General features: G+C 41.4%; 60 protein-coding genes, 17 tRNA genes, 1 rRNA gene and 2 other annotated features (1 of these 80 cut by a window edge). Of the genes, 68 read left to right on the forward strand and 10 right to left on the reverse strand.

The features are described 5' to 3' along the window. Positions 1-10 precede the first annotated feature (10 nt). The 24 genes from rrf to QM419_RS00120 all read left to right on the forward strand — a co-directional run bounded on the left by rrf (position 11) and on the right by QM419_RS00120 (position 7,450). A 5S ribosomal RNA gene (rrf, locus tag QM419_RS00005) occupies positions 11-126 on the forward strand. A 4-nt stretch (positions 127-130) separates the two neighbouring features. Next, positions 131-203 (forward strand) — tRNA-Val (locus QM419_RS00010). Positions 204-205: 2 nt separating this feature from the next. Further along, positions 206-278 (forward strand) — tRNA-Asp (locus QM419_RS00015). An 18-nt stretch (positions 279-296) separates the two neighbouring features. Further along, positions 297-369 (forward strand) — tRNA-Lys (locus tag QM419_RS00020). Between the two features lie 5 nt (positions 370-374). Beyond that, positions 375-456: transfer RNA gene (locus tag QM419_RS00025), tRNA-Leu, on the forward strand. Positions 457-468: 12 nt separating this feature from the next. After that, positions 469-541, forward strand: a tRNA-Thr gene (locus QM419_RS00030). A gap of 27 nt (positions 542-568) precedes the next feature. Next, a tRNA-Gly gene (locus tag QM419_RS00035) sits at positions 569-640 on the forward strand. A gap of 7 nt (positions 641-647) precedes the next feature. Beyond that, a tRNA-Leu gene (locus tag QM419_RS00040) sits at positions 648-733 on the forward strand. Between the two features lie 11 nt (positions 734-744). Next, a tRNA-Arg gene (locus tag QM419_RS00045) sits at positions 745-818 on the forward strand. A gap of 14 nt (positions 819-832) precedes the next feature. After that, a tRNA-Pro gene (locus tag QM419_RS00050) sits at positions 833-906 on the forward strand. A 5-nt stretch (positions 907-911) separates the two neighbouring features. Continuing rightward, positions 912-985, forward strand: a tRNA-Met gene (locus QM419_RS00055). Between the two features lie 13 nt (positions 986-998). Continuing rightward, a tRNA-Ile gene (locus QM419_RS00060) sits at positions 999-1,072 on the forward strand. A gap of 10 nt (positions 1,073-1,082) precedes the next feature. Beyond that, positions 1,083-1,172 (forward strand) — tRNA-Ser (locus QM419_RS00065). Between the two features lie 14 nt (positions 1,173-1,186). Beyond that, positions 1,187-1,260, forward strand: a tRNA-Met gene (locus QM419_RS00070). 4 nt (positions 1,261-1,264) lie between these two features. Next, positions 1,265-1,337, forward strand: a tRNA-Phe gene (locus QM419_RS00075). A gap of 20 nt (positions 1,338-1,357) precedes the next feature. Then, positions 1,358-1,428, forward strand: a tRNA-Gly gene (locus QM419_RS00080). Positions 1,429-1,461: 33 nt separating this feature from the next. Further along, a tRNA-Ile gene (locus tag QM419_RS00085) sits at positions 1,462-1,535 on the forward strand. 6 nt (positions 1,536-1,541) lie between these two features. Next, positions 1,542-1,629: transfer RNA gene (locus QM419_RS00090), tRNA-Ser, on the forward strand. A 130-nt stretch (positions 1,630-1,759) separates the two neighbouring features. After that, complete coding sequence (locus tag QM419_RS00095) at positions 1,760-2,905, forward strand: DUF4767 domain-containing protein (protein ID WP_414277477.1); 1,146 nt, start codon at positions 1,760-1,762, stop codon at positions 2,903-2,905. Positions 2,906-3,054: 149 nt separating this feature from the next. Further along, on the forward strand, positions 3,055-3,759 hold the full coding sequence (locus QM419_RS00100) for a hypothetical protein (RefSeq protein WP_414277478.1): 705 nt from the start codon (positions 3,055-3,057) through the stop codon (positions 3,757-3,759). A 134-nt stretch (positions 3,760-3,893) separates the two neighbouring features. Beyond that, positions 3,894-4,343: a MarR family winged helix-turn-helix transcriptional regulator gene (locus QM419_RS00105; RefSeq protein WP_269798337.1), complete on the forward strand. Its 450-nt coding sequence runs from the start codon at positions 3,894-3,896 to the stop codon at positions 4,341-4,343. Between the two features lie 18 nt (positions 4,344-4,361). Further along, entirely contained in the window at positions 4,362-5,216 is an 855-nt protein-coding gene (locus QM419_RS00110; protein WP_414277479.1) for an SDR family oxidoreductase, read from the forward strand. Beyond that, entirely contained in the window at positions 5,209-5,937 is a 729-nt protein-coding gene (locus QM419_RS00115) for an ATP-binding cassette domain-containing protein (RefSeq protein ID WP_414277480.1), read from the forward strand. Before QM419_RS00110 ends, QM419_RS00115 begins: the two co-directional genes overlap by 8 nt. After that, the gene (locus QM419_RS00120; protein WP_414277481.1) at positions 5,930-7,450 is read left to right on the forward strand and encodes an ABC transporter permease/substrate-binding protein; all 1,521 of its coding nucleotides are present in this window, start codon (positions 5,930-5,932) and stop codon (positions 7,448-7,450) included. The genes QM419_RS00115 and QM419_RS00120 overlap by 8 nt, the downstream gene beginning before the upstream one ends. Before the next feature lie 52 nt (positions 7,451-7,502). Here the strand turns inward: QM419_RS00120 and QM419_RS00125 are convergent, their stop codons facing one another. From QM419_RS00125 to QM419_RS00135, 3 genes are read right to left on the reverse strand one after another with little or no spacing between them, the layout of a single operon-like run. Continuing rightward, positions 7,503-7,838 (reverse strand): hypothetical protein, encoded by a 336-nt coding sequence (locus QM419_RS00125; RefSeq protein WP_045615243.1) that lies wholly within the window; start codon positions 7,836-7,838, stop codon positions 7,503-7,505. Between the two features lie 34 nt (positions 7,839-7,872). After that, a complete protein-coding gene (locus QM419_RS00130) occupies positions 7,873-8,343 on the reverse strand; it encodes an HXXEE domain-containing protein (protein ID WP_414258747.1) in 471 nt (156 codons plus the stop codon). 15 nt (positions 8,344-8,358) lie between these two features. Further along, positions 8,359-8,898, reverse strand: coding sequence for a TetR/AcrR family transcriptional regulator (locus tag QM419_RS00135; RefSeq protein ID WP_414258748.1), 540 nt, complete (start codon positions 8,896-8,898; stop codon positions 8,359-8,361). A gap of 132 nt (positions 8,899-9,030) precedes the next feature. On the opposite strand from QM419_RS00135, the gene QM419_RS00140 reads away from it, so the two are divergent. Both QM419_RS00140 and QM419_RS00145 read left to right on the forward strand, forming a co-directional pair. Continuing rightward, positions 9,031-9,933, forward strand: coding sequence for a cation diffusion facilitator family transporter (locus QM419_RS00140; protein WP_254730668.1), 903 nt, complete (start codon positions 9,031-9,033; stop codon positions 9,931-9,933). A gap of 79 nt (positions 9,934-10,012) precedes the next feature. Beyond that, entirely contained in the window at positions 10,013-11,050 is a 1,038-nt protein-coding gene (locus QM419_RS00145; protein WP_414278048.1) for a zinc-binding dehydrogenase, read from the forward strand. A 63-nt stretch (positions 11,051-11,113) separates the two neighbouring features. Here QM419_RS00145 and QM419_RS00150 read toward each other — a convergent pair whose 3' ends face one another. After that, positions 11,114-12,115, reverse strand: a complete 1,002-nt coding sequence (locus QM419_RS00150; protein ID WP_254730662.1) for a LacI family DNA-binding transcriptional regulator — start codon at positions 12,113-12,115, stop codon at positions 11,114-11,116. A 168-nt stretch (positions 12,116-12,283) separates the two neighbouring features. Here QM419_RS00150 and QM419_RS00155 point away from each other — a divergent pair, with 168 nt between their 5' ends. From QM419_RS00155 to QM419_RS00170, 4 genes are all read left to right on the forward strand, one after another. After that, positions 12,284-13,462 (forward strand): galactokinase, encoded by a 1,179-nt coding sequence (locus tag QM419_RS00155; protein WP_414277482.1) that lies wholly within the window; start codon positions 12,284-12,286, stop codon positions 13,460-13,462. 11 nt (positions 13,463-13,473) lie between these two features. Next, positions 13,474-14,136, forward strand: a complete 663-nt coding sequence (locus QM419_RS00160) for an HAD family hydrolase (RefSeq protein WP_414277483.1) — start codon at positions 13,474-13,476, stop codon at positions 14,134-14,136. Next, positions 14,133-15,614, forward strand: coding sequence for a UDP-glucose--hexose-1-phosphate uridylyltransferase (locus QM419_RS00165; protein WP_414277484.1), 1,482 nt, complete (start codon positions 14,133-14,135; stop codon positions 15,612-15,614). Before QM419_RS00160 ends, QM419_RS00165 begins: the two co-directional genes overlap by 4 nt. A gap of 69 nt (positions 15,615-15,683) precedes the next feature. Further along, positions 15,684-16,088 carry a PaaI family thioesterase gene (locus QM419_RS00170; protein ID WP_414277485.1) on the forward strand — a complete coding sequence of 135 codons (405 nt, stop codon included), beginning with the start codon at positions 15,684-15,686 and terminating at the stop codon, positions 16,086-16,088. 60 nt (positions 16,089-16,148) lie between these two features. Here QM419_RS00170 and QM419_RS00175 read toward each other — a convergent pair whose 3' ends face one another. Beyond that, complete coding sequence (locus QM419_RS00175) at positions 16,149-16,535, reverse strand: bleomycin resistance protein (protein ID WP_414277486.1); 387 nt, start codon at positions 16,533-16,535, stop codon at positions 16,149-16,151. Positions 16,536-16,546: 11 nt separating this feature from the next. Beyond that, positions 16,547-17,374, reverse strand: a complete 828-nt coding sequence (locus QM419_RS00180; protein ID WP_414277487.1) for an exodeoxyribonuclease III — start codon at positions 17,372-17,374, stop codon at positions 16,547-16,549. A gap of 262 nt (positions 17,375-17,636) precedes the next feature. On the opposite strand from QM419_RS00180, the gene QM419_RS00185 reads away from it, so the two are divergent. From QM419_RS00185 to trpA, 12 genes are all read left to right on the forward strand, one after another. Beyond that, the gene (locus QM419_RS00185; protein ID WP_414277488.1) at positions 17,637-19,382 is read left to right on the forward strand and encodes an ABC transporter ATP-binding protein; all 1,746 of its coding nucleotides are present in this window, start codon (positions 17,637-17,639) and stop codon (positions 19,380-19,382) included. Beyond that, entirely contained in the window at positions 19,372-21,114 is a 1,743-nt protein-coding gene (locus QM419_RS00190) for an ABC transporter ATP-binding protein (protein ID WP_414277489.1), read from the forward strand. The genes QM419_RS00185 and QM419_RS00190 overlap by 11 nt, the downstream gene beginning before the upstream one ends. 107 nt (positions 21,115-21,221) lie before the next feature. Then, complete coding sequence (locus tag QM419_RS00195; RefSeq protein ID WP_414277490.1) at positions 21,222-21,914, forward strand: sugar transferase; 693 nt, start codon at positions 21,222-21,224, stop codon at positions 21,912-21,914. Between the two features lie 38 nt (positions 21,915-21,952). Further along, positions 21,953-23,179 carry a DegT/DnrJ/EryC1/StrS family aminotransferase gene (locus tag QM419_RS00200; protein WP_414277491.1) on the forward strand — a complete coding sequence of 409 codons (1,227 nt, stop codon included), beginning with the start codon at positions 21,953-21,955 and terminating at the stop codon, positions 23,177-23,179. 60 nt (positions 23,180-23,239) lie between these two features. Further along, positions 23,240-23,470: a binding site (T-box leader), on the forward strand. A gap of 161 nt (positions 23,471-23,631) precedes the next feature. After that, positions 23,632-24,810 (forward strand): tryptophan synthase subunit beta, encoded by a 1,179-nt coding sequence (gene trpB / locus QM419_RS00205; RefSeq protein WP_414277492.1) that lies wholly within the window; start codon positions 23,632-23,634, stop codon positions 24,808-24,810. Further along, positions 24,801-25,032, forward strand: a binding site (T-box leader). Its footprint overlaps the gene before it by 10 nt. 390 nt (positions 25,033-25,422) lie before the next feature. Then, the gene (gene trpE / locus QM419_RS00210; protein WP_414277493.1) at positions 25,423-26,784 is read left to right on the forward strand and encodes an anthranilate synthase component I; all 1,362 of its coding nucleotides are present in this window, start codon (positions 25,423-25,425) and stop codon (positions 26,782-26,784) included. Beyond that, positions 26,781-27,347 (forward strand): aminodeoxychorismate/anthranilate synthase component II, encoded by a 567-nt coding sequence (locus QM419_RS00215; protein ID WP_414277494.1) that lies wholly within the window; start codon positions 26,781-26,783, stop codon positions 27,345-27,347. The genes trpE and QM419_RS00215 overlap by 4 nt, the downstream gene beginning before the upstream one ends. Before the next feature lie 10 nt (positions 27,348-27,357). Then, positions 27,358-28,362, forward strand: coding sequence for an anthranilate phosphoribosyltransferase (gene trpD / locus QM419_RS00220; protein ID WP_414277495.1), 1,005 nt, complete (start codon positions 27,358-27,360; stop codon positions 28,360-28,362). Then, positions 28,359-29,126, forward strand: coding sequence for an indole-3-glycerol phosphate synthase TrpC (trpC, locus tag QM419_RS00225; protein ID WP_414277496.1), 768 nt, complete (start codon positions 28,359-28,361; stop codon positions 29,124-29,126). The genes trpD and trpC overlap by 4 nt, the downstream gene beginning before the upstream one ends. Then, complete coding sequence (locus QM419_RS00230) at positions 29,113-29,712, forward strand: phosphoribosylanthranilate isomerase (RefSeq protein ID WP_414277497.1); 600 nt, start codon at positions 29,113-29,115, stop codon at positions 29,710-29,712. The genes trpC and QM419_RS00230 overlap by 14 nt, the downstream gene beginning before the upstream one ends. Then, positions 29,690-30,913, forward strand: coding sequence for a tryptophan synthase subunit beta (trpB, locus tag QM419_RS00235; protein ID WP_414277498.1), 1,224 nt, complete (start codon positions 29,690-29,692; stop codon positions 30,911-30,913). Before QM419_RS00230 ends, trpB (QM419_RS00235) begins: the two co-directional genes overlap by 23 nt. Further along, complete coding sequence (gene trpA / locus QM419_RS00240) at positions 30,906-31,688, forward strand: tryptophan synthase subunit alpha (RefSeq protein WP_414277499.1); 783 nt, start codon at positions 30,906-30,908, stop codon at positions 31,686-31,688. Before trpB (QM419_RS00235) ends, trpA begins: the two co-directional genes overlap by 8 nt. On the opposite strand, the gene QM419_RS00245 is transcribed toward trpA, so the two are convergent. Continuing rightward, positions 31,657-32,319, reverse strand: a complete 663-nt coding sequence (locus QM419_RS00245; RefSeq protein WP_414277500.1) for a prepilin peptidase — start codon at positions 32,317-32,319, stop codon at positions 31,657-31,659. The two genes, trpA and QM419_RS00245, sit on opposite strands and share 32 nt — an antisense overlap. 69 nt (positions 32,320-32,388) lie before the next feature. On the opposite strand from QM419_RS00245, the gene QM419_RS00250 reads away from it, so the two are divergent. The 8 genes from QM419_RS00250 (at position 32,389) to QM419_RS00285 (ending at position 36,290) form a co-directional block, all read left to right on the forward strand. Then, positions 32,389-32,844, forward strand: coding sequence for a GNAT family N-acetyltransferase (locus QM419_RS00250; protein WP_414277501.1), 456 nt, complete (start codon positions 32,389-32,391; stop codon positions 32,842-32,844). Between the two features lie 85 nt (positions 32,845-32,929). Next, on the forward strand, positions 32,930-33,679 hold the full coding sequence (gene truA, locus QM419_RS00255) for a tRNA pseudouridine(38-40) synthase TruA (protein WP_414253949.1): 750 nt from the start codon (positions 32,930-32,932) through the stop codon (positions 33,677-33,679). Continuing rightward, positions 33,669-34,442 (forward strand): bifunctional hydroxymethylpyrimidine kinase/phosphomethylpyrimidine kinase, encoded by a 774-nt coding sequence (locus QM419_RS00260; protein WP_414253948.1) that lies wholly within the window; start codon positions 33,669-33,671, stop codon positions 34,440-34,442. Before truA ends, QM419_RS00260 begins: the two co-directional genes overlap by 11 nt. Then, positions 34,420-34,887, forward strand: a complete 468-nt coding sequence (locus QM419_RS00265) for an ECF transporter S component (RefSeq protein WP_414253947.1) — start codon at positions 34,420-34,422, stop codon at positions 34,885-34,887. Before QM419_RS00260 ends, QM419_RS00265 begins: the two co-directional genes overlap by 23 nt. Before the next feature lie 58 nt (positions 34,888-34,945). Continuing rightward, positions 34,946-35,161, forward strand: coding sequence for a YqgQ family protein (locus QM419_RS00270; protein WP_080560879.1), 216 nt, complete (start codon positions 34,946-34,948; stop codon positions 35,159-35,161). A 5-nt stretch (positions 35,162-35,166) separates the two neighbouring features. Next, a complete protein-coding gene (locus tag QM419_RS00275) occupies positions 35,167-35,547 on the forward strand; it encodes a rhodanese-like domain-containing protein (RefSeq protein WP_006149793.1) in 381 nt (126 codons plus the stop codon). Positions 35,548-35,637: 90 nt separating this feature from the next. Then, positions 35,638-35,865 (forward strand): hypothetical protein, encoded by a 228-nt coding sequence (locus QM419_RS00280; protein WP_006149827.1) that lies wholly within the window; start codon positions 35,638-35,640, stop codon positions 35,863-35,865. 197 nt (positions 35,866-36,062) lie between these two features. Then, positions 36,063-36,290, forward strand: a complete 228-nt coding sequence (locus tag QM419_RS00285; RefSeq protein WP_414277502.1) for a DUF4190 domain-containing protein — start codon at positions 36,063-36,065, stop codon at positions 36,288-36,290. Positions 36,291-36,329: 39 nt separating this feature from the next. Here the strand turns inward: QM419_RS00285 and QM419_RS00290 are convergent, their stop codons facing one another. After that, on the reverse strand, positions 36,330-37,055 hold the full coding sequence (locus tag QM419_RS00290; RefSeq protein ID WP_414277503.1) for a pseudouridine synthase: 726 nt from the start codon (positions 37,053-37,055) through the stop codon (positions 36,330-36,332). 161 nt (positions 37,056-37,216) lie between these two features. On the opposite strand from QM419_RS00290, the gene typA reads away from it, so the two are divergent. Together typA and QM419_RS00300 are read left to right on the forward strand one after the other, a co-directional pair. Continuing rightward, positions 37,217-39,058, forward strand: a complete 1,842-nt coding sequence (typA, locus tag QM419_RS00295) for a translational GTPase TypA (RefSeq protein WP_414277504.1) — start codon at positions 37,217-37,219, stop codon at positions 39,056-39,058. 19 nt (positions 39,059-39,077) lie between these two features. Then, complete coding sequence (locus QM419_RS00300) at positions 39,078-39,332, forward strand: DUF3165 family protein (protein WP_414277505.1); 255 nt, start codon at positions 39,078-39,080, stop codon at positions 39,330-39,332. A 53-nt stretch (positions 39,333-39,385) separates the two neighbouring features. On the opposite strand, the gene QM419_RS00305 is transcribed toward QM419_RS00300, so the two are convergent. Both QM419_RS00305 and sstT read right to left on the reverse strand, forming a co-directional pair. Further along, a complete protein-coding gene (locus tag QM419_RS00305; RefSeq protein WP_414277506.1) occupies positions 39,386-40,354 on the reverse strand; it encodes an aromatic acid exporter family protein in 969 nt (322 codons plus the stop codon). Positions 40,355-40,414: 60 nt separating this feature from the next. Beyond that, on the reverse strand, positions 40,415-41,620 hold the full coding sequence (sstT, locus tag QM419_RS00310; RefSeq protein WP_414277507.1) for a serine/threonine transporter SstT: 1,206 nt from the start codon (positions 41,618-41,620) through the stop codon (positions 40,415-40,417). Between the two features lie 149 nt (positions 41,621-41,769). On the opposite strand from sstT, the gene QM419_RS00315 reads away from it, so the two are divergent. From QM419_RS00315 to rsmB, 16 genes are all read left to right on the forward strand, one after another. After that, positions 41,770-42,330, forward strand: a complete 561-nt coding sequence (locus QM419_RS00315) for a mechanosensitive ion channel family protein (RefSeq protein WP_414277508.1) — start codon at positions 41,770-41,772, stop codon at positions 42,328-42,330. A 57-nt stretch (positions 42,331-42,387) separates the two neighbouring features. Beyond that, positions 42,388-43,293, forward strand: a complete 906-nt coding sequence (locus tag QM419_RS00320; protein WP_414277509.1) for a magnesium transporter CorA family protein — start codon at positions 42,388-42,390, stop codon at positions 43,291-43,293. Between the two features lie 16 nt (positions 43,294-43,309). Beyond that, complete coding sequence (locus tag QM419_RS00325) at positions 43,310-43,837, forward strand: YqeG family HAD IIIA-type phosphatase (protein WP_414277510.1); 528 nt, start codon at positions 43,310-43,312, stop codon at positions 43,835-43,837. A 2-nt stretch (positions 43,838-43,839) separates the two neighbouring features. Then, positions 43,840-44,946, forward strand: a complete 1,107-nt coding sequence (gene yqeH, locus QM419_RS00330; RefSeq protein ID WP_414277511.1) for a ribosome biogenesis GTPase YqeH — start codon at positions 43,840-43,842, stop codon at positions 44,944-44,946. Positions 44,947-45,156: 210 nt separating this feature from the next. Next, entirely contained in the window at positions 45,157-45,468 is a 312-nt protein-coding gene (gene yhbY, locus QM419_RS00335) for a ribosome assembly RNA-binding protein YhbY (protein ID WP_000060171.1), read from the forward strand. Between the two features lie 50 nt (positions 45,469-45,518). Beyond that, positions 45,519-46,148, forward strand: coding sequence for a nicotinate-nucleotide adenylyltransferase (locus tag QM419_RS00340; protein WP_414277512.1), 630 nt, complete (start codon positions 45,519-45,521; stop codon positions 46,146-46,148). Continuing rightward, a complete protein-coding gene (gene yqeK / locus QM419_RS00345; protein ID WP_414277513.1) occupies positions 46,148-46,741 on the forward strand; it encodes a bis(5'-nucleosyl)-tetraphosphatase (symmetrical) YqeK in 594 nt (197 codons plus the stop codon). The genes QM419_RS00340 and yqeK overlap by 1 nt, the downstream gene beginning before the upstream one ends. Next, positions 46,742-47,092, forward strand: coding sequence for a ribosome silencing factor (gene rsfS / locus QM419_RS00350; RefSeq protein WP_414277514.1), 351 nt, complete (start codon positions 46,742-46,744; stop codon positions 47,090-47,092). A 312-nt stretch (positions 47,093-47,404) separates the two neighbouring features. Beyond that, positions 47,405-48,145, forward strand: coding sequence for a class I SAM-dependent DNA methyltransferase (locus QM419_RS00355; protein ID WP_414277515.1), 741 nt, complete (start codon positions 47,405-47,407; stop codon positions 48,143-48,145). Between the two features lie 9 nt (positions 48,146-48,154). Next, positions 48,155-49,252 carry a nucleotidyltransferase gene (locus QM419_RS00360; protein WP_414277516.1) on the forward strand — a complete coding sequence of 366 codons (1,098 nt, stop codon included), beginning with the start codon at positions 48,155-48,157 and terminating at the stop codon, positions 49,250-49,252. Positions 49,253-49,469: 217 nt separating this feature from the next. After that, positions 49,470-51,083, forward strand: a complete 1,614-nt coding sequence (locus QM419_RS00365) for a ribonuclease Y (protein WP_414258778.1) — start codon at positions 49,470-49,472, stop codon at positions 51,081-51,083. A 135-nt stretch (positions 51,084-51,218) separates the two neighbouring features. Further along, positions 51,219-51,845 (forward strand): guanylate kinase, encoded by a 627-nt coding sequence (gmk, locus tag QM419_RS00370; protein ID WP_000775049.1) that lies wholly within the window; start codon positions 51,219-51,221, stop codon positions 51,843-51,845. Between the two features lie 24 nt (positions 51,846-51,869). After that, a complete protein-coding gene (gene rpoZ / locus QM419_RS00375; RefSeq protein WP_004251389.1) occupies positions 51,870-52,184 on the forward strand; it encodes a DNA-directed RNA polymerase subunit omega in 315 nt (104 codons plus the stop codon). Between the two features lie 84 nt (positions 52,185-52,268). Then, positions 52,269-54,665: a primosomal protein N' gene (locus QM419_RS00380; protein ID WP_414277517.1), complete on the forward strand. Its 2,397-nt coding sequence runs from the start codon at positions 52,269-52,271 to the stop codon at positions 54,663-54,665. A gap of 11 nt (positions 54,666-54,676) precedes the next feature. Further along, a complete protein-coding gene (fmt, locus tag QM419_RS00385; RefSeq protein WP_414277518.1) occupies positions 54,677-55,612 on the forward strand; it encodes a methionyl-tRNA formyltransferase in 936 nt (311 codons plus the stop codon). Next, a protein-coding gene (gene rsmB / locus QM419_RS00390; RefSeq protein WP_414277519.1) for a 16S rRNA (cytosine(967)-C(5))-methyltransferase RsmB crosses the window boundary here: on the forward strand, positions 55,605-56,131 show its 5' end (the start). It continues 787 nt past the right edge of the window; only the first 527 of its 1,314 coding nucleotides appear in the window; its start codon is at positions 55,605-55,607; its stop codon lies off the right edge, out of view. The genes fmt and rsmB overlap by 8 nt, the downstream gene beginning before the upstream one ends.

A 56,131-nucleotide genomic window follows, 5' to 3' on the forward strand; every position in this document is an offset into this window, starting at 1 on the left:
TTACTCAGAGTTAAGTGACGATAGCCTAGGAGATACACCTGTACCCATGCCGAACACAGAAGTTAAGCCCTAGAACGCCGGAAGTAGTTGGGGGTTGCCCCCTGTGAGATATGGAAGTCGCTTAGCTCGAGGGAGTTTAGCTCAGCTGGGAGAGCATCTGCCTTACAAGCAGAGGGTCAGCGGTTCGATCCCGTTAACTCCCATAGGTCCCGTAGTGTAGCGGTTATCACGTCGCCCTGTCACGGCGAAGATCGCGGGTTCGATTCCCGTCGGGACCGTAATAACGAAAGTTATTTGACTCGTTAGCTCAGTTGGTAGAGCAATTGACTTTTAATCAATGGGTCACTGGTTCGAGCCCAGTACGGGTCATATTTGCGGGTTTGGCGGAATTGGCAGACGCACCAGATTTAGGATCTGGCGCTTAACGGCGTGGGGGTTCAAGTCCCTTAACCCGCATAATAGAAATCAGCCGGCTTAGCTCAGTTGGTAGAGCATCTGATTTGTAATCAGAGGGTCGCGTGTTCAAGTCATGTAGCCGGCATTTTTTTTAATATAAACCAGAGTCGATGCGAACGTAGTTCAGTGGTAGAACACCACCTTGCCAAGGTGGGGGTCGCGGGTTCGAATCCCGTCGTTCGCTTAGAGAGGCCGGGGTGGCGGAACTGGCAGACGCACAGGACTTAAAATCCTGCGATTGGTAACGATCGTACCGGTTCGATTCCGGTCCTCGGCATATATTGAAGAGCACCCTTAGCTCAACTGGATAGAGTACCTGACTACGAATCAGGCGGTTAGAGGTTCGACTCCTCTAGGGTGCATTAAACATTTAACTCGGGAAGTAGCTCAGCTTGGTAGAGTACTTGGTTTGGGACCAAGGTGTCGCAGGTTCGAATCCTGTCTTCCCGATTGATGGCGGTGTAGCTCAGCTGGCTAGAGCGTCCGGTTCATACCCGGGAGGTCGGGGGTTCGATCCCCTTCGCCGCTATAATGATCTTGTTGGACCTTTAGCTCAGCTGGTTAGAGCTCTCGGCTCATAACCGAGTGGTCGTAGGTTCAAGTCCTACAAGGTCCATTGGAATGATGGAGGATTACCCAAGTCCGGCTGAAGGGAACGGTCTTGAAAACCGTCAGGCGTGTAAAAGCGTGCGTGGGTTCGAATCCCACATCCTCCTTTATTTATTATTAACGCGGGATGGAGCAGCTCGGTAGCTCGTCGGGCTCATAACCCGAAGGTCGTAGGTTCAAATCCTGCTCCCGCAATATTGGCTCGGTAGCTCAGTTGGTAGAGCAATGGATTGAAGCTCCATGTGTCGGCGGTTCGATTCCGTCTCGCGCCATTTTTTTAATAAGATACTATGCGGGTGTAGTTTAGTGGTAAAACTACAGCCTTCCAAGCTGTTGTCGCGAGTTCGATTCTCGTCACCCGCTTTGAACTTTGTTCAAATACCAAGTTTTTTACTTGGGCGCGTAGCTCAGGTGGTTAGAGCGCACGCCTGATAAGCGTGAGGTCGGTGGTTCGAGTCCACTCGTGCCCATTAATAGGAGAATTACTCAAGAGGCTGAAGAGGACGGTTTGCTAAATCGTTAGGTCGGGTAACCGGCGCAAGGGTTCGAATCCCTTATTCTCCGTAATTAAAGAGCTTTATAGCTCTTTTTTTATTGCCTTAGTCTTATATTATTCTTTTTATAACTGTTAAACATTTGATATAATGTAAGTGAAAATACTAAAACAAATGGTTGAACTTCAAAGGAGTTTATTATGGAAAAAAAGAGTATTTTAGGAGGGTTGCTAGTTCTTTTCATAAGTCTTTTTATGTTTGGCTGTAGTAGTCAAAGTTCCGAAAATTCAAGTCAGGATCTTAGTTTATCAACAACTGTTAGTCAATCAACTACTAGTGAACTAAAATCCGTAGAGTCTAAGAAAAATTTTAAAGAATTCTACAAGCCAGTTTTTGATAATTACCAAAAAATTCTTTCTACACCGAAGGATATTAATGCAATTGCTGATCTCTATAAGAGTTTACAAGGTACTGAACGCCCTATCAATAGTTGGTCAGTTGAAAATGCGGTTTATCAAGCTGATAAGATGAGTTTTGTCTATGCAGATCTTAATAAAGATGGTGTGGAGGAATTGTTAATAGGCGTTGAGCAATCTAATGGTGATTATTTTATTTCGGGTCTTTATTATCTCGTAAATGAGAAACCGATACTTTTAGCAGAAGGCTTTGTGGCAAGTCATGGTGGGGCTAGAAATTCTATGAATATCTATAATGATGGAGATATCTTAGAATTAAGCTGGTCATCTGGTACAGGTGAAGGTAGGGGAGCACTTTATCATCTGAATTCTAGCCAGCAAGCAGCAAGTAAAGTTCAGGAACAGGACATTCGTGTACCAGGTAACAAAAGTTTGCATTCTGACTTTGGTAAAGCAGAGGCAGATTTAATGAATTTTAAGCAACTAGATTGGCAGAAATTTGAAAACTCTACTAGCACGACTATTTCGGGAGAAAAGCAAAAAGCTCCTTGGAATGCCAACAAATCTGCTAAATTAGAGGCTTTTATTAAAGACTGGGGAAAAAGACTTGGTCAACCTAATTACAAAAAAGGAATTGCTGGAGGAGATGTTGGTGCAGATAATCTCTATACCTTTGGTGATGGGCCGAGTGAAAAAATAAATGCGGAATATTCGGATAATGGGTTAGGAACTGCTAAGTATCGCATCGTAGAGCGCTACAGTAACTGGGATAAATTTCCAGATGTTCATAGCTATTACTTTGCGATAACCAATACAGGAGAAGCGATTGTTTTTCATTCACCAACGACAAATGGTGGAATCATGTACTTAAAACCGACAGAAAATACAGAGATCCAAGCAGAGTTTAAACGTTTGGTAGAAGAAGAGTAAAAGAAAAAGAGTTTAGTTTTGACTAGACTCTATTTTTTAATATCTCTTTCTATCATTTTTATATTCTTTGAGTATTTAATGGTATACTAGGGTTACATAAAATTATAAAGTATTATTTGATGATAGTATAATTTAGGAGAATATGATCTATGACTAAAGGTGTAAAGTTTCGTAGTATTTTTTATAGATATGTTTTATTTATAATTGTTTTGTTTTTTCTAGGCTTTAATCAAATTGTTGGTCGAGGAATTCAAACAGTTAATATTTTTGATTACGCCTTCAGCTTCCATCAGACACAGTTAGGGTATTTCCTTCTTTTATTAATTCTAGTTGGCATTGGCATAAATCTTCTTTGTCCTTGGAAATTTTCCGTATCTCCAAAAGGGATTTATCTTAGAAGATTAGCTTTATTTGTTCCTTGGAGTGATATTAGTGGAGTTTCGCATGTTTGGATTAACAAGGCGAGTAATTTTACTAGTGGGATTAATTTTTATAACAATAAATGTTTAGTTTTTTATCGTCATGATTACAAGCCAATTTGTATCTATAATATTTCTTTATTGGCTTTATTTGCTGTCAAACTCTTTAATCCTCAGATCAAGACGAATATCTTATCAGCTAGTTTTGCTACGGAATTTAATATTCTATTGAATACATCAATTGTCTTTTATCTTTACTTTCTTGACTTAAAAACTCTTAGTTTTAGTTCTTTTTTACTTTTTTGCTTACTCTATTTTATAAAAATTTTTATCATTCCTTTATGCTTGGTTTCTAGTCAAAATTCTAAGTATGGTCCTTATCTGGGACATAGTAATTTCTTTAAGAGAAATGCTTCAGATGTGATTCATGTTTAATTTTATAAAAATGATGACTTTCTACTTTTTGGTAGGAAGTTTTTTATTATTTCTATGTCGAAATAGTTGACAGATGTAATTCAGAGTGTTACAATAGTTGAAAATTTCGATATAGAATAAAAAAAGGAGACAAAATGGATAAGATGTTAGGGGGCTACCAAGCTCTACAGATTCGTTTGTTAAACGGGCGTATCTTTCAAAAACTCTTGAGCAAGGAACCAGATGCTCAATATAGAAGTGAACAGGGAAAAATTTTAACGATTTTGTGGAAGCAAGAGTTGGGGTGCGCTACAGCGACCGATATCGCTCTTGCGACGGGGCTAGCCAATAATACATTGACCAGTATGGTTAAGAAATTGGAAGAACAAGGCTTGGTTACGATTCAACCTTGCACGCAGGATAAAAGGAAAAAATATATCTCTTTGACAGACCTCGGTTGGGCGCAAAAAGAAATTGGAGACCGTGTCAGCAAAGAACTGGGAGAGATTTTTTATCAAGGGTTTTCAGATGAAGAAATCCGAGAATTTGAAGCCTATCAAGAGCGAATTATCTCAAATCTAAAAGCTAAAGAAAATGAAATCTAGGGAAAGGAAGTAACAGTTATGATCGGAATTACAGGTGTAACAGGGAAATTAGGCTCATATGTGGCGGATCTTGTCGATAAAAAAGAAATCGCTTCAGTCCATCTAGCAAGAAGCCCAGAGCGAGCAAAAGTCTATGCGTCTGCAGAAATCCGTAAGATGGTATATGCCAATACTCTAGAGGTGGTTGAGGCCTTAAAGGGTATCGATACTTTGTTGATGGTCTCTGCTCGGGAAAATCCAGAGCGTGTCAAGGAGCACAAGGACTTTTTAGATGCTGCAAAACTAGCAGGGGTACAACATATCGTATATACCTCCTTTTATGGGGCAGATGAGAAGGCAACGTTCACTTTGTCTCGAGATCATGCCCAGACGGAAGCCTATATCAAGAAGTTAGGATTCACCTATACATTTTTGAGAGATAATTTTTACTTGGACTTCTTTATTGATATTGCTCTTGAAAATGGAGAAATTCGTGGTCCGGCTGGCAGGGGCCGTGTGTCAGCTGTTGCCCGTAAGGACACATCTAGGGTTGCAGCAGAGATTCTTTTAAATCCTAAGGAGTGGGAGAATCAAAGCTTGAATCTGACAGGGCCAGAGGATCTTTCCATGGAAAAAATCGTAGTGCTTCTCTCAAAAGAGACCGGTAAGACCATCTCGTATGTGGATGAATCAGTAGAAGAAGCCTATGAGTCACGGAAAAAATGGCCAGCACAAACATGGGAGTACGATGCCTGGGTCAGCACCTATACAGCGATTAAAGCTGGGGAACAAGCTGGGGTTTCTACAGATGTCGAAAAAGTCCTAGGGCATCCAGCAAGTAGCTTATTGGATATTCTTAGAGATAGAAAACTTATTGAGGAAAAAAATGATTGAATATAAACATGTAGCCTTGCGCTATACAGAAAAGGATATTTTAAAAGATGTCAATCTTCGCATTGAAAATGGAGAATTCATGGTGCTAGTGGGTCCTTCAGGATCTGGAAAGACCACTATGATTAAGATGATTAACCGTCTTTTGGAACCGACAGATGGCAATATCTATATGGATGGGAAACGCATCAAAGACTATGACGAACGGGAGTTACGTCTCAGTACCGGCTATGTCCTTCAAGCTATTGCCCTATTTCCTAACTTGACCGTTGCTGAAAATATAGCTCTCATTCCTGAGATGAAGGGCTGGAGCAAGGAGCAAATCACTTCTAAAACAGAAGAACTCTTGAACAAGGTTGGTCTCCCTGCTGCAGAGTATGCAAATCGCATGTCTAGTGAATTATCTGGTGGGGAGCAACAGCGGATTGGCATTGTACGAGCCATCATTGGGGAACCAAAAATTCTATTGATGGACGAACCTTTTTCAGCCTTGGATGCCATCTCTCGCAAGCAGTTGCAGGCTCTTACAAAAGATTTACATAAAGAATTCGGCATGACGACCATCTTCGTAACCCATGATACGGACGAGGCCTTAAAATTAGGGGATCGAATTGCAGTTTTACAGGATGGAGAAATTCGCCAGGTCGCAGAACCTGAAACAATTTTACAAGCGCCTGCGACAGACTTTGTAGCAAACTTGTTTGGAGGTAGCCTTCATGTCTAATTTGATTTCAACCTTTCAAGAGCGTTTTGGGGAATGGTTAACAGCCCTTGGACAACACTTGCAATTGTCTCTTTTGACCTTATTGGTTGCTATTTTTCTGACCATCCCACTTGCGGTTTATCTAAATGGCCACAAAAAAGCGGCGAACTGGGTGCTACAAGTTGCGGGTATCTTCCAGACCATTCCCTCAATGGCTTTGTTGGGGCTCTTTATTCCTTTAATGGGGATTGGAACCTTACCGGCCCTTACAGCTCTAGTCATTTACGCTATTTTCCCGATTTTGGAAAATACGATTACAGCCTTGAACGGGATTGATCCTAGTCTTGAAGAGGCAGGGATTGCTTTTGGAATGACCAAGTGGGAGCGACTCAAGAAGTTTGAAATTCCACTTGCCATGCCTGTCATTGTATCGGGAGTTCGTACAGCAACCGTTATGATCATTGGGACAGCAACTCTAGCCGCTCTTGTTGGAGCTGGAGGATTGGGCTCCTTTATCCTTTTGGGAATTGATCGTCGGAATGCTAGTCTGATTTTAATCGGTGCAATCTCATCAGCCATTTTGGCCATTCTCTTTAATGTTGTTCTCAAATGGTTGGAAAAGGCAAAGTTGCGTACAATTGTTGCAGCCTTTACTGTTATGGTGCTTGGTTTGGGAGCTAGTTATGCTCCAAGAATGATTCCAAATAAAGAGAAAGAAAATCTGGTAATTGCTGGGAAGTTGGGACCTGAACCTGAGATTCTCATGAATATGTATAAGCTTCTCATTGAGGAAAATACGGATATGACGGTGACTGTCAAACCTAACTTTGGGAAGACAGACTTTCTTTATCAAGCGCTGAAAAAAGGGGACATTGATATCTATCCAGAATTTTCTGGAACAGTGACAGAGAGTCTCCTCCAACCATCTCCAAAAATTGGGCATGACCCAGAAAAGGTTTACGAGGTGGCTCGTGACGGCATTGCCAAACAGGATCAACTAGCCTTTCTTAAACCCATGGCTTATCAAAATACTTATGCTATAGCAGTTCCCAAAAAAATTGCGCAAGAATATGGGCTTAAGACGATTTCAGACTTGAAAAAAGTAGAAGGACAGCTCAAGGCGGGATTCACTCTGGAGTTTAATGACCGTGAGGATGGAAACAAGGGCTTGCAGTCTGTTTATGGATTGAAACTCAATGTAGCCACTATGGAACCAGCTCTTCGCTACCAAGCCTTCCAGTCAGGTGACATTCAAATTACAGATGCTTACTCAACAGATGCTGAAATTGCTCGCTATGATTTAGTGGTTTTGGAGGATGATAAACAACTCTTCCCTCCATACCAAGGCGCTCCACTGATGAAAGAAGCTCTTCTCAAGAAACATCCAGAGTTGGAAACGGTGCTTAATAAATTAGCTGGTAAGATTACAGAAAGCCAGATGAGCCAGCTTAACTATCAAGTCGGTGTGGAAGGTAAATCAGCTGAAGAGGTTGCGCATGAGTTTCTCCTTCAAGAAGGAATACTTAAGCAATAATCAAAGGAGTATTAGTTTATGAGTATACAAAAAAGGATCAAAAGATCCTTTTTTATTGTACCAAGGCTAACAAGATGGTAAGCACCAGTGCAATTCCAATTCGAATCAGATGGTGGGCTGGATGGAAGTTTTCTTTTTGTTTGCCATTCCAATAGGCTCCGTAGCAAATTAATCCACAGCCAATCAGCCAAAGAGATAGTGCGATAATCGGCAAAAAGAAGTAGAGGAAGATAGATAAGGTCGCAAGGCTACTTCCGATAAGGAGAAATGTATTTCCTAGAGTGTGATTCCCTTTTTTAACTTCAGACAGAGAAGCCAATAAGTGAAGAAGAACAAAAGCAAGGGCAAAGAAGGCCGTAAAAAAGCCGAGAAGAATGGGGAAGAACATAGGGTTTCCTTTCTAAGATATGATTGCCTGAGTACTATTTTTTATGACTGATTTTATGAAGAATCATAAATGATACTACAAGATTTAAAATGATAACCAATAAAGTAAAAAGAGAGTAACCATAGAGTTTAATTGGAATTTCATCTTTGATGTTACATAGAGAAAACAAACTCGTTAGAATTCCCGTCAACAATCCAGGCACATATTTTCGAATAACGATTGTCTGAATCAGATGTCCGAAAACATGGTAGATATATGCAATCACAATGGTTATGTAAATAGTATAGTTGTTAAACTGGTAACTAAGAAAAAGTGATAGAAGTAGGATTAGAAATTGCTCCAAGACAATGGCATTGAAAGCAAAAGGAGTGTAATAAGATAGGATTCGATTGTTTGGATACTGGATTGATATTTTTTTGAAAAAGGATGGCATCCAAACGATTTCTTCGAGTTCGTGAAGCATGAAGAGTGCTGGAAATAAAAAGTAAAATTGCACGATGGACATTGAAAACACCCCTTTCTAGTTCGAACCCACTTTCAGTATCTCCAAATAAAACTGGGTGACTTCTTGTTCCGTGTAGGATTTACCTTTTTTCAACCACCAGCTGAGGGTTTCGATGAAATGGCTGACGACCAGGTGTTTGAGGTAAGAGTGAGGGAGAGTTGGATGGGACTTGATGAGTTCGTCGGCTACCATTGGGTAGACATCGTGTTCCAGTTCTTTTCGCAGTTGCCGGATAAAATAATCGTTTTTGGAGAGCAAGAGACTGGTCACATGGTCTTGATTTTTCTTGAAATGCTGAAAGATATGAGCCAGATAGTCTTGTGGTGAGAGGTGTTCAGCACGCTCAAAGAGATGGTGAAAGAGCTTTTGACAGAGTTCATCTAGCAATAACTCCTTACTCTCGTAATGGCTGTAAAAGGTCGAGCGTCCCACATCAGCAAGGTCTATGATTTCCTGAACGGTGATGGCCTCGTAGTCTTTTTGGTTGAGTAAGTGTAAGAAAGCCTGATAGATAGCTTTTCGTGTCTTGGTAATGCGACGATCTTGACTAGTCATATGGACAATTTGAACAAACTGTTCCGTATCTTATAAAGTAAACAGTTTGCTCCTATCCTTTCTGTAATGAATGTTAGATAATGATAATGAACAGGATGTTCATGAATCTATTATAACAAAGGAATGATGATTATGAAGACAAAACATACAGTCTGGTTAGCTTTTTTCTTGAATTTAAGTTATGCCATTGTTGAGTTTATCGCAGGAGGGATTTTTGGATCGAGTGCAGTTCTTGCGGACTCAATTCATGACTTGGGGGATGCAATTGCAATAGGGATATCAGCCTTTCTTGAAACAATCTCCAATCGTGAAGAAGATAGTCATTACACCTTGGGTTACAAACGGTTTAGCCTTCTAGGTGCCTTGGTAACGGCTGTGATTCTGATGACAGGATCTGTTCTGGTAATCTTGGGAAATATAACAAAACTCTTTCATCCACAACCTGTCAATGATGAGGGAATCCTCTGGCTAGGAATCATTGCTGTTAGTATTAATGTGCTAGCCAGTCTTGTCGTTCGTAAGGGAAAAACTAAGAATGAGTCTATTTTGAGCCTGCATTTTCTGGAAGATACTCTGGGTTGGGTGGCTGTTATCCTAATGGCCATTGTTCTGCGATTTACCGACTGGTATATTCTGGATCCGCTCTTATCTCTTGTCATCTCTATCTTTATTCTGTCAAAAGCTATTCCACGTTTTTGGTCCACGCTTAAGATTTTCTTAGATGCTGTACCGGAAGGAGTAGATATCAAGCAAGTAAAAAGCGACTTGGAGCAGTTGGACCATGTCGCTAGCCTTAATCAGCTCAATCTCTGGACCATGGATGGTTTGGAGAAAAATGCCATTGTCCATGTTTGTCTAAAAGAAATTGAACAGATGGAGCTTTGCAAGGAATCGATTCGAAGCAAACTCAAAGATTGTGGTTTTCAAAATATCACCATTGAGATTGACGCAGACCTAGCAAGTCATCAAACTCATAAGCGAAATATGGAAGAGCTAGAAGCAGTCCAAAACCATGGACATGAACATCATCATTGATGAGGCGTAGTATAAGAGAGCGAAAGCTTCATAAAAAGTGTATACTTGAAGTAAGTTAGATACAGAGAGGTAAATGTTTATGAAATCAGCAGTCTATAAAAAAGCAGGTCAGGTTGGTATTGAAGAGGTTAAACGTCCAAGCATTCAAGAAGCGGATGATGTGATTATCCGTGTGGTTCGTGCTTGCGTATGTGGTTCAGACCTATGGAGTTACCGAAATCCAGATATTAAAGCGGGTCACAAAAATAGTGGACACGAAGCAATTGGAATCGTTGAAGAAACTGGAGAGGCCATTACAACAGTCAAGCCCGGTGATTTTGTGATTGTACCATTTACTCATGGCTGTGGGGAATGCGACGCTTGTCGTGCTGGATTTGATGGTTCTTGTGACAATCATATTGGAAATAATCTAGGAGGAAATTTCCAAGCTGAATATCTCCGTTTCCACTACGCTAATTGGGCACTTGTGAAAATTCCTGGTCAACTTTCAGATTATAGCGAAGGCATGCTCAAGTCACTTTTGACACTTGCTGATGTCATGCCGACCGGTTACCATGCAGCGCGTGTGGCTAATGTGCAAAAAGGCGACAAAGTTGTCGTTATTGGGGATGGGGCTGTTGGTCAATGTGCTGTCATTGCAGCTAAGATGCGTGGCGCATCCCAAATTGTCCTTATGAGTCGCCACGAAGACCGTCAACAAATGGCCTTGGAGTCAGGCGCGACAGCAGTCGTAGCTGAGCGAGGAGAAGAAGGAATTGCCAAGGTACGTGAAATTCTTGGCGGTGGAGCAGATGCAGCACTTGAGTGTGTTGGTACTGAGGCTGCTGTTGAGCAAGCACTGGGTGTCCTTCATAATGGCGGTCGCATGGGATTTGTAGGAGTTCCACATTATAAGAATCGTGCACTTGGTTCAACCTTTATGCAAAATATCTCTGTTGCAGGTGGAGCAGCTTCTGCGACAACATACGATAAACAATTCTTGCTCAAAGCTGTCCTTGACGGTGATATCAATCCAGGACGTGTCTTTACTAATAGTTACAGCTTGGATGATATTAATCAGGCTTACAAAGATATGGATGAACGCAAGTCTATTAAGTCTATAATTGTGATGGAATAAAAAAGAAAATCCTAATAGAGTATGGAAATCTCTATTAGGATTTTTTATGTTCAGCTATTGTGCTTAATGCAAGGTACTTTCTCTTAAAGTTAGTTTGGTTCCTAGCATGGTCAGACTTGGGATTTTACGGCCGTGAAGGACTTCTCGGTTCAAAATATCCATTCCTGTTCGTCCCATTTCTTCGGTGTAAACTGTGATACTAGAAAGTGGTGGGAACACTTGCTTGGTTAGAATGGTATCATTAAAGGAAATAATACTGACGCGCTCCGGTATGCTGATGCTGGCTTCTTGAAGGGCGCGAAGGGCACCAATGGCCAAGCTATCACTGGCTGCAAAAAAGGCTTGTGGAAGCTTCTCTCCTAATTTTTCGATAGCTTCTTTCATTAAATCATATCCAGATTGAGCAGTAAATAGACCTTGGAAAACGAATTTCTCGTTATAAATTCCTTTTTCTTGCGTATAAGATTTGAAGTAATCTAAACGCTTGTCTGCGATGACTTCTTCTTGGTCAGTAGTAGTTTCAAGACCGGATAAGATACCAATCTTCTTAATCCCGTGGTCTGTAAAGTAATCAACCACCTGTCTAACAGCATTATTAAAATCTGTAATGACACAGGTATGGCCCAAGGCGATGGTGTCACTATCAAGAAAAACTAGAGGTTTTTGATATTCTTCAAATGAGGCAATCTGTGCTTGGCTAAATTTTCCAATACAAAGAATTCCAATGACTTCTTCGCTAAGCGTGAAAGGTTGGTCGTTGAAATAGCGCAAGATTTCGTAATCTAATTCTTGGGCTCTATTTTCAATTCCTAGTCGAATCTGGTAGTAGTAGAGGTCTTCTAACTCTCCCTGTTCACTGACCCATTGGATGATGGCAATCTTTTGTTTGAGTTTATGAGATTCACCAGTTTTGAGATGCTTGGTGTAACCTAGTTCTTCGGCGACGGTTAAAATACGATGTCGGGTTTCTTCTGTGACAGATAGACTCTGATCGCGATTGAGGACACGGGAGACAGTTGCGATTGAAACAGAGGCTAGCTGAGCGATATCTTTGAGTGTAGCCATAATTCCCCTCCTTTTTAGGTTATTATAGCATATTTTTCTTGCTTTTTACTCATAGTTTAGTAAAATATCGGTAAAATTGTTGACCAAAGCAAAACCCTTGGGTACAATAGAAGAAAACGATTACAAGGTAAACTTTTTTACCTAACAAATTGTCAAAGGAGAATTCATATGACACAATATCTTACTGCTGATGCACTTCGCAAGGACTTTCTTGCGGTTTTTGGTCAAGAAGCAGATCAAACCTTCTTCTCACCAGGCCGTATCAACTTGATTGGGGAACATACTGACTATAATGGTGGCCATGTTTTCCCAGCTGCTATTTCACTCGGAACTTATGGGGCCGCACGTAAGCGTGATGACCAAGTATTGCGTTTTTACTCAGCTAACTTTGAGGATAAAGGAATCATCGAAGTGCCTCTAGCTGACCTTAAGTTTGAGAAAGAGCACAACTGGACCAACTATCCAAAGGGTGTCCTTCATTTCTTGCAAGAAGCTGGTCATGTGATTGATAAAGGGTTTGATTTCTATGTTTTTGGGAATATACCAAATGGTGCGGGCTTGTCTTCTTCTGCATCCTTGGAGCTTTTGACAGGTGTCGTGGCAGAATACCTCTTTGACCTAAAATTGGACCGTCTAGACTTAGTTAAAATCGGAAAATTGACAGAAAATAACTTTATCGGTGTTAATTCTGGTATCATGGACCAGTTTGCCATCGGTATGGGGGCTGACCAACGTGCTATTTACCTAGATACTAATACGTTAGAATACGACTTGGTCCCTCTTGATTTGAAAGACAATGTCGTTGTGATTATGAATACTAACAAACGCCGTGAACTTGCAGATTCTAAATATAATGAACGCCGTGCTGAGTGTGAAAAAGCAGTGGAAGAACTTCAAGTTGCCTTGGATATCCAAACCTTGGGTGAATTAGATGAGTGGACTTTTGACGAGTACAGCTACCTGATCAAAGACGAAAATCGTTTGAAACGTGCTCGCCACGCAGTTCTTGAAAACCAACGTACTCTTAAAGCGCAAGCAGCACTTCAAGCGGGAGATTTGGACAAGTTTGGTCGTTTGATGAATGCGTCTCACGTTTCTTTGGAACATGACTACGAAGTGACTGGTTTGGAATTGGATACCTTGGTTCATACTGCTTGGGCTCAAGAAGGTGTTCTCGGTGCTCGTATGACAGGAGCAGGCTTTGGTGGTTGCGCCATTGCCTTGGTTCAAAAAGATGCAGTTGAGTCCTTTAAAGAAGCTGTTGGCAAACACTACGAAGAAATCGTTGGCTATGCTCCAAGTTTCTATATCGCTGAAGTTGCAGGTGGGACTCGCGTTTTAGACTAGGAGAGAAGGATATGGAAGCTGTAATATTTGATTTAGATGGCTTATTAGCCGATACTGAAATCATTTCTCTAAAAGTTTATCAAGAATTGCTTAGAGATTTTGGAATTCCTTTCACAGAAGAAACTTATTCTAGAGACTACAGTGGACATAGGGAAGAGGAGAATGTTCAACGATTTTTGGACACCTATGATTTACCTTGGAACTTTGACCAAACCTTGGCAAAAGTTTATGAACTGGAAGCTCAAATCTTAGCTCAAGGTGTAAATTTAAAAAAAGGTGCTAAAAATTTGCTCACTTATTTGCAAAAAGAAGGCGTTCCAATCGCTTTAGCAACATCAAGTGTTGAATCTCGGGCTAGAATGATATTGGATAGCAATGGTATACTGTCACTATTTGACCATTTAGTTTTTGCAAAAGATGTAAAGCGAAGCAAACCATACCCTGATATATTTTTAAAGGCCTGTAGTGATTTGAACGTTTTACCAGAGAATTGCTTGGTACTAGAGGATAGTGAAGCAGGGATTGAAGCGGCATCTAGAGCTGGGATTCCAGTTATTTGTATTCCAGATTTAAAAATACCAGCACAGTCTTTCTTAAATAAAACAGAACAAGTTTTTCAGGATTTGGATGCTGTTAAAGACTATTTAGAAAGTAAGAAGGAGGTTTTCTTGTGACCTTAGTAGAAACATTTGTGACCAAAGTCATTGCAGAAAGCACCTTTGAAGAGTTGGACCGTATCTATCTGACCAATCGTGTTTTAGCACTGGTGGGAGATGGAGTTCTTGAAGTTGAGACTGGCCAAGATAACTTGATTGACCTCAAAGATCAGCTTGTCGAGGAAGCCGTTCGATTGGAAACGATTGAAGATAGTCAGGCTACGCGTGAGATTCTCGGTGCTGACCTCATGGACTTAGTAACGCCTTGTCCAAGTCAGGTTAATCGTGACTTTTGGGATACCTATGCCCAGTCACCAGAGCAGGCAATTGCAGATTTCTACAAACTCAGTCAGAAGAATGACTACATCAAACTGAAGGCTATCGCAAAGAATATTGCTTATCGTGTACCGTCTGACTACGGTGAACTGGAGATTACTATCAATCTCTCTAAACCTGAAAAGGATCCAAAGGAGATTGCGGCAGCCAAGTTAGTCAAGTCCAGTAACTATCCTCAGTGTCAGCTCTGTATGGAAAATGAAGGCTATCATGGTCGTGTCAACCATCCAGCTAGAAGCAATCATCGTATTATCCGTTTTGATATTTCTGGGCAGGAGTGGGGCTTCCAGTATTCGCCTTATGCGTACTTTAATGAGCACTGTATTTTCTTAGATAGCCAACATCGTCCCATGGCCATCAGTCGTCAAAGTTTTGAGCGTTTGTTAGCAATTGTAGAGCAGTTTCCGGGTTACTTTGCTGGTTCGAATGCTGATCTACCAATCGTGGGTGGTTCCATTCTGACGCACGATCATTATCAAGGTGGGCGACATGTATTCCCAATGGAAGTGGCGCCTTTACAAAAGAGCTTTACCTTTGAAGGTTCTGAATCTGTCAAAGCAGGAATTGTTCAGTGGCCTATGTCAGTGATTCGATTAACGTCGGATTCAAAAGACGATTTGACCAATCTTGCTGAGAAAATCTTACTGGCTTGGCGTCAATACTCCGATCCAAGTGTGCAGGTCTTGGCAGAAAGTAATGGAACACCGCATCACACCATTACACCGATTGCCCGTAAACGAGATGGACTGTTTGAGTTAGACTTGGTTTTACGGGACAATCAAACCTCTCCAGAGCATCCAGATGGTATCTATCATCCCCACAAGGATGTCCAACATATCAAGAAGGAAAATATCGGCTTGATTGAGGTCATGGGTTTGGCAATCTTGCCACCACGCTTGAAGGAAGAAGTAGAGCAAGTAGCAGCTTATCTAGTCGGAGAGGATGTTTTAGTAGCAGATTATCACAAAAAATGGGCAGATGAGTTGAAGGAAAGTCATCCTGGATTGACTGATAAAGACCAAGCTCTTGAAATCGTCCAAGAATCTGTTGGAAAAATCTTTGCTCGAGTTTTGGAAGATGCAGGAGTTTACAAACAAACAGAAGAAGGACAAGCTGCCTTTACGCGCTTTGTGGAGCAGGTTGGTATTTTGCCCGAATAAGTGCTTCTCTCTTGCGTAGAGTCTTGAAAAGTAGTATCATAGTGTCGTTTGAAACATCAGGAGGAACGTATGAAAGATTTTCACTTTGACGCTATATCTGCCTTTGAAAACTACGAAATTGAAAAAATGAGAGATGGTCACGTGGTGGTGACAACAAAAGTAGTGGACTCCTCACTCAACTATTATGGGAATGCCCATGGAGGCTATCTATTTACCCTTTGTGACCAGATCAGTGGTCTTGTGGTGATTTCGCTTGACTTAGATGGAGTGACGCTCCAGTCTTCTATCAACTATCTGAAAGCTGGAAATCTAGGAGACGTTCTCACTATCAAAGGAGAATGTGTCCATCACGGACGTACCACTTGTGTCGTCGATGTTGATATCACCAACCAAGATGGCCGAAATGTCTGCAAGGCAACCTTCACCATGTTTGTTACAGGACAACGATCTGAAGATAGACAGGTGAGGATATAGGAAACAAAAAAAGAGGCACATGCCTCTTTTTTATATTTCTTTTTCCACTGTAGTGTTATGCTACTCACTAAATCTTAAAAAATAGCCATCTGGGTCTAAAACTGCAAACTCATGTGGATAGATATACTGTTCACCAACACGAAATTCTCTTTTAGTCAAAGGACGATGAATAGGATAGTTAGACTCGATTAATTTCTGATAGAGTCGAGGGACATCCTCTATGCCAAAGGAAATATTGACACCGCGCCCGAAAGGATAGGTTAGTTGGGCTAATTCTTCTGTGTTGCCTTCTTCTAGCATAAGTTGGCAGTCTTCAAGCGAGAGGAAGAGAAATTTCTCCTCTGGACGCTCGTATTCGACAGAAAATCCCAGCAAGTCGCAGTAGAAGTGGCGTGACTTTTCGAGGTCAGATACTACAAATTCAGGAATGACAGCTTGATAGTCCATTAGCTTTCTCCTTAGAGCTCAATCTCCAAGACAATTGGTGTGTGGTCTTGACGTGCGCCTGAGTCAATCATGTCTGACTTGGTAACCTTGTCTGCCACACGGTTACTTGTGAGCCAGTAGTCGATTCTCCAGCCTGTGTTGTTGATTTTTGAAGTCTTGCTACGTTGTGCCCACCAAGTATAGCGTTCTGGCACATCGCCATGGATATGGCGGAAGGTATCTGTAAATCCTTTGGCTAAAAGGTTTGTAAATCCTTCACGTTCTTCGTCTGTAAATCCTGGTGAACGACGGTTGCTGGCTGGGTTGGCAAGGTCAATTTCCTTGTGGGCAACGTTGTAGTCACCTGTAGCAAGGACTGGTTTTTTCTTGTCTAGTTCAGCCAAGTATTCTGCATATTTGACGTCCCAGACTTGACGTTCTTCCAAACGTTTGAGTCCATCACCTGCATTTGGTGTGTAGACCTGAGTCACGAAAAATTTATCAAATTCCAAAGTAATGATGCGTCCTTCCAAGTCCATGGTAGAAGGGGCGCCAATCTCTGGGAAGCTAACAGTTGGAGTGAGTTCTTTCTTATAGAGGAACATGGTTCCAGCATAGCCTTTACGGGCAGGCTCTTGAGAGGAACGCCAGGTGTTTTCGTATCCTGGGAAGAGTTCTTCCAGTACCTCAAGGTGTTTTTTTGTAGGACCTTTAGCTGAAAGCTTGGTTTCTTGGATAGCGATGATATCAGCATCTTCGGCTACCAAGGTTTGGAGAACGTCTTGAGACAATTTCGCACGCGCAGAGTCGCTTGTCAATGCTGCATTGAGGGAATCAATGTTCCATGAGATTAGTTTCATAGTGTGTACCTTTTCATTCAGATTATAGACAATATTATACCAGAAAAAGAAGTAATTCCCCAGCGTATAGTTTGAAAAATCAAGGTCATTCCTATATAATAAAGAATGATTTATGTAAAAGATTGAAAATAAATGAAATGTTTCTTCTATGAATATTTTTATCACTGAGTATGACAAAGTTCAAGTGAGTGTCGTCATATATGAATAAGAAAAACCTGGGGTCCATGCCTCAGGTTTCCATTTGTTATTAGAAAGGAATTTTATGTCCATCATTCAAAAACTCTGGTGGTTTTTTAAGTTAGAAAAACGCCGTTATCTCGTTGGAATTGTAGCTTTGGTTTTGGTTTCTGTACTAAACCTCATCCCACCTATGGTTATGGGGCGCGTGATTGATGCCATTACTTCGGGACGATTAACACAGGACGAGCTCCTACTTCATCTCTTTTATCTCCTGCTCGCTGCTTTCGGTATGTACTATCTGCGTTATGTTTGGCGCATGTATATCCTAGGAACCTCCTACCGACTTGGGCAAATCATGCGTTCAAGACTATTTGAACACTTTACAAAAATGTCGCCAGCTTTTTATCAGAATTATCGAACTGGGGATTTGATGGCACACGCAACCAATGATGTCAATGCCCTGACTCGTCTAGCCGGTGGGGGAGTTATGTCGGCAGTAGATGCCTCTATCACAGCCTTGGTGACTTTACTAACCATGCTCTTTAGCATCTCGTGGCAGATGACCTTGGTTGCCATTCTTCCCTTGCCATTTATGGCCTATGCGACTAGTCGTCTGGGGAGAAAGACCCACAAAGCTTTTGGGGAATCGCAAGCAGCCTTTTCTGAACTCAACAATAAGGTTCAGGAATCTGTATCAGGAATTAAGGTAACCAAATCCTTTGGCTATCAGTCTGATGAATTGGCATCTTTCCAGGAAGTCAATGATTTGACCTTCCAAAAGAATCTGCAAACCATGAAATACGATAGTCTCTTTGATCCGATGGTTCTGCTTTTTGTTGGTTCTTCCTATGCTTTAACTCTCTTGGTCGGTGCCTTTATGGTACAAGCGGGGCAGGTGACTATTGGGAATCTGGTCACTTTTATCTCTTACTTGGATATGCTGGTCTGGCCTTTGATGGCAATTGGTTTTCTCTTTAATATTACTCAAAGAGGGAAGGTTTCTTATCAACGAATTGAGAGTCTTTTGTCCCAAGAGTCACCTGTCAAAGACCCAGAATATCCACTTGACGGGATTGAAAATGGGCGCTTGGAATATGCTATTGATAGTTTTGCCTTTGAAGACGAAGAGACGCTGAGAGATATACATTTCAGTCTCGAAAAAGGACAAACCTTGGGCTTGGTTGGGCAAACTGGTTCAGGGAAAACTGCTTTGATTAAATTGCTCCTACGTGAGTATGATGTTGACCAAGGAGCCATTTATCTAAATGGTCATGATATTCGTGACTATCGACTAGCTGACTTACGTAGTTTGATGGGATACGTTCCACAGGACCAATTTCTCTTTGCTAGTTCTATCTTAGAGAATATTTGTTTTGGAAATCCCGACCTACCTTTTTCTGCAGTAGAAGAAGCGACTCAGTTGGCTCAAGTCTATCAAGACATTCAAGCCATGCCTGAGGGATTTGATACAGTTATCGGGGAAAAAGGTGTTAGTCTATCTGGTGGACAAAAGCAACGTCTGGCTATGAGTCGGGCTATGATTCTAAATCCTGATATCTTGATTTTAGATGATTCCTTGTCAGCTGTGGATGCTAAGACAGAGTTCGCAATCATCGATAATCTCAAGGAAACTCGCAAAGATAAAACGACTATCATCACTGCCCATCGTCTCAGTGCAGTTGTTCATGCAGATTTGATTTTGGTCGTGCAGGATGGTCGCATCATTGAGCGAGGGACACACGAAGACTTACTAGCCTTGGATGGTTGGTATGCACAAACCTACCAGTCTCAGCAGTTAGAAATGAAAGGAGAAGAAGATGCGCAATAAACAAGAACAATGGGCTGTATTGAAACGCTTGATGTCCTATCTCAAGCCCTATGGTCTCCTAACCTTTTTAGCCTTAGCCTTTCTCCTTATGACGACTGTTATTAAGAGCGTAATTCCCCTAGTGGCTTCGCACTTTATCGACCAGTATCTACATAATCTCAACCAGCTTGCCGTTACAGTCTTACTGGCCTACTATGGTCTCTACATTCTTCAAACCATTGTCCAGTATGTGGGAAATCGCCTCTTTGCGCGTGTGTCCTACAGCATTGTTAGAGATATTCGACGTGATGCCTTTGCCAATATGGAAAAGCTAGGTATGTCTTATTTTGATAAAACACCTGCAGGTTCCATCGTTTCTCGTTTGACCAATGATACAGAGACTATCAGTGATATGTTTTCGGGAATCTTATCTAGCTTTATCTCGGCAGTCTTTATATTCGTGACGACACTTTATACCATGTTAGTTTTGGACTATCGTCTGACTGCTTTAGTCTTGCTCTTTCTACCTTTGATTTTCCTTTTGGTTAATCTCTACCGTAAAAAATCGGTCAAGGTCATTGAAAAAACCAGAAGTCTACTGTCAGATATTAACAGTAAGCTGGCAGAAAATATCGAAGGAATTCGTATTATTCAAGCCTTTAATCAAGAAAAACGCCTGCAAGAAGAGTTTGATGAGATAAATCAGGAGCATCTAGTTTACGCTAACCGTTCAGTAGCCTTGGATTCTCTCTTTTTACGTCCAGCTATGAGTTTGTTGAAGCTATTGGGGTATGCAGTTTTGATGGCTTACTTTGGCTATCGCGGTCTCTATCTAGGAATAACGGCAGGAACTATGTATGCTTTTATCCAGTACATCAATCGCCTCTTTGATCCCCTCATCGAGGTAACGCAAAATTTTTCTACCCTTCAAACATCTATGGTGTCAGCAGGTCGTGTCTTTGCACTTATCGATGAGACTAACTATGAACCGGCCCAAGAAGATGGACAAGCCGAGATTAAAGAAGGAAATATTCGTTTTGAACATGTGTCCTTCTCCTATGATGGGAAGCACCAGATTCTAGATGATATTTCCTTTACAGTCAATAAAGGTGAAACCATCGCCTTTGTCGGACATACTGGCTCTGGGAAATCCTCTATCATCAATGTTCTTATGCGCTTTTATGAATTCCAGTCTGGTCGAGTTCTCCTTGATGGTGTGGATATTCGTAAGTATAGTCAAGAGGAGTTGAGAAAAAATATCGGTCTGGTTCTACAGGACCCCTTCCTCTATCATGGGACCATCAAGTCCAATATCGCCATGTACCAAGATATCAGCAATGACCAGGTTAAGGCAGCAGCAGAGTTTATGGATGCAGATTCTTTCATTCGGGATCTTCCATTAGGCTATGATGCCCCTGTGTCTGAGCGTGGTTCGAGTTTTTCAACTGGTCAACGTCAGCTTCTTGCCTTTGCTAGAACCGTTGCCAGTCAACCGAAAATACTGATTTTGGATGAAGCGACAGCCAATATCGACTCTGAAACAGAATCCTTGGTCCAAAATTCCCTAGCCAAGATGAGACAAGGACGGACAACCATTGCCATCGCCCATCGTCTTTCTACCATTCAGGATGCTAATTGTATCTATGTCCTTGACAAGGGACGAATCATTGAGAGTGGAACCCACGAGGAACTTTTAGCCTTGGGTGGAACCTATCACAAGATGTATAGTTTGCAGGCAGGAGCTCTATCCTAAGGAAGAATTCCTTTAAAATACATATTTCTTGCACTGCCTCTTTCATTTTGTGGTATAATGTAGAATGTTAATAAAGATTACATATTAAAAAACAGAGGAGAATGTGCATGCTGAAATGGGATGAACTACCTCAAGAAATGCAATTAAGTGAGGTAAAACCATACTACCAGCTTGTTTCTAAAAGAAAAGGCTCTCTGATTCTCAAGCGCTGTCTAGATTTGTTTCTAGCCTTGATCTTGTTAATCTTGACTGCACCCGTATTTCTAATTCTAAGTATTTGGATCAAACTAGATAGTAAGGGTCCAGTTATTTACAAGCAGGTGCGGGTAACCCAGTACAACCGACATTTCAAGATTTGGAAATTCCGGACCATGGTGACAGATGCGGATAAAAAAGGAAGTCTGGTGACTTCTGCAAATGATAGTCGCATCACCAAGGTTGGAAATTTCATTCGCCGTGTTCGTTTGGATGAACTTCCGCAATTGGTCAATGTCCTCAAAGGGGAGATGTCCTTTGTGGGAACTCGTCCAGAAGTACCACGTTATACAGAGCAGTACAGCCCTGAAATGATGGCTACCTTGCTCTTGCCAGCAGGGATTACATCGCTTGCCAGCATTAACTATAAGGACGAGGATGCTATTATCAGTCAAATGACTGCAAAAGGTATGACGGTTGACCAGGCCTATGTCGAAAGAGTCCTACCAGAAAAGATGCACTATAATCTAGCCTACCTACGTGATTTTAATTTCTTCGGGGATATTAAGATCATGTTCCAGACTGTATTTGAAGTTTTAAAATAAGTAGTCGCAAGATTGAAACCAATCAAAGGAGTAAAACAATGACAAAGTATAATATTCCATTTTCACCACCTGATATTACCGAAGCTGAAATTGCTGAAGTAGCAGATACCCTCCGTTCTGGTTGGATCACAACAGGTCCAAAGACAAAAGAATTGGAGCGTCGTCTATCTGCCTATACTCAGACACCTAAGACAGTCTGCCTCAACTCTGCAACAGCAGCTCTTGAATTGATCTTGCGCGTGCTTGAAGTGGGTCCTGGCGATGAAGTTATCGTTCCGGCTATGACTTATACAGCATCATGTAGCGTTATCACTCACGTCGGTGCGACACCAGTTATGGTTGATATCCAAGATGATACCTTTGAAATGGATTATGACAAGCTTGAGCAAGCGATTACTGAGAAGACTAAGGTTATCATCCCAGTAGAACTTGCAGGGATTATCTGTGACTATGACCGTTTGTTCCAAGTTGTAGAAAAGAAACGTGACCTCTTTACAGCTACTAGCAAGTGGCAAAAGGTATTTAATCGTATTGTTATAGTATCTGATAGTGCCCATGCTTTGGGTTCGACCTACAAAGGACAACCAGCTGGTTCTATTGCAGACTTTACGTCCTTCTCTTTCCACGCAGTTAAGAACTTCACAACTGCTGAAGGAGGAAGTGCTACTTGGAAAGCTAATCCAGCTATTGATGATGAAGAAATGTACAAGGAATTCCAAATTCTATCTCTTCATGGTCAAACCAAAGATGCACTTGCCAAGATGCAACTAGGTTCATGGGAATATGATATCGTAACTCCTGCCTACAAGTGCAACATGACGGATATCATGGCTTCACTTGGTCTGGTTCAGTTGGACCGTTATCCTGCTTTATTACAACGTCGTAAGGACATCGTGGAACGCTATGACCGTGGATTTGCAGGGACTCCTATTCACCCATTGGCTCATAAGACAGATACTCTTGAATCTTGTCGTCACCTCTACATCACCCATGTAGAAGGAGCAAGTCTCGAACAACGCAACCAAATCATCCAAGAATTGGCCAAAGCAGGAATTGCAAGTAACGTTCACTACAAACCGCTTCCTCTTTTGACAGCCTATAAGAATCTTGGATTTGACATGGCTGATTATCCACGAGCTTATGCTTTCTTTGTAAATGAAATTACACTACCACTTCACACCAAATTAACGGATGAAGAAGTAGATTATATCATTGAGACTTTTGTCAGAGTTTCTGAAGAAGTTCTTGCTTCTACAAAAAACTAATTAAAAAAAATAGTAAAAAATGAATGAAAACGGTTGACAAAGAAAAAACAATAACATATAATTAACTCAACAAATCAGAAAAGTAATTATTTTTGATCTTCAGGGAGCCTGTGGTTACTGCGAACAGGTGGTTGGAACTAGTGAAATTGGGCTGATTTTAAAAGTGAATTTGAAACAATGAAAATTCGGTAGGCACACCTTACAGTGCAACTTGTTGTTAGACAAGGTAGAGATGTAAAGGGGATATTCTCTTTACAAATGAGGTGGTACCGCGTTACAAACGCCCTCACATGGAAATAGATTCCGTGTGTGGGCTTTTTTCTATTCGTCATTTTATTTATCTTTTATTAGGGCGTTAAGTCGCTTTGATGAACTTGAGTTCTATCTACAGCTCCTTGCCTACTACTAAAAGCAAATAAAAAGCCGGATTCATATAAAAGGAGGAAAAATTTATGACAACTAAAGGTTATTTTGGACAATTTGGTGGTAGTTTTGTACCCGAACCAATTCAGGCTTTATTAGATGAGTTGGAAGTGACTTTTGATAAATACAAGGATGATCCAGAGTTTTTGGCAGAATATCGTCATTACTTGAAAGATTATTCAGGCCGTGAGACTCCGCTCTATTTTGCAGAAAGTTTGACGGATTATCTAGGTGGTGCTAAGATTTATCTCAAACGTGAAGATCTTAACCATCTTGGGTCACACAAACTTAACAATGTCCTTGGACAAATCCTTCTTGCTAAACGCATGGGTAAAAAACGTGTGATTGCAGAGACAGGAGCTGGTCAGCACGGTGTTGCGACAGCTGCAGCTGCAGCCAAATTTGGTATGGCATGTGATGTCTACATGGGGGCAGAAGATGTGGAACGTCAACGTCTCAACGTCTTCCGTATGGAGATGATGGGAGCAACTGTTCACGCAGTTGAAACTGGTACTCGTACCCTTAAAGATGCGGTTGACGCAGCCTTTGGAGCATGGATGAATGACCTTGATGCTTTCTACGTTTTAGGTTCGGCTGTAGGTCCGCACCCTTACCCAACGATTGTCCATGAATTCCAAAAAGTAATCAGTGAAGAATCTCGACGTCAGATTTTGGAAAAAGAAGGACGTTTGCCAGACTACGTCCTTGCCTGTGTGGGTGGTGGATCTAATGCCATCGGTGCCTTTTCACAGTATGTAGCTGATGAAGAAGTTAAATTGGTTGGGGTAGAAGCTGCTGGTCACGGTTTAGATACCGACAAACACGCGGCAACTATGACTAAGGGTAGTGTCGGAATTGTTGATGGAATGAAGACCTATGCAGTATTTAAGGAAGATGGAGAGCTCGCGCCAGTTTACTCTATCTCAGCAGGTTTGGACTATCCAGGGGTTGGTCCAGAACATGCCTTCTTTAAAGACTCTGGTCGAGTAGAATATGTAGCAGCGACAGACGAAGAAGCTGTCCAAGCCTTGCTTTTATTAAGCAAAACAGAAGGAATTATCCCGGCGATTGAAAGCTCACATGCTATCGCTGAAGCAGTCAAACGCGCACCAAAACTAAGCAAAGATGAGATTATCATCATCAATGTCTCTGGTCGTGGAGACAAGGACGTAGCTGCCATTGCAGACTACCTTGAAGCTAAAAAATAAAAGATGGAAAAGATACAGAGATTTCTCTCACAGAGAGCTTGTGGTTGCTGAAAACAAGCAGAGAAAGCTGTAAGATTGGGTCTATCTGAAATGAGAGAAGAAAACATAATTCTCAAGGGAGTGCCCTTTATCGCACAGCCTGTTACAGGAGCTATCTGAGACAGGAATGAGAGATAGGAGAAATCCTATAATTGAGGTGGCACCGCGAATTTCGTCCTCACGCAAGTTATTTTGCGTGGGGATTTTTATATATGTATTATAGGTGTGGCTATTCGGTTTTGAATTATGCTTCATCAATAGGTAGATTTCTATAAAATATTTTCGAACGAAGTGAGCATCGAACCGCTATTTCCCGCCATGGTGGTATCCTATAGAAGCAAAGATGCTTCTATAGGACGGAATTTTTGAGAGTAAAATAGTTCGGGGAACCATTTTAGCCTGAGCCTAGAAATAAATGAGCGAGGAGCTCAAAAATTAGGTCTTTCATTTCATGGTTTTCTAAAATCATCCACTGGATAATTTTACCTCCCGTCTGCACTATTTAAGGGAAATAGAAAAAAGATAAATTAAAACTAAAATTCTATAAAGATACGAATCGAAAGGGAAATTACAATGGAACGAATCATTCATGGAGATGTTTTATCACCAATCTTGGCTTATATGCGCTTAAAGGGACAACACAAGGTCATACTTGAAAGTATCCCAAGAGAAAAAGAAAATGCTCGATTTTCTATCTTAGCCTATAATCCAGTTTTTGAAATTAAGTTCGAAAATGGAGTCCTTTATCAAAATGGTCAAGTGATTGATCGTGACCCCTTGGATTTCCTTTATGAAGTAACTTATAAGAGTCAGCACCATTCAGAACTACCCTTTGGTGGTGGAGCCATTGGTTTTGTTGGCTACGATATGATTTCTGTCTATGAAGAGATTGGCCAAATCCCTCAAGATACGATTGGGACGCCAGATATGCATTTCTTCGTTTATGATAGTTATATAGTTTTTGACCATAAGAAAGAAAAAATTCATGTCATAGAGGATGCTCTCTACAGTGAACGTAGTAATGAAGAACTAGAAGTGGCTTTAGATCAGGTTTTAGAAGAGTTGAAAATCCCTGCTCCAAATGAATTTGAAGATTTGGACGTTTCTCCACTTCAGTTTAGACCACATATTGCACCTCAGAAATTTGAAGAAATGGTAGAAACAGCTCGCGACTTGATTCGCAACGGAGATATGTTCCAATGTGTGCTCAGCCAGCGCTTCTCCGCAGAGGTAACTGGAAATCCTTTTGACTTCTACAGAAATCTCCGAGTGACAAATCCATCAAATTATCTCTACTTTTACGACTTTGGAGATTATCAAATCATCGGTGCCAGTCCTGAGAGTTTGGTTTCCGTAAAAAACGGCATTGTAACAACAAATCCGATTGCAGGTACGCGACCTAGAGGTTCCAATGACGAGGAAGATGCAGCATTAGCTAGTGATCTACTTTCTGATGAAAAGGAGACGGCAGAACACCGAATGCTAGTGGACCTAGGACGCAATGATATCGGTAGAATTGCTGAGACAGCAAGTGTCCAAGTAACCAAGTATATGGAAGTGGAACTTTTTCGCTATGTCATGCATTTGACCAGCGTAGTTAAAGGACGTTTGTTACCAGAACTGACTGCCATGGATGCCTTGAAAACGACTCTTCCAGCAGGAACAGTTTCTGGGGCCCCTAAGATTCGGGCTATGAAACGCATCTATGAGTTGGAAACAGAGAAGCGTGGTATTTATGCAGGGGCTATCGGTTACCTATCAGCAACTGGAGACATGGATTTCGCTATTGCTATTCGAACTATGATTCTAAAAAATAAAAAAGCCTACGTACAGGCTGGTGCAGGAATTGTTTATGATTCTATCGCTCAAAACGAATACCAAGAAACCATTAATAAAGCTAAATCTATGACTAGAATGGGAGAACTAAGACCATGATTTTATTGATTGATAATTATGATTCATTTACCTATAACTTGGCTCAATACATTGGGAATTTCGCAGAAGTTCAGGTTTTAAGAAATGATGATCCAAACCTTTATGAAGAAGCTGAAAAAGCAGATGGTCTGGTCTTTTCTCCTGGTCCAGGTTGGCCAGCTGATGCTGGGAAAATGGAAGAAATGATTCGTGATTTTGCAGGTAAGAAACCGATTCTAGGGATTTGTTTGGGGCACCAGGCCATCGCAGAAGTCTTTGGTGGCAAGTTGGGCTTGGCTCCAAAAGTCATGCATGGCAAGCAGAGTCAGATTCAATTTGAGACTCCTTCCGTTCTCTATCAAGGAATCGAGGATAATCGTCCAGTCATGCGTTACCACAGTATTTTAATTGAAGAGATGCCAGAAGAGTTTGAAGTGACAGCTCGTTCGACAGATGACCAAGCTATTATGGGGATTCAACACAAAACCTTGCCGATTTATGGCTTGCAGTATCATCCAGAAAGTATAGGAACGCCAGATGGCCTATCTTCTATTCAGAATTTTATCGAGAAAATTGTAAAGTGAGGAAGACAAAATGAAAGAGATTATTGAAAAATTAGCGAACTTTGAAGATCTATCAAGTGTTGAAATGACAGATATGATCGAACGCATCGTGACAGGGCGAGTGACAGAAGCGCAAATCGCTTCTCTACTGTTAGCTCTTAAGATGAAGGGAGAAACACCTGAGGAAAGAACAGCCCTCGCCCAAGTTATGAGAGGACATGCTCAACACATCCCAACCAACATTCAAGATGCTATGGATAACTGTGGTACGGGTGGAGATAAATCATTTAGCTTTAACATTTCAACAACTGCAGCCTTTGTCTTGGCTGGTGGCGGCATTCATATGGCCAAACATGGAAATCGCTCTATTTCTTCTAAATCTGGGTCAGCAGATGTCTTGCAAGCTTTGGGAATCAATATCGACCTTAAACCATCACAATTGGGTAAGGTATTTGATCAAACAGGAATCGTCTTTCTCTTTGCCAAAAACATGCACCCAGCTATGAAATATATCATGCCAGCACGCTTGGAGTTGGGAATTCCAACCATCATGAATTTGACAGGTCCACTGATTCACCCAATGGTCTTGGAAACACAGCTTCTAGGAATTAGTCGTCCAGAACTTCTAGAAAGTACTGCTCAGGTTTTGAAAAACATGGGTCGCAAACGTGCCATTGTAGTAGCTGGTCCAGAAGGATTGGATGAAGCTGGTTTGAATGGAACTACCAGCATTGCCCTTCTTGAAAATGGAGAAATCACTTTGTCAACCTTTACTCCAGAAGATTTGGGAATGGAACGCATTGCCATTGAGGACATTCGTGGCGGAAATGCGCATGAGAATGCAGCCATCCTTGTTAGCGTTCTTAATAACGAACCAAGTCCATTCTTGGAAACAACAGTCTTAAACGCTGGTCTTGGTTTTTATGCCAATGGTAAGGTAGATAGTATCAAAGACGGAGTTGAAATGGCACGCCAAGTGATTGCTAGTGGTAAGGCTCTTGAAAAACTCAGACTATTACAGGAGTATCAAAGATGAGTCAGGAATTTTTGTCACGTATCTTAGAGCAGAAGGCGCGTGAAGTTGAAAAGATGGAACGAGAGGAACTTCAGCCCTTGCGTGAAAGCTATCGCTTAGCTGAATATTTGAAAAACCATCAGGATCGTTTGCAAATTATTGCAGAGGTCAAGAAGGCAAGTCCAAGTATGGGTGATATCAACCTGGATGTGGATATCGTTCAACAGGCCCAGACTTACGAGGTTAACGGTGCGGTTATGATTTCTGTTCTGACAGACGAGGTTTTCTTTAAAGGTCATTTGGATTATCTTCGTGAGATTTCCAGTCAGGTACAGATTCCGACTTTAAACAAGGATTTTATTATCGATGAAAAGCAAATCATCCGTGCTCGCAATGCGGGTGCGACAGTTATCTTGCTCATCGTAGCTGCTTTATCAGAAGAACGCCTCAAGGAACTGTATGACTATGCGACAGAGCTTGGACTAGAAGTGTTAGTGGAAACTCATAATCTGGCTGAGCTTGAAGTGGCTCACCGCCTTGGCGCTCAAATTATTGGTGTGAATAATCGTAATTTGACTACCTTTGAAGTCGACTTACAGACCAGTGTAGACTTAGCCCAATACTTTAAGGACGATTGCTTGTACATTTCTGAATCTGCTATTTTTACAGAAGCAGATGCGAAACGAGTTGCACCCTACTTTAACGGAATTTTGGTAGGAACAGCTCTCATGCAAGCGGAAGATGTCACCCAGAGAATCAAGGAGTTGCAGATTGACAAAGGTTAAGATTTGTGGACTATCGACCAAAGAAGCAGTAGAGGTAGCAGTGTCGGCTGGAGCAGACTACATTGGTTTTGTCTTTGCTCCTAGCAAAAGACAGGTGACCTTGGAACAAGCAACAGAGCTGGCTGAGATTATTCCTACAAATGTAAAAAAGGTTGGTGTATTTGTTTCACCAAGTCGGGAAGAATTACTAGAAGCGATTGAAAAAGTTGGCTTGGACATGGTACAAGTTCACGGTCAGGTAGTAGATAAACTATTTGAAAATTTACCATGTGCCAGTATTCAGGCTGTTCAAGTAGACGGGGATGGGCATGTACCCAATTCTCTGGCAGATTATCTACTCTTTGATGCACCTGTCGCAGGAAGTGGTCAAATCTTTGATTGGGGGCAACTGGATACGACAGAACTATCTCAGCCTTTCTTCATCGCAGGCGGGCTCAATGAGGATAATGTAGAAGAAGCTATTCAACACTTTACTCCCTTTGCAGTAGATGTATCAAGTGGGGTAGAAACAGACGGACAAAAAGATCATGAAAAGATTAGAAGATTTATAGAGAGGGTAAAACATGGCATATCAAGAACCAAATAAAGATGGATTTTACGGGAAATTCGGTGGACGTTTTGTCCCAGAAACATTGATGACAGCAGTATTGGAGTTAGAAGAGGCATATCGTGAAAGTCAGGCAGATCCAAGTTTCCAAGAGGAGTTAAACAAACTTTTGCGCCAGTATGTAGGACGTGAAACACCTCTTTACTACGCAAAAAATTTGACCCAGCATATTGGTGGAGCCAAGATTTACCTCAAACGTGAAGACCTCAACCATACAGGTGCCCACAAGATTAACAATGCCTTGGGACAAGTTCTTCTCGCTAAACGCATGGGCAAAAAGAAAATTATCGCTGAAACTGGTGCCGGTCAGCACGGTGTAGCAACTGCAACTGCTGCAGCCCTTTTCAACATGGAATGTACTATCTATATGGGTGAGGAAGATGTTAAACGCCAAGCCCTCAATGTCTTCCGTATGGAACTTTTAGGAGCTAAGGTAGAGGCAGTGACAGATGGTTCGCGCGTTCTCAAGGATGCAGTCAATGCAGCCCTTCGTTCTTGGGTGGCAAATATCGATGACACTCACTATATCCTAGGTTCTGCCTTGGGACCCCACCCTTTCCCAGAAATTGTTCGTGACTTCCAAAGTGTTATCGGACGGGAAGCCAAACAACAGTACCGTGAATTGACAGGAGAAAATCTACCAGATGCGCTCGTTGCCTGTGTAGGTGGTGGTTCGAATGCTATCGGTCTCTTCCATCCATTTGTGGAAGATGAATCAGTTGCTATGTATGGAGCTGAAGCGGCAGGACTTGGTGTGGATACAGAGTATCACGCAGCTACCTTGACCAAGGGTCGCCCAGGAGTTCTTCACGGTTCTCTCATGGATGTTCTCCAAGATGCCCATGGACAAATCTTAGAAGCCTTCTCTATCTCAGCAGGTTTGGACTACCCAGGTATCGGTCCAGAACATTCTCACTATCACGATATCAAGCGTGCGACCTATGTTCCTGTGACAGATGAGGAAGCCTTGGAAGGATTCCAACTCTTGTCTCGTGTGGAAGGGATTATCCCAGCTTTGGAGTCTAGTCACGCTATCGCCTTTGCGGTGAAATTGGCCAAAGAACTTGGTCCAGACAAGTCTATGATTGTCTGTCTATCAGGTCGCGGGGACAAAGATGTGGTTCAAGTCAAGGACCGCTTGGAAGCAGACGAAGCAAAGAAGGGAGAAGCCCATGCCTAAGACACTAACAGAAAAATTAAATGCTATTAAAGCGACTGGAAAGGGAATTTTCGTTCCTTATATCATGGCTGGGGACCATGAGAAAGGTTTGGATGGTCTCGGTGAAACAATCCACTTTTTAGAAGATTTGGGTGTGTCTGCCATTGAGGTAGGAGTTCCCTTTTCTGACCCAGTTGCAGATGGTCCTGTTATCGAAGAAGCCGGCTTGCGCAGTCTAGCTTGCGGAACCTCTACCCAGGTTTTGGTTGAAACCTTGAAAACCATTGAAACAGAAATTCCGCTTGTCATCATGACCTACTTTAACCCCCTCTTTCAGTACGGTGTGGAGAAATTGGTTAAAAATCTTGCTGATACAGCAGTCAAGGGCTTGATTATCCCAGACCTCCCTCATGAACATGCCAACTTTGTAGAGCCATATTTGGCGGATACAGACATTGCTTTGATTCCACTTGTTAGCTTGACGACAGGGATTGAGCGTCAAAAAGAACTCATTGAGGGAGCTGAAGGTTTTGTCTATGCCGTTGCTATCAATGGAGTCACAGGGAAGTCAGGAAATTACCGAGATGATTTGGACAAGCACTTGTTTCAACTCCATCAAGTGGCTGATATTCCAGTCTTGACAGGATTTGGTGTATCCACACAGGCTGATGTGGAACGCTTCAATGCTGTATCAGACGGTGTTATCGTCGGTTCCAAGATTGTTAAGGCTCTGCATGAAGGACAAGTAGCAGAAATCGCTGACTTTATCCGAGAAGCAGTAGCTTACCAAAAATAATCACACAAGTAGCTAGCAAGAGGAAAGGCACAAAAGGTAGTCTTTCCTTTTTCTTTAGCAGGAGAAAGGCTATAATGCCAGTTGTGGAAGCAAATTGAATTAAAATCAGCATTTCAGTAAGCCTAAAAACAAGAGCACAGGAAGCCAGAAAGAGAAAATCCCCTGCACCTATGCGGATATCGATAAAGTGAGCCAAAATTCCAAGAATAAGAAAGACAATCATAACTAGATTCCAACCACAGGAAACTATGAGGATTAGGTGAAAGGTCAGCCAGACTAGCAAGGGATATTCTTGATGCTGGAGGTCATAGATTCCTAAGGTCAAGCCAGCAGTTACTAGGATGACTTGACCCAAGGAAAGCCAGCCCCATGACCAAGCCAGAAAGAGGACACCCAAGCCCAATTCAAAGAGGGCATACCAGAAAGGATAGTGTGCCTTGCAGTAGCGACAGCGAAAGCGATTGAAGAGCTGAGAGAGGATCGGAATCAAATCTAGTGGACGCAAGCGAGTCTGACAGGAATCGCAGTGACTAGCCGGTCGGATAATGGATTGCTCAGGGAAACGGTCAATGACCAAACCTAGAAAGGAAGCGAGAATGCTCCCGACAAGAAAAAAATAAAGATCAATCATACTTATCTATTCGTAAAAAATAAGAGAAGTTGTATAATAAAGAAACATTGATAGGATGGTGAGGTCAAGATGATGATTCGTTTTGAAGAAAATATGAGCACAGAAAATGCTCAGCACGTATGCCAATGGTCCAACTCCCTTGGCAAATCCTTTCAAGAACAATGGATGGGAACAATGATTCCTTTTCCCTTAACAATTCAAGTCTTGCAAGATTTGGAAGGAATCTTTTCAATCTTTGATGGACAAGAGTTTGTGGGGCTTATCCAGAAAATCAGGCTAGAAGACAGGAATCTTCATATCGGGAGATTTTTTATCAACCCCCAGAAACAGGGGCAGGGCTTAGGTAGCCAGGCTTTAAGGAAATTTGTCAGTTTAGCCTTTGAAAATGAAGACATAGATACTATTTCTCTAAATGTCTATGAGGCAAATCAAAGAGCTCAGAATCTTTACCAAAAAGAAGGATTTGAAATTGTTCAAACCATTGAAGTTCCAGAACGTAAATACATAATGAGAAAATCTAGGTAAGGACTAGATGATATCGAGGACTGTACCCGTACAATTTTTGGTTTTCAAACTTGTTGCAGAGAAATTTTCTTGATAGAATAGATACATGACTAGATATAAAGCTGTAATTTCCTATGATGGCTACGCTTTTGCTGGTTTTCAGCGACAACCTCACGCGCGTAGTGTCCAAGAGGAAATTGAAAAAACTTTAACCAAATTAAATAAAGGACAAGCCATTACCATTCATGGCGCTGGGCGAACAGATAGTGGTGTTCATGCATTAGGTCAGGTCATCCACTTTGATCTTCCCTATCAGATGGATGAGGAAAAACTTCGTTTTGCTCTCGATACCCAAAGCCCTGAAGATATCGATGTGATTTCGATTGAGATTGTGGCTGATGATTTTCATTGCCGTTATGCCAAGCATAGCAAGACCTATGAGTTTATCGTAGATAGAGGACGTCCTAAAAATCCTATGCGTCGTCATTATGCGACTCATTATCCTTATCCACTAGATGTGGAGCGGATGCAGCTTGCTGTAAAAAAACTAGAGGGAACGCATGATTTTACTGGTTTTACAGCATCAGGGACTAGTGTGGAAGACAAGGTAAGAACGATCACGGAAGCCAGTCTTAGGGTTGATGAAACAGGGCAGTTTTTGACTTTTACCTTCTCAGGCAATGGTTTCCTCTATAAACAGATTCGAAATATGGTCGGAACCCTGCTGAAAATTGGTAACAATCGGATGCCGATTGAACAGATTGACCTCATCTTGGAGCAAAAGGATAGACAGTTGGCAGGACCAACTGCAGGGCCTAATGGTTTGTATTTGAAGGAGATTCGTTATGAAGAATAATCGTATTTTAGCACTTTCAGGAAATGATATTTTTAGTGGTGGTGGATTAGCTGCTGACCTTGCCACCTATACTTTGAATGGTTTGCATGGATTTGTAGCCATGACCTGCTTGACTGCTTTGACAGAAAATGGTTTTGAAGTCTTTCCAACTGATGAAACTATTTTCCAACAACAGTTGGATAGTCTCAAGAGCGTAGACTTTGGAGGGATTAAAATTGGTCTTTTACCGACTGTTGGTGTTGCTGAGAAAGCTTTGAATTTCATCAAGGAACGTGAAGGAGTTCCAGTAGTCTTGGACCCTGTTCTCGTTTGTAAGGAAACGCATGACGTTGCAGTCAGTGAGCTCTGTCAAGAGTTGATTCGCTTTTTCCCTTATGTATCTGTGGTTACTCCGAATCTTCCTGAGGCAGAGTTGCTTGCAGACCAAAAGATTGAAAGTCTGGAAGACATGAAAAATGCAGCCAAAAAACTACATGACTTGGGTGCACCAGCAGTGATTATCAAGGGTGGAAATCGCCTCAGTCAGGATAAGGCTGTGGATGTCTTTTATGACGGAGAAAATTACACAATCCTTGAAAATCCAGTCATCCAAGGACAAAATGCTGGTGCAGGATGTACCTTTGCATCTAGCATTGCTAGTCAGTTAGTCAAGGGAGAGGAACTATTACCAGCAATTGAAAGTTCTAAAGCCTTTGTTTACCGAGCTATTGCACAAGCAGATCAATATGGAGTGAGACAATATGAAGCAAACCAAAACAAGTAAAATCGCCCTATTATCAATACTGACTGCCCTATCAGTAGTTTTAGGTTATATTGTCAAAATCCCAACCCAAACAGGAATTTTAACTCTTTTAGATGCTGGTGTTTTCTTCACTGCTTTTTATTATGGAAAACGGGAAGGAGCTATTGTCGGAGGTCTAGGAGGTTTCATTATTGACCTAATCTCAGGTCATCCTCATTGGATGTTCTTCAGCTTGCTTTTCCATGGCTTGCAGGGTTACTTTGCAGGTTTTAAAGGAAAATGGCGGTGGCTTGGATTAGTTTTGGCAACTTTTCTCATGGTAGCTGGATATGCATGTGCGACCTCTTGGATGAAAGGTTGGGGGGTAGCCCTGACAGATATTCCTCACAATTTGTTGCAGAATTTTGTTGGAATGATTGTTGGGTATCTTCTATATCAGAGTATCAAGAAAATTAGTAAGCAGTAAAAATAGTCTTCCATGGGAACTATTGAAAAAACTCTGATTATTTGCTAAAATAAAAGCTATGAAAACACTCTACGATGTGCAACAATTTCTCAAACAGTTTGGTATCATTGTCTACATGGGGAAACGTCTCTATGATATTGAGCTGATGAAGATTGAATTATCTCGAATCTATGATGCAGGCTTGATGGACAAGCTAGATTACTTAGAAGCGGAAGCTGTTCTGCGCCGAGAGCACAAACTAGAATTAGACTATTTAGAGAAAAATGGAGATTAAGTATTATGGTAACTTGGGTTTTGTGGGGACTTGTCGTAGCAATGTTAGCATGGATGGGATACAACTATCTTCGCATTCGTCGTGCAGCGAAGATTGTAGACAATGCAGAGTTTGAGTCTTTGATTCGTACAGGTCAGTTAATTGACTTGCGTGATCCAGCTGACTTTCACAGAAAACATATCCTTGGAGCTCGTAATATCCCTTCAAATCAATTGAAGACAAGTCTTGCAGCGCTTCGCAAGGATAAGCCTGTCCTTCTTTATGAGAACCAACGTGCGCAACGTGTGACCAATGCAGCACTTTTCTTGAAAAAACAAGGTTTCTCAGAAATCTATATCCTTTCTTACGGATTGGATTCTTGGACTGGGAAGGTGAAATCTAATTAACAATGTGAAAACAACTTGTCACATATGTTTAATATAGAAAACCGATTTTTTATGGTATAATAGTAATATAAATTTTAAGGAGTTTTTATTATGCAAGAAAAGAAAAAGGCATCGCTTGTTTTAGGTATCCTATCTATCGTCCTTGGTTTGCTATCTCCAATCGTTGGTTTGATTTTGGGTATTATTGGTCTTGTTTTGGGTAATTCACATCAAAATCAATCTGGACTAAATTATAAAACAGAAAAAATCCTCAATATCGTAGGGATTGTCATTTCAGTCCTTAACTGGATTGCAGGAGTCATTTTGATGATGCACTAATCAGGATTCTAACAAAAAAAAGCTTTATTTTTAAAGCTTTTTTGTTTTACCCATTTTTCGTTAAGTGGTTTTTAATCATTTCTAATTCTTTCTAGCTCAGGGACAGGTTTTCATAGTTCTAAATCTTGTTACTAATAGATAAAGCCGGTTTTTATGATATAATGAATGTGTAAAAAATTTAAGGAGTTTATTGAAAAATGGAAGAAAAGAAGAAAAATCCACTTATAGTGGGTATCCTATCTATCATTCTTAGTTTGTTATTTCCGTTGGGAGGTATTGGTTTAGGTATCGTTGGTTTTTTATATGCTAACGAACTTCAAAAAGAATCTGGATTAGATTATAAAACAGAGAGAATTGTGTCTATTGTAGGTATTGTTCTTTCTGCTCTTAACTGGATTATTGGAATTTTCTTACACATGAGTTAAAGATGATTAAAAAAGCTTTATTTTTAAAGCTTTTTTGTTTTACCTACTCTTTTCTAAGTATTTTTTAATGGTTTTCAATTCTTCTTTATTCAAGTGCCGATATTGACCTTCTGCTAGGTCAGGGTCTAATAGAAAATCCCCGAACTGAACTCGTTTGAGGGCAATGACCTTGACACCGACAGAGAGGAACATTTTCTTGACCTGGTGAAATTTTCCTTCAGAGATGGTGATGGTGGCTCTACTGTGGCTAAGACTTGAGGCTAGAATTTCAAGCTGAGCAGGTTTACAGACAGTTCCATCAAGAAAGACAATCCCATTTTTGAACTGCTGGATGTGATCTGGTGTGAGCAAGCCGTTCACCTCAACTTGATAAGTTTTATCGACATGATATTGAGGGTGGAGAAGTTGAAAACCTAGAGGGCCATTATCTGTTAGGAGGAGCAACCCTGTCGTATCTCTATCCAATCGACCAATTGCGTAAAGATGAGCCGACTGGAGGTGTTGAGGTAGTAAGTCCATAACCGTTGGGAGCTTCTTGTCCTTGCTTGCTGTCACGACACCATTTGGTTTGTGAAGCATGAGATAGGTGTGCTCATATCCTTGGATTTTTCTACCCTGAAAAATCAACTCTTGTAATCCCGTATCAACATTCTGTGCAAGGGAAGTAGCAGGGACTCCATCTATTAAGATTTCTTTTTTGATAAGAGCCTGTTTCATGGCTTTTCGACTGATTTTTTCCTGGGCTAATAAATTATCTAAACGCATACCAGCCTATCTTATCACAAGTCAGGATTTTTGAAAAGAAAAGATAAGTCATGAATTTTCTTTTGAAAACATTTACACTTACTTGAGTTAAGTCATTTGCTTAAAATTGTGGTATAATTGCTCAGTTAGAAAATAAATTTTTGAATATAACAGAGGAAATCATGACAAAATTAAGAGAAGATATCCGTAATATCGCGATTATCGCCCACGTCGACCACGGGAAAACAACCCTCGTTGACGAATTATTAAAACAATCTGAAACTCTTGACGCACGTACAGAATTAGCTGAGCGTGCAATGGACTCAAACGATATTGAAAAAGAGCGTGGAATTACTATCCTTGCGAAAAATACAGCCGTTGCCTACAACGGAACTCGTATCAACATCATGGATACACCAGGACACGCGGACTTCGGTGGAGAAGTTGAGCGTATCATGAAAATGGTTGATGGTGTTGTTTTGGTCGTAGATGCTTACGAAGGAACCATGCCACAGACTCGTTTCGTATTGAAAAAAGCCTTGGAACAAGACCTTGTGCCTATCGTTGTAGTTAACAAAATCGATAAGCCATCAGCTCGTCCAGCAGAAGTAGTGGATGAAGTTTTGGAACTTTTCATCGAACTTGGTGCAGATGATGATCAGCTTGACTTCCCAGTAGTCTATGCTTCAGCGATCAACGGAACATCTTCATTGTCAGATGATCCAGCAGACCAAGAAAAGACTATGGCGCCAATCTTTGACACCATTATCGACCACATTCCAGCTCCAATCGATAACTCAGATGAGCCTCTTCAATTCCAAGTATCACTTCTTGACTACAATGACTTCGTAGGACGTATTGGTATCGGACGTGTCTTCCGTGGTACAGTCAAGGTTGGGGACCAAGTTACCCTTTCTAAACTTGACGGAACAACCAAGAACTTCCGTGTTACAAAACTCTTTGGTTTCTTTGGTTTGGAACGTCGTGAAATCCAAGAAGCTAAGGCTGGTGATTTGATTGCCGTATCAGGTATGGAAGACATTTTCGTTGGGGAAACAATCACTCCAACAGATGCAGTTGAAGCTCTTCCAGTTCTTCACATCGATGAACCAACTCTTCAAATGACTTTCTTGGTTAATAACTCACCATTTGCTGGTCGTGAAGGAAAATGGGTGACTTCTCGTAAGGTTGAAGAACGTCTTCAAGCTGAGTTACAAACAGACGTATCTCTTCGTGTAGACCCAACAGACTCACCAGATAAATGGACGGTTTCAGGACGTGGGGAATTGCACTTGTCAATCCTTATCGAGACTATGCGTCGTGAAGGTTATGAGCTTCAAGTGTCTCGTCCAGAAGTTATCGTAAAAGAAATTGATGGTGTCAAATGTGAACCATTTGAACGCGTGCAAATCGACACACCAGAAGAATACCAAGGTTCTGTTATCCAAAGTCTTTCTGAACGTAAAGGTGAAATGTTGGATATGATCTCAACTGGTAACGGTCAAACTCGTTTGGTCTTCCTAGTTCCTGCGCGTGGTTTGATTGGATACTCAACTGAGTTCTTGTCAATGACTCGTGGTTACGGTATCATGAACCATACCTTCGACCAATACTTGCCATTGATTCCAGGTGAAATCGGTGGACGTCACCGTGGTGCTCTTGTTTCTATCGATGCTGGTAAGGCAACAACCTACTCAATCATGTCTATCGAAGAACGTGGTACTATTTTTGTTAACCCAGGTACTGAGGTTTACGAAGGAATGATCATCGGTGAAAACTCTCGTGAAAATGACTTGACTGTTAATATCACGAAAGCAAAACAAATGACTAACGTTCGTTCAGCTACCAAGGACCAAACAGCGGTTATCAAAACTCCTCGTATCTTGACACTTGAAGAATCACTTGAGTTCTTGAACGACGATGAGTACATGGAAGTAACGCCTGAATCGATTCGTTTGCGTAAACAAATCCTTAACAAGGCAGAGCGTGAGAAAGCAAACAAAAAGAAAAAATCAGCTGAATAAGAGCTAGAAAGAGATAAAGATGGTCTATCTAATCATAGGGATTTTATTACTCTTACTCTATATCTTTGCGACCCCTCAAAGTATTAAGGGAACAGTCAACGTTGTTATTCTGGTTTTCGGATTGGTTGCTCTCTTGATTTTATTGATGCTGTCGGCTCTACAGATCTTCCAACTTCCAGCAGAAATCTATATAACATTGGGAATGCTGGCTCTTACTTACTTTAGTTTGAGAGATATCAGTCTCATGTCGATTCGAAAGAAGCGCGAAAGTTAAATCTATTCATAACAAAAAACTTCTATCAGCAACTAGTTTGCCGATAGAAGTTTTTATTTGTTACTGTTTTTGTCAGAATAACGGTTGTAGAAATCTACTTTTATCTGGATAAAATGTTCTAATTCACGAAAGAGTTGTAATAGGGTTGCTCGTGTCTCAAACTCTTCTCTAGTTTTAGGGAGAGATCGATTGCGAAACACCTGAAGGTAGCTCTCAATATCATTCAATAAGTCGTAGGCTGGATTGGTTTGACTCAGTTGGCTAGCTGTTTTTGAAAAGAGCTGAGCGACAATCAAACTCTCACTAGCGGCTAGTTGGCATGTGTTAATCTGTTGAGCCATATTTCTTAAGATACGCGTTTGTCTTTGTCGCATCTCGAAGTAGTGGATATGATAATCTGTCTGGTGAAAGAGATGGTCAGAGTGATCGAGGTAAACTAACTTAAGAGCATCCTCAAGTAGTTGATCAAGTTCGTTGACTAGTTGAGCTTGATTTCGACCATCCCCTCTTTTCAGATAGTAAGAAAGCCGTAGAAGAACATCTCTGAGTTTTTCTTCAACAAGAGTATGATAATGTTGAATTTCTTTTTCACGTGAAGGCATATAGAGATTGACCAGAAGTGCAAAGCCAGTACCGATTAGGAAGAGTAAGAGCTCATTCAGTAAAAGTGCTGGTGCTGTTGATTGTTGGATTAAGAGATGGCTGACCAGGACGCTACTAGGAGTAATTCCAATTTCCCAACCCAGTTTATAGGCTAGAGGAACATAGATTGCTAAGTAGAGTCCAAAACTCCAGATATGATAGCCAGTCAGTTGGAAAGTTATGACACCAACCAGAAGAGCAAGGAGAGTTGAAAAAAGGCGATTTCTAGCTAGCTTGATCGTACTTCTTCGAGTATCAGAAAGACTCAAGATAGCAATGATACCAGCTGAAACAGCTGATGACAAATCAAAAAAGTAGGCTAGAAAACAGGCAAAGCAGGTTGCCAGGACTAATTTTAAAGTACGTTGAGTGATAGACATAGAATACTTTCCAAATGAATAATAGTTATACTACTTATTATAAAAGGAATTTTAAATAGGTCAAGACTTCCGACTTGCATATTCTGCAACTGCAGTAAAGAGGACATCTGTCGAAGAATTGAGGGCTGTTTCACAAGAGTCTTGGACAACACCAATGACAAAACCGACTGCAACAACTTGCATGGCAATATCGTTGCTAATACCAAAGAGACTGCAGGCGACAGGGATGAGTAGAAGGGAGCCACCAGCAATTCCAGAGGCTCCGCAGGCAGAGATAGCTGCGACAATACTGAGCACAAAAGCAGTTGCAAAATCAACTGAAATTCCTAAAGTATTAACAGTGGCTAAGGTCAAAACGTTAATGGTAACTGCCGCACCAGCCATATTGATGGTTGAACCTAGTGGAATAGAAACTGTATAAGTATCTGGATTAAGACCGAGATCTTCACAGAGTTTCATATTAACAGGGATATTCGCAGCAGAGCTACGCGTGAAGAATGCTGTAACACCGCTGACACGTAGACATTTCAAAACTAGTGGATAGGGATTTCTCTTCATGAATAGAAAGGCAATCAGTGGATTGATGACTAGAGCCACTATAAGCATAGTTGCAATTAAAAGTCCCAGTAAAATACCATAGTTGGCTAGGCTGGCAATTCCCTGATCCGAAATAGTTTGAAAGACTAATCCGAGGATACCAAAAGGTGCTAAATTAATAATCCAGCCAACAATCTTAGAAACGACATCCGACATGGTTTTCAAAAGATCTTTGCTGTGACTACTAGCCTCTCTCATAGCAATTCCAAAGACAATAGCCCAAGATAGGATACCGATGTAATTAGCTTGGATGATAGCGTTTAGAGGATTGTCAACCAATTTTAATAGAAGATTGCTCAGAACTTGTCCAATACCATTTGGGGAAGTCACTTCAGTTGTTGTGGCAGTTGTTAAGCTAATCTGAATAGGAAAGAGAAAGCTCATGAAAACTGCTACCAGAGTTGCTGCAAAGGTTCCAAGCAAATACAAGAGAATAACAGTTTTTATATTTGTAGTCTTTCCTTTTCGGTGTTGAGAAATAGCATTAGCAACAAGGAAAAATACTAGAATTGGCGCGATTGCCTTGAGTCCACCAACAAAAAGCTCACCTAGGAGTCCAATTCTTGGTAAATTTGGGAAAAGTAATCCAAGTAGAGTTCCAAGAAGTATTCCAATCAGGATTCGTTTGATAAGACTTGATTTATTCCAGGCGTTAATGATTCTTCTCATACACTTCTCTTTTTTGAGTAATAGTAACGATTATAGTATAAAGATACTTGAAAATCAAGCGAAAATGTAAATTTACATAATGAAAACGCATATTTATAAATATCATAGCTCTATCGTTTTGTGGTATAATAATTAGAAAGGAGTTTTACATGCAAGAATTTTTTAGAAGTTATTTTAATAAGCTAGATTTAACAACGGTATTTGAGAATCTCTTAACGAAAGTGATTTCTCTTTTGATTTTATTTGTGCTATTTTACATAGCTAAAAAGCTCCTCCATACGGCTGTCAAAAAAATTGTGAAACCTTCACTTAAGTATTCAAATCGTGATGCAGGAAGACAAAAGACAATCTCTCGTTTATTAGAAAATATTTTTAATTACACTCTTTATTTCTTTTTAGTCTACTGCATTTTGTCTATCCTAGGACTTCCTGTATCAAGTTTACTAGCTGGTGCTGGGATTGCTGGGGTTGCAATTGGTATGGGGGCGCAGGGCTTCTTATCAGATGTTATCAATGGTTTCTTTATTCTCTTTGAACGCCAGTTGGATGTAGGAGATGAAGTTGTTTTGACAAATGGTCCTATTACTGTATCGGGGAAAGTAGTTAGTGTTGGAATTCGAACTACTCAACTAAGAGGCGAAGACCAGGCTCTTCACTTTGTCCCCAACCGTAATATCACTGTGGTTAGCAATTTTTCAAGAGAAGAGTAGAACTGAAATTTCCCTTGATTTATGGTATAATGGAGGGAGTTTGACAGAGGAGAAATGATGGTTTTAGATAAACAATTAGGAAATGGTTGTACCTGGATAAATCTTGATATCGAAAAAATTAAAAATCTTGAAGATTTATCTGAAATCTATGGTTTGGATAAGGAAACCATCGAATATGCTCTGGATAGAAATGAACGAGCCCACATGGACTATAACCGTGAAAATGGGACTGTGACCTTTATCTATAATGTTCTGGACCTTGAGAAAGACAAAGAATACTATGAAGCTATTCCTATGACTTTTATCGTTGAAAACAAACGAATGATTACCATCAGCAACCATAAGAATGCTTATGTCATTGATCAGATGTTAGCTTATCTGGATAGCCATGAGTTGCTTTCTATTTACAAATTTCTTTTTGCTAGTCTAGAAATCATTAGTAACGCCTATTATCCAATCATTGAAAAGATGGATAAGAGTAAAGATGAAGTCAACAGCTTACTTCGTCAGAGAACAACAAAGAAAAATCTCTTCGCCCTCTCTGACTTGGAGACTGGTATGGTTTACTTAACAGCAGCGGCAAAACAAAATCGACTCCTCTTAGAACATATCCAGGGCCATGCTCTTTATCGGAGATTTAATGAAGTCGAACGAGAGCAGTTTGATGATGCAATGATTGAAGCCCATCAGTTGGTGTCTATGACAGACTTGATTTCTCAAGTCTTGCAACAACTCTCATCTTCTTACAACAACATCCTAAACAATAACCTGAATGATAGTTTGACAGTTTTGACTATTATCTCCGTCTTACTAGCAGTACTTGCGGTTATTACAGGTTTCTTCGGAATGAATGTTCCTCTACCATTTACAGAAGAGCCAAATGCTTGGATTTATATCTTAATGGCTAGCTTGATTTTATGGGCAGCCTTATCTCAATGGCTGAAGAAAATTACTAGAAAATAAAAGAGAAGGAGCCAGAATGGCGATTGAAAATTACATGCCAGATTTTGCTGTAGAAGCAGTTTATGATTTGACAGTCCAAAGCCTGAAAAACCAAGGGATCAAAGCTGTTTTGGTGGATTTAGATAACACTCTCATTGCTTGGAATAACCCTGACGGGACTCCAGAGATGAAACGATGGTTGCACGACCTTCGTGATGCAGGGATTCGCATTATCGTAGTCTCAAACAATTCTAAGAAACGTGTTCAACGAGCAGTTGAAAAATTTGGAATTGATTATGTTTACTGGGCTTTGAAGCCTTTCACTTTCGGGATTGATCGAGCGATGAAAGAATTCCACTATGAGAAAAACGAAGTGGTCATGGTTGGGGACCAGCTCATGACAGACATTCGTGCAGCTCACCGTGCAGGAATTCGCTCGATTTTGGTTAAACCCTTGGTGCGGCACGATTCCATCAAAACGCAAATCAACCGAGCTCGTGAACGTCGTGTTATGAAGCAAATCACTGAAAAGTACGGACCTATTACTTATAAAAAAGGAATTTAACTATGGAAGAAATTCTCTGTATTGGTTGTGGAGCAACCATTCAGACGGAAGATAAGACTGGTTTGGGTTTTACACCTCAGTCAGCACTTGAAAAAGGTTTGGAAACTGGAGAAGTTTATTGCCAGCGTTGTTTCCGTCTTCGTCACTATAATGAAATTACAGATGTGCAGTTGACAGATGATGATTTCCTCAAACTCTTGCACGAGGTAGGAGACAGTGATGCCTTGGTGGTCAATGTCATTGATATTTTTGACTTCAATGGCTCTGTTATCCCAGGTTTGCCACGCTTTGTCTCAGGTAATGATGTGCTCTTGGTTGGAAATAAAAAAGACATCTTGCCTAAGTCTGTTAAGGACAGCAAGGTAACACACTGGCTAATGGAGCGTGCTCACGAAGAAGGTCTTCGTCCTGTGGATGTTGTCCTGACTTCAGCACAAAACAAGCATGCTATTAGAGAAGTAATCGACAAGATTGAGCAATACCGTAAGGGACGTGACGTCTATGTGGTCGGCGTGACCAATGTTGGGAAATCAACCCTTATCAATGCCATCATCCAGGAAATCACAGGTGATCAGAATGTCATCACGACATCTCGATTCCCGGGTACAACCTTGGACAAGATTGAGATTCCGCTTGATGACGGATCTTATATCTATGATACACCGGGGATTATACACCGTCATCAGATGGCTCACTACTTGACGGCTAAAAATCTCAAGTATGTCAGTCCTAAAAAAGAAATCAAACCCAAAACCTATCAGCTAAACCCTGAACAAACCCTGTTTTTAGGTGGCTTGGGACGCTTTGACTTTATTGCAGGAGAAAAGCAAGGTTTCACAGCTTTCTTTGACAATGAACTCAAACTTCACCGCACCAAGCTTGAAGGGGCCAGTGTTTTTTACGACAAGCACCTGGGAACCCTTCTCACACCTCCAAATAGCAAGGAAAAAGAAGATTTTCCAAAACTGGTCCAACATGTCTTTACTATCAAGGACAAGACAGACCTAGTTATTTCAGGACTAGGCTGGATTCGTGTAACAGGAACTGCTAAAGTCGCCGTCTGGGCACCAGAAGGCGTCGCAGTCGTCACACGAAAAGCTATTATTTAAACACAGAAAGGAAAGAGTTATCTTTATAAATGTGAGCATGGCGAGCCCATAGAAGATACTTTTCGCTGTGGTGTTAGTTGGTACAAGTGATTGTACCAACTGCGGAAAATTTGAGACCTTAGGCTCAAATTTTAGTCATGAAAGTCCGAAGGACTTTGCTGACGTCCGTCACCACTTCAGAAAAGTATAAAAAACTCTTTTAAAGAAAATATGTCATTAACATCGAAACAACGTGCCTTCCTCAACAGCCAGGCACATACCCTCAAACCCATCATCCAAATCGGGAAGAATGGCCTCAACGACCAAATCAAAACCAGTGTTCGTCAGGCACTTGATGCCCGTGAATTGATCAAGGTTACTCTCTTGCAAAACACAGATGAGAATATCCACGAAGTAGCTGAAATCTTGGAAGAAGAAATCGGTGTGGACACAGTTCAAAAAATCGGACGCATCTTGATTTTGTATAAACAATCAAGCAAGAAAGAAAATCGCAAGATTTCTAAAAAAGTCAAAGAAATCTAAGAACGATACTCCCAAGACTGTTTTTACAGAAGAGTAAAGGAGATTAACCTATGGCAATCGAATTATTAACTCCCTTTACAAAAGTGGAGTTAGAGCCAGAAATCAAGGATAAAAAACGGAAACAAGTCGGTATTTTGGGTGGAAATTTTAACCCTGTTCACAATGCCCATCTGATTGTTGCAGATCAAGTGCGCCAACAGTTGGGATTGGATCAGGTTCTGCTCATGCCCGAATACCAACCACCTCACGTAGATAAAAAGGAAACCATTCCTGAACACCATCGCCTCAAGATGTTAGAATTGGCGATTGATGGAATCGAAGGTCTAGCTATTGAGACCGTAGAACTAGAGCGTAAGGGTATTTCCTACACCTACGACACCATGAAGCTTCTAACAGAGAAGGATCCAGATACAGATTACTATTTCATTATCGGTGCAGATATGGTAGACTATCTGCCTAAATGGTATCGAATTGATGAGTTGGTGGAACTAGTTCAGTTTGTAGGGGTTCAACGTCCACGTTACAAGGCAGGGACTTCTTACCCAGTTATCTGGGTAGATGTACCTCTTATGGATATTTCATCCAGCATGGTGCGTGATTTCATTGCCCAAGGACGCACACCTAACTTTCTCCTACCTAAGCCTGTATTAGACTATATCGAGAAAGAAGGACTTTACTAATGGCATACCAGGACTATATTAACTGTTCCCGTGAGGAATTATTGAAAAAAATGGCAGAGCTTCTACCCGAGAAACGTTTGACCCATTGTTTGGGTGTAGAGCGCGCAGCTATTGAATTAGCAGAGCGATTCGGAGTGGATGCCGAGAAAGCAGGTCTAGCAGGGCTCCTTCATGACTATGCTAAAAAGTTGTCAGACCAGGAATTTCTAGACTTGATTGACCGTCATCAGCTAGATCCTGACCTCAAAAACTGGGGCAATAATGTCTGGCATGGTATGGTTGGCATCTACAAGATTCAGGAAGATTTGGATTTGCATGATCCTGAAATCCTACGTGCTATTGAAATCCATACGGTAGGAGCTAGTCAGATGACAGACCTTGACAAGGTTATCTACGTCGCAGACTATATCGAGCACAATCGTACCTTTCCAGGTGTGGACCAGGCGCGTGAGATTGCTGAACTATCACTAAATAAGGCGGTAGCTTACGAGACAGCTCATACCGTGGAGCATTTAGCTCATCAGAGATTGCCTATCTATCCCCAAACCCTTGAAACCTATAACGCCTATGTGCACTATTTGAAAGAGGACTAAATGAACGAAAAAGAATTACTAGAACTAGTCGTGAAAGCGGCTGATGAGAAACGTGCGGAGGATATTCTCGCACTTGACGTGCAAGAATTGACCAGCGTGACAGACTATTTTGTTATCACTAGCTCTATGAATAGCCGTCAGTTGGATGCTATCGCTGATAATATCCGTGAAAAAGTAGCTCAAGCAGGCTTTAAAGGTAGCCATGTTGAAGGCGATGCAGCTGGTGGCTGGGTCTTACTTGACCTCGGTGGTGTCGTAGTGCATATCTTCTCAGAAGAAATGCGTGCCCACTATAACCTAGAAAAACTATGGCATGAGGCTGCCTCTGTAGACCTCTCAGAAACTTTATAGTCTCTTCCTTTATCTTTTATTACGGCGTTAACTCATTTTGCCTAACTTTAGTTATGCCTGCAATTCGTTGCCTAGTACTAAAAGTAAACGAAAAGACTATAGCGTTACAATTGAACTCAGTTGCAGTCAACTGGGTTTTATTTGCTTATTTTAGAAAAATTGATTGAAAGGTAAGAGCGTCGTGTTTTGTTCATCTTGAAACTGAACACGAGCTAAAAGCTGCGAGAAAAAGATAAACTTTCTTTGTATCTGACGATACAGCAGAAAGTTTCCTATTTTCTCCTTGCTTTTAACGCTCTTTGTATCTTAATTATGGCTACTTATGAAACTTTTGCGGCTGTTTACGATGCAGTCATGGATAATAGTTTATACGACAAGTGGACGGATTTTTCCCTCCGTCATTTGCCTAAGACTAAGGAGAGAAAGAAACTCTTGGAGCTGGCTTGTGGTACAGGCATCCAGTCCGTTCGCTTTTCTCAAGCTGGTTTTGATGTGACTGGGCTTGATTTAAGCTCGGATATGTTGAAGATTGCTGAAAAGAGAGCAGCTTCAGCCAAGCAAAAGATTGATTTCATTGAAGGCAATATGCTGGATTTATCCAAGGCAGGTAAATACGACTTTGTGACCTGCTACTCTGACTCTATCTGCTATATGCAGGACGAAGTGGAGGTTGGAGACGTCTTTAAGGAAGTTTATAATGCCCTCAATGAAGATGGTGTCTTTATCTTTGATGTGCATTCGACCTACCAGACTGATGATGTCTTCCCAGGCTATTCTTATCATGAAAATGCGGAAGACTTCGCTATGCTTTGGGATACCTACGAGGACGAAGCTCCACATTCTATCGTGCATGAGTTGACCTTTTTTATCAAGGAAGCGGATGGTTCCTTTAGTCGTCATGATGAGGTGCATGAGGAGCGTACATACGAAGTTTTGACCTATGATATTTTACTGGAGCAGGCTGGTTTCAAATCCTTCAAACTCTACGCAGACTTTGAGGATAAGGAGCCTACAGATACCAGTACTCGTTGGTTTTTTGTGGCACAAAAATAGGAGAATATCATGACCATTACAGGTATTATCGCAGAGTTCAATCCTTTTCATAATGGCCACAAATACCTGCTGGAACAGGCAGATGGGCTGAAAATCGTGGCCATGTCTGGGAATTTCATGCAGAGAGGAGAGCCTGCTATCGTGGATAAGTGGACTCGGGCCCAGATGGCGCTGGAGAATGGAGCAGACTTGGTAATAGAATTGCCCTTTTTAGTCAGTGTACAAGCAGCGGATTTCTTTGGACAAGGGGCAGTATATATATTGGCTCGTTTGGGAATTGATACTCTAGCCTTTGGGACAGAGGAAGTTCTGGATTATCAAAAGATCGCTGACTTATATGCAGAGCGTGGTCAAGAGATGGAAGATTTTGTGGATAAACTGCCTGACTCCCTCTCCTACCCTCAGAAAACCCAAGCTATGTGGAAGGAATTTGCAGGCCTTGATTTTTCTGGTGATACGCCCAATCATGTCCTTGCTCTCGCTTATGCCAAGGCAGTTGCTGGGAGAGATATCAAACTTCATCCAATTCAACGTCAGGGAGCTGGATACCATTCTGTGGACAAGGATGTGGACTTTGCATCTGCAACAGCCCTCCGTCAGCATCAATCAGACCAAGATTTCTTAGAACGCTTTATGCCAACTGTTGAGCTGTTTGAAAATGCTAGTAAGGTGAGCTGGGAAGATTATTTTTCACTCTTACGCTATCAAATCTTGTCAAATCCTGACCTAACTAACATTTATCAGGTCAATCAAGAAATGGCAGTGCGGATCAAGGATGCCATTAAAACAGCTAAGTCTGTTGACGAATTGGTCGGGGTAGTTGCTACCAAACGGTACACAAAAGCGCGTGTGCGACGCCTCTTGACCTATATCTTGGTGCAAGCCAGAGAAAGTGACTTGCCAGAAGGTATTCACGTCCTTGGGTTTACCGAAAAAGGCAGACAACATCTCAAGTCCCTGAAAGAGCAGGTCCATTTAGTTAGTCGAATCGGCAAAGAACCCTGGGATGCGATGACCCAAAAGGCAGACCAGATCTACCAACAAGGACACCCAAGTATAGCTGAGCAGAATTTCGGAAGAGCGCCGATTAGAATAGAAACAAACTAAGTCTACTGTGAGGTGGACTTTTTTCTTATTTTTTGCAAAAAAATTCTTTTATAAAATAGTTAGGTTTAAGAAGCTTATTTTACTAAGGAAAATGAAGATATTGCTCCTAAAAATAACTAAAACAACTTCCATTTAAGGTTTGTTAAAAATATTTTTTTGTGGTAAAATGTATAAGAATGCATGTCATTCAGATAAACAAATAAATTGAGGTAAAAACATGGAAATTATGGCGATTGTTATAGTTGTTTTTGCCGTCATCATTGGTTTAGTCATTGGATATGTCAGCATCTCAGTCAAGATGAAATCATCACAAGAGGCTGCAGAGTTGATGCTTTTAAATGCTGAACAAGAAGCAACTAATTTACGAGGACAAGCTGAGCGCGAAGCGGATTTATTACTCAATGAAGCTAAAAGCGAAAGCAAATCCCTTAAAAAAGAAGCACTATTGGAGGCTAAAGAAGAAGCCAGAAAATACCGCGAAGAAGTGGACGCTGAATTTAAGTCGGAGCGTCAAGAACTCAAGCAAATCGAAAGTCGTTTGACGGAGAGAGCTACGAGCCTTGACCGTAAGGACGATAATTTGACGAACAAAGAAAAAACACTTGAACAAAAAGAACAAAGTATTTCTGATAGAGCAAAAAACCTTGATGCACGTGAAGAGCAACTAGAGGAAATTGAAAAGCAAAAGCAAGCTGAACTTGAGCGTGTCGGAAGTCTGACACAGTCAGAGGCGAAAGATATTATCTTAGCCCAAACAGAAGAAGACTTGACAAAGGAAATTGCTAGCCGCATTCGTGAGGCAGAGCAAGAAGTCAAGGAACGTTCAGATAAGCTTGCTAAGGATATCTTGTCCCAAGCCATGCAGAGAATTGCTGGTGAGTATGTAGCTGAGTCTACCAACTCAACAGTTCATCTGCCTGATGATACCATGAAAGGTCGTATCATTGGTCGTGAAGGGCGTAACATCCGTACCTTTGAAAGTTTGACAGGGGTTGATGTCATCATTGATGATACGCCAGAAGTGGTAACCTTGTCAGGTTTTGATCCTATCCGCCGTGAGATTGCCCGTATGACGATGGAAACCTTGCTCAAGGATGGACGTATTCACCCAGCTCGTATCGAAGAGTTGGTTGAGAAAAACCGTCAAGAAATTGATAACCGTATTCGTGAATATGGTGAAGCCGCAGCCTATGAAATCGGGGCACCGAACCTTCACCCAGACTTGATGAAGATCATGGGTCGCTTACAGTTCCGTACTTCATACGGACAAAATGTCTTGCGTCACTCGATTGAGGTGGCTAAGTTGGCTGGTATCATGGCTAGCGAACTTGGTGAAAATGCCGCACTTGCTCGTCGTGCAGGATTCCTCCACGATATCGGGAAAGCTATTGACCGTGAGGTAGAAGGCAGCCACGTTGAGATTGGTACAGAATTGGCTCGTAAGTACAAGGAGCATCCAGTTGTGATCAATACAATTGCTAGTCACCACGGAGATGTAGAGCCTGAAAGTGTAATCGCAGTTATCGTTGCTGCAGCGGATGCTTTAAGTGCAGCCCGTCCAGGAGCTCGTAGCGAATCACTTGAAAGCTACATCAAACGTCTCCATGATTTGGAAGAAATCGCTAATAGCTTTGAAGGAGTTCAAAATAGCTTTGCCCTTCAAGCCGGTCGTGAAATCCGTATCATGGTGAACCCAGGTCAAATCAAGGACGACAAGGTCACAATCTTAGCTCACAAAGTTCGTGAGAAAATTGAAAGTAATCTCGATTACCCAGGAAATATCAAGGTAACCGTGATTCGTGAACTTCGTGCAGTTGATTATGCAAAATAAATAAGAAAGAGCAGTTGAAAAATTACTGCTTTTTTGTTACACTAGATAGAAAGATTGTAGTAAGCAGAAATGGCTTTACATAGTGAATTCTGATGAATTTTCAAGTCATTTCACAAACTATCCAAAGGAGACATCATGGCAGACCGTGGCTTACTAATCGTTTTTTCAGGTCCTTCAGGAGTTGGAAAAGGAACGGTTAGACGAGAAATTTTTGAGAGTTCTGAAAATCAATTCCAATATTCTGTATCTATGACAACGCGGGCGCAACGTCCAGGTGAAGTAGACGGTGTTGATTATTTCTTCCGTACGCGTGAAGAATTTGAAGAATTGATCCGTCAAGGACAGATGTTAGAGTATGCAGAGTATGTGGGTAACTACTACGGTACTCCTCTGACCTATGTCAATGAAACCCTTGATAAGGGAATCGATGTCTTCCTTGAAATTGAAGTACAAGGGGCTCTCCAGGTCAAGAAAAAAGTTCCAGATGCAGTCTTTATCTTTTTGACACCACCAGATTTGGAAGAATTGCAAGACCGTCTCGTAGGCCGTGGTACAGATAGTGCAGAAGTGATCGCACAGCGTATCGAAAAAGCCAAAGAAGAAATTGCTTTGATGCGTGAGTATGACTATGCTATTGTCAATGACCATGTTCCTCTGGCCGCAGAACGTGTCAAACGTGTGATTGAAGCAGAACATTTCCGTGTAGATCGTGTTATCGGTCACTATCAGGATATGCTACCAAAGTCTCCGACTATTCGATAAACTATAGAAAACAGGTACAAACAAATGATGCTTAAACCCTCTATCGATACCTTACTTGACAAGGTTCCATCAAAATATTCACTCGTAATCTTGGAAGCAAAACGTGCTCACGAATTAGAAGCTGGAGCAACTCCAACACAAGAATTCAAATCTGAAAAATCTACACTTCGTGCCTTGGAAGAAATTGAATCAGGGAATGTAACCATCCACCCAGATCCAGAAGGAAAACGAGAAGCTGTTCGTCGTCGTATCGAAGAAGAAAGACGATTGAGAGAAGAAGAAGAAAAGAAAATCAAAGAGCAAATCGCGAAAGAAAAAGAAGAAGGTGAAAAAATTTAAGGTTGGGGGGACTCAATCTTATTTTTTCTATTGCAAGAATACTCAATCAATTGGAACGATTTAAGAAGAGAAGGAGGTGAGGATATGGCTATTGCAAAAATCATTGTCGATGTTCCCTTGATGCAGACGGACCAACCCTATAGTTACAAGATTCCTGAAGAATTTAAAGATATGTTGGAAGTCGGCATGCGAGTCCACGTTCCCTTTGGAAAGGCCAATCGCTTGATTCAAGGGATAGTTCTTGGAATTGAACAAGAAAATGATGAGGAAGTGGCAGACGATGACTTGAAAGAGATTGCTGAGGTGCTGGATTTTTCTCCTGTTTTAACGGAGGAACAACTCTGGCTAGCTGAAGAACTACGTAAGTCAGTTTTTTCATACAAAATTTCTATTCTAAAAGCTATGCTTCCTGGGTTTTTGAACTCTAGCTATGATAAGATCCTCTATCCTCTGGAAGGCTTGAGTCAAGAAGACAGACATCGTTTGTTTGGTATGCAGGAGTCTTTAGCATTTTCATCTCTCGACCTAGAAAAGCAAGCTGAGATGATGCGTTTGACCCGAAAAGGGCTCTTGAAGCTAGAGTATCAGGCTGTAGACCAGAAGAAAGTTAAGACGCAGTCTTGGGTTGAAGTGAATCGTGACAAACTAGAAAAGCTAGAAATCTCAAACCGTGCCAAGAAGAAATTGGAACTGCGAGATTATTTAGTAGCACATCCAGAAAGTACCCCTTTGGCTACTTTGTTAGAACATTACTCACGCGAACAAGTTAACTTCTTTGTGGAACATGGTGCTATCACCATCGTGCAAAAGGAAGTCCAACGTTCAGCTGCCTACTTTGAAGGAATTGAATCTAGCCAATCTTTAGAGTTAAATCCAGAACAAAAAGAAGCCTGTGAGGCGGTTGTTGGAGCGATTGGGAAAGAACATCCTCCATTTCTTCTACAAGGAATCACAGGAAGTGGGAAAACGGAGGTTTACTTGCAGATTATCCAAGGAGCCTTGGATATGGGGAAAACAGCTATCGTTTTAGTCCCAGAAATCTCTTTGACACCTCAAATGACAGAGCGTTTCATTGCTCGTTTTGGTGATAAAGTAGCCATTCTCCATTCAGGTTTATCCAATGGTGAAAAGTATGACGAATGGCGCAAGGTGGAGCGAGGAGAAGCCCAGGTAGTTGTTGGTGCTAGGTCTGCCATTTTTGCACCTTTGAAAAATCTAGGGGTAATCATTATCGATGAGGAGCACGAGGCCAGCTACAAGCAAGACAGCAATCCTCGTTATCATGCTAGAGATGTGGCCATTTTAAGAGCTCAGCACAATCAAGCTGCTCTAGTCCTTGGTTCTGCAACACCGAGTCTAGAAAGCCGTGCGCGTGCTGGCAAGGGTGTTTATCAACATCTCCGCCTGACGCAAAGGGCCAATCCTTTAGCCAGTATTCCTGAAGTTCAAGTGATTGACTTTCGGGACTATATCGGGCAAAATGAAACATCTAACTTTACACCACCACTAATTGAGGCTATTCAAGATCGATTGGATAAAAAAGAGCAGGTTGTTCTCATGCTCAATCGTCGTGGTTATTCTAGCTTTGTCATGTGCCGGGAATGTGGGACCGTGGATACCTGTCCAAACTGTGATATTTCCTTGACGCTGCATATGGATACTAAGACTATGAATTGTCATTATTGTGGTTTTTCTAAGGAGATCCCTCATGTCTGTCCAAACTGTCAGAGTCGTAGCATTCGCTATTATGGAACGGGGACACAGAAGGCTTATGATGAGCTAGCGGAACTCTTTCCAGAGGCACGCATTCTACGCATGGATGTGGATACAACTCGTAAAAAGGGAAGTCACCAAGCTTTACTTGAACAATTTGGCAATGGTGAGGCGGACATATTGCTAGGAACCCAGATGATTGCCAAGGGCTTGGATTTTCCAAATGTGACCTTGGTTGGTGTTCTCAATGCGGACACAGCCTTGAACCTGCCTGATTTCCGTTCTTCTGAGAGAACCTTCCAACTCTTGACCCAGGTGGCAGGTCGCGCCGGTCGTGCTGAAAAGGCTGGACAGGTTTTGATTCAGTCCTATAATCCTCAGCACTATGCTATACGATTTGCCAAGGACCAGGACTACGAAGGTTTCTATGCCTATGAAATGGGCATCAGACGTCAGTTGGGTTATCCACCTTATTATTTTACTATTGGAATCACCTTATCTCATAAAAAAGAAGAAGAGGTTCTTAGACGTGCTTATCAAGTCATGGAGATTTTGCGGTCAGGTTTATCGGATGCTAGTGTAATTCTAGGTCCGACGCCAAAACCTATCGCTCGTACTCATAACCTCTATCATTACCAAATTTTGATTAAATACCGTTTAGAAGATGAGTTGGCTTCTACCCTTAATCAGGTCTTAGCCCTAACTCAAGAACGTGAAAATAGCGAACTTCGTCTCAGTATTGACCACGAACCGCAACAATTTTTATAGAAGGAGAAAAGATGACAAAACTAATCTTTATGGGAACTCCCAATTTTTCAGCAACTGTTTTAAAGGGGCTTTTGTCAGATGACCGCTACGAGATTGTAGCTGTTGTAACACAACCAGATCGCGCAGTTGGGCGTAAAAAAGTCATCCAAGAAACCCCAGTGAAACAAGCTGCCAAAGAGGCAGGCCTACCTATCTACCAACCAGAAAAATTATCAGGTAGTCCAGAAATGGAAGCTATCATGAATTTGGGAGCTGACGGGATTGTGACTGCAGCTTTTGGACAATTTCTCCCAAGTAAACTCCTTGATAGCATGGATTTTGCAGTCAACGTTCATGCTTCGCTTCTTCCAAAGCACCGTGGTGGAGCTCCTATCCATTATGCCTTGATTCAAGGTGATGAAGAAGCAGGAGTAACCATTATGGAAATGGTCAAGGAAATGGATGCAGGGGACATGATTTCTCGTCGCAGTATTCCCATTACTGACGAGGACAATGTTGGTACCTTGTTCGAAAAATTGGCCATTGTTGGGCGTGATTTGCTTTTGGATACTCTACCTGATTATATAGCTGGTGAAATTCAGCCTCAACCGCAAGATCCAAACCAAGTAACTTTCTCACCAAATATTAAACCAGAGGAAGAAAAATTGGACTGGAACAAGACCAACCGTCAACTTTTCAACCAAATCCGTGGGATGAATCCATGGCCAGTTGCTCATACCTTCCTCAAGGGAGAACGCTTCAAAATCTATGAAGCTTTGCCTGTAGAAGGTCAGGGGAATCCGGGTGAGATACTCTCCATCGGTAAGAAAGAATTGATTGTCGCAACGGCAGAAGGAGCTCTATCTCTCAAACAGGTTCAACCAGCAGGAAAACCTAAAATGGACATTGCTTCCTTCCTCAACGGTGTTGGACGAAGTTTGGCTGTAGGAGAACGATTTGGTGACTAAAGTAGAAACGGCTAGAAACTTAGCCTTAAAGGTGCTAGAGGATGTCTTTGCCAATCAAGCCTACTCCAATATCGCCTTAAATAAACACCTCAAGGGAAGTCAACTGTCAGTAACTGACAAAGGTTTGGTGACAGAGCTTGTTTATGGAACCGTAGCTCGTAAACTGACTTTAGAATGGTATTTGTCTCACTTTATTGAAGATAGAGACAAGCTAGACAGCTGGCTCTATGTTTTGCTTCTCATGAGCGTCTATCAACTCCAATACTTGGATAAGCTTCCTGATCATGCAGTGGTCAATGAAGCGGTAGAAATTGCTAAACTTCGTAAAAAAGGTAGCGAAAAATTGGTCAATGCAGTCCTTCGCCGTATCTTGCGAGAAGGTTTGCCAGATATTGCTAGTATCAAGCGTAAGAACAAGCGTGATTCTATCGCCTACTCTTTGCCAGTGTGGTTAGTTTCTAAGCTCAAGGAAGAGTATGGAGAAGAGCGAGCGCAAGCGATTTTTGAAAGTCTTTTGCA

The sequence above is a fragment of the Streptococcus infantis genome (genome assembly GCF_047464715.1).
In the GTDB taxonomy this organism is placed as follows: Bacteria; Bacillota; Bacilli; order Lactobacillales; family Streptococcaceae; genus Streptococcus; species Streptococcus infantis_S.

Coding starts and splice junctions, on each gene's coding strand:
- trpA (WP_414277499.1), top strand. CDS start 30,906: ATGCCTAAGACACTAACAGAAAAATTAAATGCTATTAAAGCGACTGGA.
- trpB (WP_414277492.1), top strand. CDS start 23,632: ATGACAACTAAAGGTTATTTTGGACAATTTGGTGGTAGTTTTGTACCC.
- QM419_RS00150 (WP_254730662.1), bottom strand. CDS start 12,115: ATGGCTACACTCAAAGATATCGCTCAGCTAGCCTCTGTTTCAATCGCA.
- QM419_RS00275 (WP_006149793.1), top strand. CDS start 35,167: ATGGTAACTTGGGTTTTGTGGGGACTTGTCGTAGCAATGTTAGCATGG.
- QM419_RS00320 (WP_414277509.1), top strand. CDS start 42,388: ATGGTTTTAGATAAACAATTAGGAAATGGTTGTACCTGGATAAATCTT.
- yqeK (WP_414277513.1), top strand. CDS start 46,148: ATGGCATACCAGGACTATATTAACTGTTCCCGTGAGGAATTATTGAAA.
- QM419_RS00340 (WP_414277512.1), top strand. CDS start 45,519: ATGGCAATCGAATTATTAACTCCCTTTACAAAAGTGGAGTTAGAGCCA.
- truA (WP_414253949.1), top strand. CDS start 32,930: ATGACTAGATATAAAGCTGTAATTTCCTATGATGGCTACGCTTTTGCT.
- rsfS (WP_414277514.1), top strand. CDS start 46,742: ATGAACGAAAAAGAATTACTAGAACTAGTCGTGAAAGCGGCTGATGAG.
- QM419_RS00265 (WP_414253947.1), top strand. CDS start 34,420: ATGAAGCAAACCAAAACAAGTAAAATCGCCCTATTATCAATACTGACT.
- trpE (WP_414277493.1), top strand. CDS start 25,423: ATGGAACGAATCATTCATGGAGATGTTTTATCACCAATCTTGGCTTAT.
- QM419_RS00145 (WP_414278048.1), top strand. CDS start 10,013: ATGAAATCAGCAGTCTATAAAAAAGCAGGTCAGGTTGGTATTGAAGAG.
- QM419_RS00300 (WP_414277505.1), top strand. CDS start 39,078: ATGGTCTATCTAATCATAGGGATTTTATTACTCTTACTCTATATCTTT.
- QM419_RS00285 (WP_414277502.1), top strand. CDS start 36,063: ATGGAAGAAAAGAAGAAAAATCCACTTATAGTGGGTATCCTATCTATC.
- QM419_RS00305 (WP_414277506.1), bottom strand. CDS start 40,354: ATGTCTATCACTCAACGTACTTTAAAATTAGTCCTGGCAACCTGCTTT.
- QM419_RS00380 (WP_414277517.1), top strand. CDS start 52,269: ATGGCTATTGCAAAAATCATTGTCGATGTTCCCTTGATGCAGACGGAC.
- yhbY (WP_000060171.1), top strand. CDS start 45,157: ATGTCATTAACATCGAAACAACGTGCCTTCCTCAACAGCCAGGCACAT.
- QM419_RS00180 (WP_414277487.1), bottom strand. CDS start 17,374: ATGAAACTAATCTCATGGAACATTGATTCCCTCAATGCAGCATTGACA.
- QM419_RS00125 (WP_045615243.1), bottom strand. CDS start 7,838: ATGTTCTTCCCCATTCTTCTCGGCTTTTTTACGGCCTTCTTTGCCCTT.
- QM419_RS00200 (WP_414277491.1), top strand. CDS start 21,953: ATGACAAAGTATAATATTCCATTTTCACCACCTGATATTACCGAAGCT.
- QM419_RS00155 (WP_414277482.1), top strand. CDS start 12,284: ATGACACAATATCTTACTGCTGATGCACTTCGCAAGGACTTTCTTGCG.
- trpD (WP_414277495.1), top strand. CDS start 27,358: ATGAAAGAGATTATTGAAAAATTAGCGAACTTTGAAGATCTATCAAGT.
- QM419_RS00355 (WP_414277515.1), top strand. CDS start 47,405: ATGGCTACTTATGAAACTTTTGCGGCTGTTTACGATGCAGTCATGGAT.
- QM419_RS00290 (WP_414277503.1), bottom strand. CDS start 37,055: ATGCGTTTAGATAATTTATTAGCCCAGGAAAAAATCAGTCGAAAAGCC.
- QM419_RS00190 (WP_414277489.1), top strand. CDS start 19,372: ATGCGCAATAAACAAGAACAATGGGCTGTATTGAAACGCTTGATGTCC.
- QM419_RS00365 (WP_414258778.1), top strand. CDS start 49,470: ATGGAAATTATGGCGATTGTTATAGTTGTTTTTGCCGTCATCATTGGT.
- fmt (WP_414277518.1), top strand. CDS start 54,677: ATGACAAAACTAATCTTTATGGGAACTCCCAATTTTTCAGCAACTGTT.
- rpoZ (WP_004251389.1), top strand. CDS start 51,870: ATGATGCTTAAACCCTCTATCGATACCTTACTTGACAAGGTTCCATCA.
- QM419_RS00270 (WP_080560879.1), top strand. CDS start 34,946: ATGAAAACACTCTACGATGTGCAACAATTTCTCAAACAGTTTGGTATC.
- QM419_RS00095 (WP_414277477.1), top strand. CDS start 1,760: ATGGAAAAAAAGAGTATTTTAGGAGGGTTGCTAGTTCTTTTCATAAGT.
- QM419_RS00160 (WP_414277483.1), top strand. CDS start 13,474: ATGGAAGCTGTAATATTTGATTTAGATGGCTTATTAGCCGATACTGAA.
- QM419_RS00105 (WP_269798337.1), top strand. CDS start 3,894: ATGGATAAGATGTTAGGGGGCTACCAAGCTCTACAGATTCGTTTGTTA.
- QM419_RS00325 (WP_414277510.1), top strand. CDS start 43,310: ATGGCGATTGAAAATTACATGCCAGATTTTGCTGTAGAAGCAGTTTAT.
- QM419_RS00360 (WP_414277516.1), top strand. CDS start 48,155: ATGACCATTACAGGTATTATCGCAGAGTTCAATCCTTTTCATAATGGC.
- QM419_RS00120 (WP_414277481.1), top strand. CDS start 5,930: ATGTCTAATTTGATTTCAACCTTTCAAGAGCGTTTTGGGGAATGGTTA.
- yqeH (WP_414277511.1), top strand. CDS start 43,840: ATGGAAGAAATTCTCTGTATTGGTTGTGGAGCAACCATTCAGACGGAA.
- QM419_RS00135 (WP_414258748.1), bottom strand. CDS start 8,898: ATGACTAGTCAAGATCGTCGCATTACCAAGACACGAAAAGCTATCTAT.
- QM419_RS00215 (WP_414277494.1), top strand. CDS start 26,781: ATGATTTTATTGATTGATAATTATGATTCATTTACCTATAACTTGGCT.
- sstT (WP_414277507.1), bottom strand. CDS start 41,620: ATGAGAAGAATCATTAACGCCTGGAATAAATCAAGTCTTATCAAACGA.
- QM419_RS00110 (WP_414277479.1), top strand. CDS start 4,362: ATGATCGGAATTACAGGTGTAACAGGGAAATTAGGCTCATATGTGGCG.
- trpC (WP_414277496.1), top strand. CDS start 28,359: ATGAGTCAGGAATTTTTGTCACGTATCTTAGAGCAGAAGGCGCGTGAA.
- gmk (WP_000775049.1), top strand. CDS start 51,219: ATGGCAGACCGTGGCTTACTAATCGTTTTTTCAGGTCCTTCAGGAGTT.
- QM419_RS00250 (WP_414277501.1), top strand. CDS start 32,389: ATGATGATTCGTTTTGAAGAAAATATGAGCACAGAAAATGCTCAGCAC.
- QM419_RS00170 (WP_414277485.1), top strand. CDS start 15,684: ATGAAAGATTTTCACTTTGACGCTATATCTGCCTTTGAAAACTACGAA.
- QM419_RS00260 (WP_414253948.1), top strand. CDS start 33,669: ATGAAGAATAATCGTATTTTAGCACTTTCAGGAAATGATATTTTTAGT.
- QM419_RS00245 (WP_414277500.1), bottom strand. CDS start 32,319: ATGATTGATCTTTATTTTTTTCTTGTCGGGAGCATTCTCGCTTCCTTT.
- QM419_RS00100 (WP_414277478.1), top strand. CDS start 3,055: ATGACTAAAGGTGTAAAGTTTCGTAGTATTTTTTATAGATATGTTTTA.
- QM419_RS00130 (WP_414258747.1), bottom strand. CDS start 8,343: ATGTCCATCGTGCAATTTTACTTTTTATTTCCAGCACTCTTCATGCTT.
- QM419_RS00185 (WP_414277488.1), top strand. CDS start 17,637: ATGTCCATCATTCAAAAACTCTGGTGGTTTTTTAAGTTAGAAAAACGC.
- QM419_RS00175 (WP_414277486.1), bottom strand. CDS start 16,535: ATGGACTATCAAGCTGTCATTCCTGAATTTGTAGTATCTGACCTCGAA.
- QM419_RS00115 (WP_414277480.1), top strand. CDS start 5,209: ATGATTGAATATAAACATGTAGCCTTGCGCTATACAGAAAAGGATATT.
- QM419_RS00280 (WP_006149827.1), top strand. CDS start 35,638: ATGCAAGAAAAGAAAAAGGCATCGCTTGTTTTAGGTATCCTATCTATC.
- QM419_RS00315 (WP_414277508.1), top strand. CDS start 41,770: ATGCAAGAATTTTTTAGAAGTTATTTTAATAAGCTAGATTTAACAACG.
- trpB (WP_414277498.1), top strand. CDS start 29,690: ATGGCATATCAAGAACCAAATAAAGATGGATTTTACGGGAAATTCGGT.
- QM419_RS00195 (WP_414277490.1), top strand. CDS start 21,222: ATGCTGAAATGGGATGAACTACCTCAAGAAATGCAATTAAGTGAGGTA.
- typA (WP_414277504.1), top strand. CDS start 37,217: ATGACAAAATTAAGAGAAGATATCCGTAATATCGCGATTATCGCCCAC.
- QM419_RS00140 (WP_254730668.1), top strand. CDS start 9,031: ATGAAGACAAAACATACAGTCTGGTTAGCTTTTTTCTTGAATTTAAGT.